Raw genomic sequence first — 42,579 nt, forward strand, 5'->3', positions numbered from 1 at the left:
TTGACGAAAATGGCGTCTCGAATTTCTGTAAACTGCAGGAAATGATGATGGCCGCTTACCCAAGAGGAGCGAAGGGACTAGCCGATTGGCAGGTGCTGACTACAGCTATAAAAGAGACGGGTAAACATAAGTCATACGACTGCGTGATTGGCGTAAGTGGCGGTGTTGATAGCTCGTATTTACTTCACCTGGCAGTTCAATACGGTTTACGACCATTGGCCGTCAATCTGGATAATGGCTTCAATAGCGAGATTGCTGTCCAGAATATTTATAAAGTGACATCAAAGCTTGGTATCGATCTGGAAACGTATGTCATTGACTACGAGGAAATAAAGGACCTGCTTATCGCTTACATGAAAGCGGGAATGCCCTGGATTGACACACCAACCGACCTCGCTATTAAGGCAACTATGTACAGTGTGGCTCAAGCCGAGGGTATCCGTTATATACTGCGGGGTAATGATTTCAGGTCAGAAGGTAAGCAGCCCAAAGAATGGACCTACGCCGATGCGAAGCAACTACTTTTCATTCATAAAGCATTCGGGTCTGGCATTCCGCTTAAAACTTACCCTTTACTAACGTTGCCCAAAATGATTTATTCGGGGGTGGTAAAAGGTATTAAAGATATTCGGCCATTCTACTACCTAGACTATAAAAAGCAGGATGCCAAACGACTGTTAATCGAGCGGTATGATTGGAGAGACTACGGTGGTCATCACCATGAAAACTTGTTTACCAAATTTTCAATTGCCTATTGGCTACCTAAAAAATTTGGCATTGATAAGCGAAAAATTAATTTATCTGCTCAGGTGTTAAGTAATGCCATTACGCGGGATGAAGCTTTAAATCAACTAAAACAGCCATTTGCAGCAGATAATGAGCTAGAACAAACACGAGCCTATATTCAGAAAAAACTAGACTTATCGGATGAGGTTTTTCAGGAGATCTGGTCGGCTCCAATCCGGGAAACATTCGACTATCCATCTAATTATAAATTAACGTTAAAACTAGCCCATGATTTTAAGCCATTATTGAAGCGTCTATATGCTTTCACACCAATGACACTGACCGCTAATCAAGTATTGGACGTGAAAAATTAACTATGAAATTCCTCTTTTATTTCGGCCATCCTGCACAGTACCTGTCTGCTCGTGAAACCATTAAGCGATTATCGAAAAAGAAAGGAAATCAGGTAATAATTCTTATAAAAACAAAAGATGTACTGGAGGATTTAATTAAGAAAGACGGTATTGAATACACAAATATTCTTCCTAAAGAAAGAGGGTCCACGAAGTTAGCTATCCTGTTAAGCTTATTCCATCGAATACTAATTATTCTACCGATCCTATTAAAAAAGAGACCTGATCTATTAATTGGCACAGATGCTGCATTAGCCCAATTAGGAAAAATATTAAGCATTAATCGAGTTACCATTATTGAAGACGATTATCCAATTGTCAAACACTTAGCTGATTTGACATACCCATTTACGCAAACAATTTTATGCCCGGAAGTGTGCGACGTCGGAGGATGGGAATCGAAAAAAGTAGGTTATGAAGGCTATATGAAGCTGGGATATCTCCATCCGTCGGTTTTTACGCATGATAATACGATTAAAGAAAAATATTTTATGTCAAAAAAATATGCTTTAATACGATTATCTCGTCTGGCAGCACATCACGATATTGGGATACAGGGAATAAACGAAAATTTATTAAATGAGATCATACAGCGAGTGAGAGAAAATGGATACGATGTATGGATTTCTGCTGAGGGTAAATTAACAGAAAAATATAGATGCTATTGTCTAAATATTGACCCAACTGATATGCATCACATTTTGGCTAGTGCATCATTACTGGTTTCTGATAGTCAAAGTATGAGTGTTGAAGCTTCAATGCTAGGTGTACCTTCTCTCAGGTATAGCAGTTTCGTGGGTAAAATATCCGTATTAAACGAATTAGAGAATCGATATGGCTTAACTTTTGGTATACAGTTAGGCGAGAAAGAAAAGCTACTTTTGAAAATTGACGAGTTACTTACAAACAAGGAACTGTATGCCACTTTTCAGCAGAAAAGGCGAAAAATGCTAGATGAGAAAATTGATTCTACTACTTTTTGGGTATGGTTTTTGGAAAACTACCCAGTTAGTAAAAAGTATATGATTGATAAGAAAGCAACTCAATATAGCAGTAAATACGCTCACGTTAATTACAGAAAAAATTAAAGTTAGGCTAACGATGAATTTTCCATCCGTAGAAAAAATAATTGATCGCCTGTTTTCACCAGTCGGTATATTGCCTGTGATATGTATATATGGGATAACTTTTCTATCAATAAGTGTACTCTCAAAAAATAGGAACTTTAAATTACAGGGAGTTAAATATGAATCGCTAGATGGCTTGAAAGGATATTTATCAATTGTGGTTTTTATCTCACATGGTTCTGTTTGGTACTATTTTTTACGAACAAATCATTGGGCAGCTCTGCCATCCAATCTATTTTCTCAGCTAGGACAAGCCAGCATACTAATATTCTTTATGATGACTGGATTCCTATTTAGTAATAAACTGCTAATGAGTAGAACCAGTTGGATAAAGTTATATATAACACGTATATTAAGACTATTTCCGCTATATTTTGTTGCCATACTCATTATCCTATCAATTATTGCTACATTAAGCAATTTTTCTCTACACCCCACATTGCCAAGAATAGTCCTAATAAAACAAATAATTATGTGGGTTACCTTTACATTAATAGGTAATCCTGATATAAATCGAATCCAGAATACATGGATAATTGTATCTGGGGTAACATGGACATTAAAATATGAATGGATATTTTATTTATCCTTACCAATGGTTAACTCTTTGATGGCTAACCATAAGCATAATATTATCGCCATTATTATATCAGCGCTTCTCTGCTTTTATTTTACCTATTTCTTTACTTATGATTTTATTTACTTTATTCCATTCTTAAGTGGAATTATAGCGTCTTTCTTAATCAGGTCATCAGGTTTTGTTGATTTCGCAAAGAGCAAAGCCGCTAGCTATGGCCTTATTTTATTAATTGCAACTTTAATAATTACCTTAAGTTTTATATCGGTTTATAATATTTTCCCTTTTATAGTCATGACAGGAATTTTCGTCTTGATTGCTTGCGGAAATAACCTTTTTGGAATCTTGAGTCATGAACTAGGTCGTCGAATTGGTCAACTTTCTTATGGAATATATTTATTTCATGGAATTGTTTTTTTTGTTTTTTTTAAATTTATCTTAGAATACCAAGTCGCTTCTGGTCTTTCTAGTTTGCAGCACTGGCTATGTATAAGTTTATTAACTCCAGTTATTATTGCCATTGCCTATGTATTACATATATATATTGAAATACCTTCCATTAAGTTTGGTTCGAAATTGTCAAATCTTGTACAAGCAAGATCTGTTAATTTTAAACGGAAAGTAGATCTACGCTTAACAGAAACGAGATGAATTTTAATATTATCTTGAAACAAAATGAAACGTATAAGTATATACTATTTTAGTTTGTGGTTTTAGGTGTGGCATCTAGTTATATTATTCTGGAAGAGTTAACTGCTGAAAACGAGAGAGAAATTATATCGTTCCTAAGCTCTTTAAATGGTTTTTTTTATTTTCAATCACCATATTTTTTTCATGCTTGCCGTTCGTCAAATAATAATAAACCGGTTTATATATTATCAAAATTTGAAGAAAAAATAAACGGAGTTTTACTTTTTTGTAGGCAAACACAGATTGATCTTCCATTAATTGATTTTTTTACCAGCCGCAATGTACTTATTGGAGGGCCTGTAGTTACTGATTTAAATAAACATATTGTAAGCTCACTTCTAAAATTATTTAAATCAAAAAATAAGATAAGTATATATTCCCAAGTCAGGAATTTAGAAAATACAACTAGTATCAGGGCCGAATTTGAGCAAAATGGGTTTGTATTCGAAGACCATTTGACAATTATTATTGATTTGACTAAGCCAGTTGAAACGCTTTGGAGGGAAATCCATACAAAAAGACGAAATGAGATTAAGCGAGCTGAGAAAGAAGGGTGTATTGTTCAAAGACAACTGTCATTAGAGGCATTGCATACATGCTATAAAATATTGATCGAAGTTTACAATAAAGCCAAATTGCCTTTGCCTGATTTTAGTTATTTCAAGGCTATGTGGCAATATTCAGATGAAACAGCCGGCCTTCAATTATTTACGGTAAACTGGCAGGGACAAATAATTGGATGTATGCTTTGCCTTGCTTATGGCGATACGTTATACGACTATTATGCTGGGTCATATAGCCATTACTATAACAAACATCCGAATGATATACTCCCTTGGGAAGTAATTAAATGGGGGCAGAAAAATGGCTTTAAACGTTTTGATTTTGGGGGAGCCGGAAAGCCTACAGTGCCATATGGAGTAAGAGAATATAAAAAGAAATTTGGAGGGGAAATGGTAAATTATGGACGCTACGAAAGTACTCAATTTCCTGCCCTATACAAGCTAACAACTTGGAGTTTCAAATTAGGTCAGCGAATGTTGAAAAATAATCGGATAAAATAAGGATTCAGTTATCGATATTCTATAATGGGATACACATGGGATTATTTGTATTCGACTGCTTATAACAACCGGACTGGGCGGTATAAGTCTAGAAAGCAATTGCAGTTTATATTAGATAATTTAAATGACAATTCTACAGATATATTAGACGTCGCTGGAGGATCTGGCCGATTTGCTATACCACTATTGAATTATTCAAATACGATCACTGTAATTGATATTAATGAAAATGCTATAGAGATATTAAAATCGAGAAGTCAAAAAATTAATGTAGTATGTAATGATTTTTTAAATGAAAAGTTTAATAACAAATACTCATCAATAATTTGCATAGAAGCTGTGTGCTATTTTGAAGATATTAAATTTTTCTTTAAGAAAATTCACTCACTATTAAATGAAGATGGCAAGATTGTTTTTACATACACAAACACGTCTAGCTGGCGATATTTTATGCGAAGAGTAAAAGGGTGGGTAAGTGATGAGAGCTCATATAGTGATGTTTCTATAAATGAACTTAAGTCTATTCTTGCCGACTGTCAATTAGAGATTGATGCGATGGAAGGGATGAATTGGATTCCTTTGCCTTTAACTTCCAATAGCATATTGGTTGATTTTTTTGTATTAATAGAGGAAAAATTGAACTTGAAGCGTTGGAAATCTCAAAGCCCCTGGCTGTTAATATCGGCTAAGAAAAAAAATACTTAGTTGGCCCATTTAAACCCGTTATGAAAAAAATTTTAGTAGATATTAATCACCCTGCTCATGTTCACCTATTTAAACATTTCATTGATGAAATGAAACGTGTTGGATATACCGTAATTGTTACAGCAAAGAATGTAAAATCAATTACAGATTTATTGAGAACCTATGATATCGATTTTGTGAGTACTGGCGATAAAAAAGATCATTTATGGTTAAAATACATTTTTGAATTCATACACTTATTAAAATTAATATCTATTGTATTGACCGAAAAAGTAAATTATGGAATAGGTGTTTCTATGGTCTTACCAATCGTTTCAAAGCTGACGTCAATGAAGTCATTTGTGTTAGATGATGATGATTTGACAGCCGCGCCTATGTCCGGAAAGTTTATTTCCTACGCTGATATCATACTTAATCCTAGTGCATTGGCACATGAAAGACGAGGTAAGCACCAGATTATTTATTCAAGTTATCACGAGCTTGCCTATTTGCACCCAAATCGATTTTTCCCTGATCCTACCGTATTAGATGAAATCGGCCTTAAGAAAAATGAGCCATTTTTTGTTTTGCGCTTTAATGCATTTAAAGCGCACCATGATACAGGAATATACGGGTTATCGCTTACCCAAAAAATAGAAATTGTTAAGTTATTGAAAAGTTTTGGACAGGTTTTCATTACAACTGAACGAGAAATTGAGCCTGAATTAGCTGTTTATCAATTACCGGTTTCATCGGAGAAAATACATACTCTTCTATATTATGCCACCTTGTTTGTAGGCGATAGTCAAACAATGACAACAGAGGCCGCCTTGCTAGGTACCCCAGCTGTGAAGCTTAATTCGTTTGCCGGAAAACTATCTATACCTAATGAATTAGAACAAAAGTATCAATTGTGTTATTCTTTTCAACCTCATCAATTTGAACTCATGTTGGACAGAATCAGAGAACTTTTGTTGGAAGATAATATTAAGAAAATATGGTCAGTCAGAAGGCAATATATGTTGAAAGAAAAAATAGATTTAACATCTTTCTTAATTAAGTTGCTTTTAAATTATCCCGATAATATCGTATATAAAGAGCAAGCTCCACTAGATGAATTTCGAGTTTAATATACATTAAAATAAAATGGATTTTACGATCGATATGTATATTAAATTATTACAGAGTTTTCACCATAAGGGGTATAGCTTTGTCTCATTTGAAAAGTTTTTAACAACTGATCTTCATAAAAGCGTTATTCTTCGCCATGATGTTGATTCTAAGCCAGAGAACTCGTTAAAATTCGCCCGTATTCAATCGCAAAAAAATATTACAGGTGTCTATTATTTCAGGGCGACTCCCCCAAGCTGGAATGAGCGAATTATTCGAGAAATTTCTGAAATGGGGCATGAAGTAGGTTATCACTACGAATGCTTGACCACTTGTAAAGGAAATGTGGCTCATGCTATTCAGGATTTTGAGAAAAACCTCAATGCATTACGTCGTCTGGCACCAGTTTCTACGATTTGTATGCATGGAAGCCCGACCTCTAAATATGATTCACGAGATATATGGAAAACTCATTCTTATCGTGACTTTGGCATTATAGGAGAGCCATATTTAGACGTTAATTTTAACAAAGTTGCCTACCTGACAGATACTGGTAGGCGCTGGAATGGGAATAAAGTAAGTGTACGAGATAAAGTTGACTCTTCTTTACCTTATTCCTTCAAAAGCACATGCACAATGATTTCTACGTTGATGAATAATGAATTTCCCGAACAGATAATGTGCACGTTTCACCCACAACGTTGGAGCTCAAATCCAGTCGATTGGATGAAAGAGTTAGTGTTACAAAGCTTAAAAAATGTTGTTAAGCAATACTTATATGTTGATAAAGTTTAGTTAGTAATTTATTTATGCTGAAACTGCTTACTCTAATTGGTGCCCGACCGCAAATTATTAAAGCATCGGCTTTAAGCAGAGCTATTCGCGAAAATTTTTCAGATCAAATAACACAAATACTTGTACATACGGGTCAGCATTATGATGAAAATATGTCGACCGTATTTTTTAATGAATTAAATATTCCGGCTCCGAATTATAATCTTCAGGTTGGATCTGGTAAGCATGGAGCGCAAACGGCTAAAATGATAACAGGGTTAGAAGAGATTCTTGAGAAAGAAGCTCCTGATTATATCATTTTGTTTGGGGATACAAATTCAACGCTGGCTGGTGCTATTGCTGCTTCAAAATTACATATTCCTATCGTTCACATAGAAGCAGGATTAAGATCATATAATAAAATAATGCCAGAAGAGATCAATCGAATTTTATGCGATCATACTTCAACTTACCTTTTCACACCTACGCAGGCTGGCGTAGATAATTTACTGAAAGAAGGATTTCGGATTGCTAATACGCCCCCATACACGATGGATAATCCCGCCATATTTAATGTTGGCGATATTACCTATGATAATAGCGTATATTTTTCGGCTTTAGCTTCTAATCAAACCGATATCATTAGTAAGCTTCAACTTCAGTCTAAAGACTATGCATTAGTTACAATTCATCGAAATACGAATACAGACGATGCGGAACGCCTTAGAGTCATTTTCGAGTCTTTATTGTCAATTGTCAAGACGCATTCTTTCAAGTTAGTGATACCGCTTCATCCTCGTACGGAAAAACAATTACAGGTTTTATTAAATCCTAACCTTTATAAATCCATTTACGAAAATTCAAATATCATATTTTTGCCTCCTGTTTCATTTTTAGAAATGATTCAGTTAGAACAATATGCTAAATTAATTATTACCGATTCAGGAGGGGTTCAAAAGGAAGCTTACTTTTATAAAAAACCCTGTATTATTCTGCGCGCTGAAACGGAATGGGTAGAAATCATAGAAAATGGCTCTGCCATATTAGTCGATGCAGACTTTGGTAGAATTGTTGATGCATTTAACTACTATACCAGATGCAATCCTACTGAATTTATGCCAATTTATGGTGATGGGAATACTGCAGCTAAAATTTTAAAAATATTGCTGGAGGCCGAGAGAAAATAATCTCTAAAAATCCTATCGATTATAAATGTAAATGCATACATTAAAACAACCACTTTCGTTTCTAAGATCTTTACTTTTATTTGTGAATATGTTATACCTGTTTTTAGCTATATGGTGTTTATAGTTCGTTACTTTTTTTTAGCGTTCTTCATCCTTTTATGGAGCGCTGGACTAACTACTTATATATCCCGTTGGTTGGTAGAGCTCGATTTAATCACAGATAAAGTTCGATTTGGAGATCTGTATCAATTTTCAGCTTTACCACAATTCAAACAAACGTGGCCTGTTTATTCTACTGCCAATCGATCAAGTGATACCTCTTCAACTCATCTGTATATTATAGGTGATAGCTTTACGTTGCCTTTATTTCTAAATCAATCCGATTTCCAAGTAAGCGGTTATCAACGCTGGGACCGTTGGACTGGAAGTCAGTTTACAAAAATTCGACTTGATTCATCTAAGCGAAATATTTTGTTGATTGAATCTATTGAACGCACAATGCGCCAGAGTTTTTCTTTACCACTTGTTCCATCAGCTGCCAGTAAAATACGTATCCGAAAAAAAAACTTTTTGGAAAAAATAAACGACCGATATGGGTATACTTTTCACCGAGTCCGGGTTGAGAGTAGACTCGAATCTGTTCTGTTCAATTACAATTGGGTTTTCTGGTTTAAAGAACTAAAAGCCGTCTTAACTCTTGGTTTGTTTAATCGAACAGATGAGAGAGTTAAACTGTCGACAGATCGAAAGAATATATTCTACCATATGGATATAGACAAACAGTTCACTCAGAATTCTTCGTTTTCTGAATTGTCTGACGATGAGGTAGATACATTAGTGACAAATATTAATTTGACAGCTGATCATTATCGACAGCTGGGATTTGATGAGGTTTTTCTATCGATTATTCCTAATAAAGCCAGTATTCTCGAGACGGATAGGAACGATTATAATCATTTGATCGAGCGAATTCAGAATAATTCGCATCTAAAAGTGCAAACAATAAATACCTACGAAGCTTTCAAACAATCTCCAAAGTCTCCCTACTTAAAAGGTGATACACATTGGAACCTTGAAGGACGTGCAATCTGGCTAAATCTGGTACGGAGTAAGCTTAAGGTATAAATTTTGCTCACCACTAAGTTTGAGGTTATACTTATTATATACACTTAATATATTTTTAAGATGTCCTTTACACGTCACATAAATCGCCTTCGTTATACTTATAATTTACTCTATCATCAAACTGGTTTAGGATTTCCACCAGGCCATTACTACAGCCCTGTGGTTAATAAAAACGAATTAGTTCATCGGGATGAATTGTTTGCTAATTTTCCAAGACAGCTTCCGGACATTAATTTACGTGAAGCTAGTCAGATGCTGTTACTAGGGCATTTCAGCAAGCTTTATCCGAGTATTCCCTTCACAAAGGAGCAGCACCCTGATCTACGTTATCATTACAATGCGTCTGGAAATCAGTACTGTTACTCTGATGCTATCATGTTACATTGTATGATGCGGACGTTTGAACCCAAGCGCATTATTGAAGTGGGCTCGGGCTTTTCTTCGGCCGTCATGCTGGACACCAATCAGCAATTTTTTAATGATCGGATTGAATTCACATTTATTGAGCCTTACCCACAACGACTATATGGTCTAATGAAAGAAGGTGATCAAAAACGCGCTGTCACCTACGATAAAGGTTTGCAGGAAATCAATTTAAGTGTTTTTGAGAAGCTTGGTGAAAACGATATCCTATTCATTGATTCTACGCATGTCTCCAAAGTTGGTAGTGATGTTAACCAAGTTGTTTTCACCATTTTGCCTAAACTGAAAAAAGGCGTATTAATTCATTTTCATGACATTTTCTATCCTTTCGAGTATCCAAAGGATTGGGTAATGGAAAGTAGTGGTTTTGGCTGGAATGAGTCTTACCTTTTACGAGCTTTTCTCGCCAATAATCCTAAATATGAGATTGTTATGTTTAACACATTCATGGAGTATTTTCACCGTGAGTGGTTTCAAAAAAATATGCCTTTGTGTTTAGAGAATACGGGTGGGAGTATATGGCTGAGGAAACTTTGATGAACAATAATATTCTATTTGACTAGAAATTATGTTTACTGAAATTTTTGGCCCTCTAAGCATATATCCTGGTATCTGTATTGTAGCAATTGCTTTTCTTACAATGCACCTTCTGGGGAGAATAGAAAAGTTCAAGCCTTCGGATACTCAATATAAGGCAATCGATTCTTTAAAATTCTTTTTAGCACTAATTGTATTTATTTCTCATAGCTCAACTTGGTATTATTACTTGAGAACGGGTAGGTGGACGGTACCACCAACTAATTTATACGCTCAGGTAGTCCATACTAGTATAGAGCTGTTTTTTATGATAACTGCTTTTTTACTTTGTAATAAAATAACTGAAAGAAAAATAGATTGGCTTAAACTGTATGTTGGTAGGATAGTACGATTATTTCCGATTTATATTATTGCTGTTAGTGTATTATTTTTTATAATAGGCTGTTTGAGTAAATTTAGGTTAAATGAGGGACAGTCATGGATGTCGTTGGCAAGTCAGTTGAAAAAATGGACTATGTTTACTATAAAAAATGATCCCGATATAAATGGTATAGAAAATACATGGATTATTGTTTGTAAGGTTATGTGGACTTTACGCTATGAATGGGTTTTTTACCTAAGCTTACCAATTATTGCACTACTCTTCTTTAAAAAACGTCCGAAATATATACTATTGCTAATCTCTGTATCTCTGATTACGTACATGCTTTTATATTGGGAGTTCGCTTTAATCTTATATACTCCATTTTTAGGAGGCATTTTGGCATCTTTATTAATAAACACGAAGATAATTACACGGTTATCCACTCATTGGATGGGATCTATTTTAGTACTATTGTTACTTGGTATATTAGTTATACTGTATCAGCGTTTTAATGCATCATCTTATGATGTTATTCCCTTAATGATCATAACTAGTATATTCGTCTTAATTACACATGGTAATACAATTTTTGGATTTTTATCACTTCAATTAACCAGAAAACTCGGGCAGCTTTCTTATGGGATCTATTTATTTCACGGACTTCTGCTTTATACGCTTTTTAAATTTATTGTAGGATTCGATAAATCCGCCAGTTTATCAAATACTCAGCATTGGATTTATCTGTTTCTATTGACGCCTGTGCTTATATCTATTTCTTTTTTCTTGCACATTTATATAGAAGCTCCTGCTCTAAAATATACTGCACCAATTACTGATAAGTTAAGGAGCGTTATTAGGCTATTCAAACACCAGATTATCATACGCTGGGCAGAAATGCTCAATGTGAGATCAAGAGTAAGCTGATAACGAAATAATTATATTCAATAAATTCTATTTGAGTTACGCCAGTTATAGCATGTATTTACAGCTTTGAGGCTATCTATGTTCGAGTATAACCTAAGTTTAAAGCAGATTCTCTTTTACTGGTCAATAAGTACATTTACTCTTTTTGCATCTAATTTTTGACCATTTAATTTCCTGAGATTTCACAGGATAACAGTTTTAGATAAATATCCTATTTTTTAAATTAAGAGGAATACAGTAGGAGTTTCGAAACGATTCTTAACTAAGAAAGTTTTCGAAACTTTTGATTAGTTATATTATACGAATGAAAAAGATATTTACTGTAAATATATCACCAAACCGTATTTTTGGTCTTGATATACTTAGAGCATTGGCTATTGGTTTCGTTCTATTCTCTCACGGTACAAGATTAATTACTACTGGTGTAAGAAAGTTCTTTTATCTATTTGCCTTCGATGGCGTTACCATTTTTTTCGTGCTGAGTGGTTTTTTAGTTGGCGGTATTTTCATTCGTACGATTGAGCAGAATGGCTTATCTTGGAATACCCTCTCAAATTTTTGGATTCGACGATGGTTCAGGACAATACCAACCTATTACTTCATTTTAATTCTTACGTTTATTGTCAAATGTTTGATATTGAAAAATTTTTCCGATGTCAGCATGATTAGTTATCTTACATTTTCGCAGAATTTTTTTTCAGAAGGCATTTCTGGATTCTTTCCAGAGGCCTGGAGCTTAAGTGTAGAAGAGTGGTTTTATATTTTACTGCCCATCTTTACTTTTGCATTTGTAATTTTTATGAGAGTTTCTATAAAAAACGCAATCCTGTTGAGTGCGGCTATTATTATTGGTTTTACAACTTGTTTTCGTTACTATAGATATTTACAAGACCATACTTTGACTAATTTTGATGCATATTCCATGTATGCTCGGAATGTTTCTACACGACTTGATAGTTTAATGTATGGTGTACTAGGTGCTTATTTAGCCTACTACCATAAAAAGGCTTTTTTGATGAGAAAAACCTTTTTTATGGTAGTGGGATTACTACTGGTTTTGCTTATTCGGATTCTTTATAATAAATGGATTATAAGTAATTTTGAATTGTTTACGTGCGTCTTTATATATACCGTAATCCCTATTGCCATATTATGTTTGCTGCCTTATTTAAGCGACTTGAAATCAGGCAAAGGTTGGTTTTATAAATTAATAACTAATGTAAGCGTTGTGTCTTATTCTATATATTTAATTAATTTGCCTGTGCTGGATTTTATTGTAGAGCATTTTTCATATTCTGGAAGTAATAAATTTTTGCTTTATATAATTATTGCATTACAATATCTTCTTTTTTTATCTTCTACATTTTTATTATCAGTTTTACTTAATAAGTATGTTGAGATACCTACTACTAATCTTAGAGATAAGTTTAGACACTTTAAGATTTTAAATAGTTATAACTTAAAATAATTTTAATAACTAAGTAATAACTATCCATAGCGCGATTAGCACTCATTGTTCATGTGCCTAGTTGGAATCAACTTCTATTTCGTATTTAAGGTGCATATAATGAAATTTGGTTACAATTAGGCATATTAATGGTATGTATATAACAGTAGGCATCATTTTTGTAACCTACATAGTTACGGTTTAGATAGTAATTCTTTACCACTCAATTGTGTAACTGTTATAGCGTTTGAAAATTATGCCCTGGTTCGTTATTTATACCAAATCGAAATCAGAAAAGCTTGCTGCTCAAGAGCTTAGAAAGAAAGGAGTTGATGTTTATTGCCCTCTTCGAAAAGTCAAACGGAAATGGTCTGATCGAACCAAGTTGATTGAAGAGCCTTTGTTTCGATCATATTGCTTTGTAAATCTGGAAGAGTCTCAACGGCATCAGGTGTATGGTGTTCCGGGGGTTGTAGGCTACCTCCACTGGCTGAAGAAACCAGCTGTTGTAAAACAGAAAGAGATTGATCTGATCAGGAATATGCTAAACGATTTCGATCACGAAAATCTTGAAATTCTTGATTTTAACTCTACTGATCGACTTAGGATTACTTCGGGAGCATTTCTGGATCAGGAAGGTGAAGTCGTTTCTACGCAGGGAAAAACAGTATTTATCCGACTGGAATCATTGAACATTTGCATATCCGTAGATCTAACTAAAAATAAGGTTGAAAAATTGAAAAAATCTAATTATCAGCCTTGATCACGAATCCTATCCTATAGATTATACAGTTCCTTTCTATAAGCTATTTATGTCTACTTATTTGAAAAAGGTCTCCTTTTTAGTGGCAGGCTTTTTATGTACTAAGCTTGCTTTCTCTCAGGTAGCTTCTCAGAAACCACATTACGAATTAGAGGCTGGAACGTATCTATCTACATCAGAAACAAATCCGTTTTGGATTCGATCGAATCAGTTTGGTGAAATACCTCTGGAGTCAAACGGGTTTACGTTGCGTGCGCAGCTTAAAAAAGACTATGAACCACGCGTTAACGGGCAGAAAAATAAAGGACGATTTTCTTATGGATATGGGGCCAGGGCTGTTTTTAACGCGGGCTCAATAAACCAAATACTGGTTTCTGAGCTGTATGGTAAAATTAGATACGGGGCTTTTGAATTATTCGCAGGACGCAAGAAGGAGATATTCGGTTTGGTGGATTCTACCCTGAGTGCTGGGTCATATATCTGGTCGGGAAATGCGTTGCCCGTACCCAAAGTGGAAATCTCGCTACCTAATTATACCCCTATTCTAAAAAATGGTCTGATCTCAATAAAAGGTAATTATGCACACGGCTGGTTTGGAACAGGGGATTCTGTAAGCAACGTTTTATTGCATCAAAAGAGTTTGTATGTACGCCTGGGTAAGCCTAACTGGCGATTTAAATTTTATGGCGGATTTAATCACCAGGCGCAATGGGGAGGACAGCTATTGTATCCTCGGTTTGACACTGGAGTCAGGATAACAAAATTTGGTACCGATTGGGAAGCCTATCGTTATGTGGTCACTGTGAAGTCGTTATATACGCTCGATACACTGAGAATAACAGATGGCACTGCATCGGCTGAAGGTGGGAATCGTGTCGGTAACCACTTGGGGTCAATCGATTTAGCCTTGGAATATGAGAATGAAGATAGTAAATGGCTCTTTTATCGGCAGTCATTCTACGAAGCAGGGGCTTTATTTTATCTGAATAATATTTCAGATGGGTTAAATGGTATTTCCTATAGTCGAAAGAATGTAGAAAATGGCGTTTTGCGGGTCGTGTTTGAATACTTACAAACATCGAATCAGGGCGGGCCGATCACTTCTGGTAGAACGACAGTTCCCCAATTGCGAGGAGAGGAGGATTATTTTAATAATGGTCGATACATTGATGGGTGGACCTATAAAGGCCAAACCATTGGGACCCCCTTTATCATGCCATTGCGCTACACGACTGGGTTGCCTCAAAACATCGACCCAAATCCGAATCGGATCATTAACAATCGGGTAGATGCTTATATACTTGGTATAATGAGTCGGCTTAAACCTATTGATCTGCTTACTCGCGTTTCCGTTAGTCAAAACTTTGGAAATTACTATTACGCTATTCCTATTGATGTTCAACAAATTTCGGTACAACAGCAGGTAATTTTTCCAGTTGGAAAATATCTTTTTACAACGTCGATTGCCTATGATAATGCAGGCCTGTTAAAAGAAAATTTCGGCCTTAATGTTTTGGTGAAACGGCAATTCTAACAACTAAGCTGCTAAGAATATGAGACTACTAGTACTTGGTTTTATCCTATTGGCTTCAACGCCTTTATTCGCGCAAACAAGTGTGCTTTCTCCGGTATCTCTGCGAGAGACGTCTCAGTTTGAGGCCCTCGCTAAACTTACCCAGGAAACAGATAAGTTAGCTCTTACTGATATGGCTTTAGAGCCTTTAGCTCCGAATGATTCGTTGATTCCAAAACGCAAATTCATGTCTACAGCCATTTATAAAAATGGCCGCCGATTATCGACTGTCGCAGTCATGCGTACTCTATGGCCAAAACCCAAATATCTACGTCAGTACACCTGGGGAACGATATTGAAGCCTATCGGCCCTCTGGTATCTTTATCGGGCGTGTGGCTAGGCTATATGGGAATCAAGGGATATGAGTCGACTGCCATGGTGAAAGGTATCAAAACGCCTACAGATTACTACCCTAAAGATGTACAGGTATCCTATACGCATCGAAATCTTCCTCAATTATTAGCTGGAGTCGGACTGTTTATCAGTGGGATTTGCCTGGTCGAGCTGTCAAACGATATTGTGGCAAAATCGGTGAATGGTTATAATTCAAAGCTCCGAAAACCGAAGAAAGTTGTGCTATTAGAGAATGCCCGGTTCGGCATAACGCCTGGTGGTAACTTGGGTTTATCGGCTCGTTTTTAATTAATCGTTGTTTACGAATGTCTTATCCATCACTCTGGGAACGATTTCTTTCGCCTTTTAAAGCTGCTGCAATACAACAACAGGAAGAAACCTGCTTTTGGTCTGTCGATATGCACTCTCATTTACTACCTGGTCTCGACGACGGTGTTCAGGAATCAGACCAGATAGTAACTTGTTTGACCAAACTAGCCGAATGGGGTATTCAGAAAGTTATTACAACTCCGCACGTTAGTCAGGATCGGTACCCAAATTCAACGGATAGTATTCGACAAGGGCAGAAAGATTTACAAACTCTGCTCGATAACCATCAATTACCACTCAAAGTAGAGGTTGCTGCCGAGTATATGATTGATAACCTATTCTTCGATCTGCTCGAGAAAGATGATTTTTTAGCCTTTGGATCCGAACGTTATCTACTTATTGAAACGGGTTGGGCGTGGGCTCCAAACTATCTGGACAATTTATTGGGGAGAATTCAAATTCAGGGATATACGCCAGTGTTAGCTCATCCGGAGCGCTATCGCTACTTCCATGATGATCGGAGGAGTCTTATGCACCTTCACAAACTGGGGTATTTATTCCAGTTAAACTGGATGTCGCTGACAGGGCGGTATGGCGCTGAACCGAAACGACAGGCGCAATATCTGCTGCAGGAAGGTGTCATTGACTTTATTGGCAGTGATTTACATCACCCTGACGATCTGAAAGATATGAATCGTCTATTTACATCCAGTGACTGGCAACTGCTTACTGAACAACCTATTCTAAATAATAAATTGCTATAAGGTGTACTTGCTGTTTTCGACAAAAAGCTTCCTGATTACCAGGAAGCTTTTTTTATTACTACCTACTGTTATTTACGACTGCTTACGGTATTGGGAAGGTGAGAATCCCGTTTGCCGACGAAAAAGGCGCATGAAATACGTTGGGTTGTTGAATCCACATTGAAGGCTAATGTCGTCCAGGCACCGGGTAGTTGTACGTAGTAATCTGGAAGCCAGATCAATGCGCTGCTGATTTACATAATCGACCGGCGTAAGCCCGAAGGTTTGCTTGAACGTTCGATAGAATGTAGGCTCGCTCATACAGGCTTCGTCAGCCAGTTCTTTAATCTGAAGATTTCGGTGCAAATTTTTGGCAATATGCTGGGCCACATGCGCCAACCGATTCATGTTCGAATACGACGAATCGGGACTCAACAGTAATGTTCTGGCCTGGGTTTGCATTAGCCGAACGACTAACTCCTGCAGAACAAGATTGGCGAAGACATCTTTCGCCCGGTTGTTCTCTGTGAAAATGTAAATCAGCCGGGCAATGAGTTGATGAATAGGTCCATCATTCGTCAGAAAGAAATTAGTTCGGCCGAATTGCCATCCCTGTGGCTGATCGACCAATGGAGCCCGATCGTTCAGTAAGTCGGTAACTTGCCGAACTTTGTCCGTATCGATAGCCAGTGCCAGGCACTGTGTAGGATTTTGAAGTTGTGCTTCTGGAAAATCAATCCGCATTGTTTCCTGCGAAGGCACAATCACCGATTCGCCGGGTAAAAAATTAAACGAAGGGGTATCGGGCAGGTGCATCACCTTCTTTCCCCGAATCATACTGGCCAGTACCGGACTGTTAAACGTTAGCTCAACCTTCTCCGCTACGTGATGCGTTTCATAAATGTTCAGTTCGGCGGTATCGATTGTATAGGCAGTCCGATTCTCGACCTCCTGTTCCAGACGTCGAGAATGCAGATGACGGGCAATATCAAATGGTGGAGCCTGCGTACTTTTCATAACTATAACCAATTCGCTAACAAATCCGCAATACTTAAGAATAACTCATTGGATGGCAATAAGTTGGAATACGAAAAGTATTACTTTTTCAGCAACGTCACTATTAAATTTACCATAATTTTTATTGTTTTTGCAAAGTTTTAATAGATTCTTCTGCGGAGAATGCCCGTCAAAAAGGCCAAACCGATAGTGAGATAGCCTTAATTGCTTCCCTGGTTTATTCTCCAACGCATACAAAAGTCAGATATACTTATAGGCATAGGCTTCCAGTAAAATTTTGATAGGATTGTTCAGTTCGACGATACAATTGCTCATCTCTTAGTTGAACAATTCTGTCAAACTTTGTAACAAATCCTATTTTAACTGTTCTACAACAACTATGGAAGTTTTAGAAGCCCCTAGCAAAATCCTGGCCCGTCCGCAGTTTAAGACGCAGTACGAAAACTACATTGGTGGTAAATGGGTAGCCCCAGTTGGTGGTGAGTATTTCAATAATAACTCGCCTGTTGATGATAGTTTAATTGCCCGAGTTCCTCGTTCAAAAGCACCTGATATTGAGTTGGCACTCGACGCTGCTCATAAGGCGTTTCCGGCCTGGTCGCGTACATCGGCTACAGAACGTAGTAATATGTTGCTGAAAATAGCTGATAAAATTGAACAGAATCTGGAATTTCTGGCTCGTGTTGAGACGGTGGAAAATGGTAAAGCCGTTCGGGAAACGATGGCGGCTGACCTCCCGCTTTGCGTCGATCACTTCCGCTATTTTGCGGGTGTTATCCGGGCCGAAGAAGGTTCAGTCGCTGAACTGGATGCCGATACGGTGTCAATGATTATTAAAGAGCCGATTGGTGTGGTAGGCCAGATCATTCCCTGGAATTTCCCGCTGCTAATGGCCACCTGGAAACTGGCACCGGCGCTAGCTGCGGGTTGCTGTGTTGTCATGAAACCGGCTGAACAAACGCCTACGTCTATTCTGGTCTTGATGGAATTGCTGGAAGGGTTGATTCCACCGGGCGTCGTTAATATCGTAAACGGTTTCGGACCTGAAGCTGGTAAACCGCTGGCACAATCGAAGCGAGTAGCCAAAGTTGCGTTTACAGGCGAAACGACTACCGGACGGCTGATTATGCAGTACGCTTCTGAAAACCTGATTCCGGTTACGATGGAATTGGGTGGTAAATCGCCGAACATATTCATGGATTCGATCGTAGATGCCGACGATGAATTCTTCGATAAATGCGTTGAAGGGGCTGTTATGTTTGCGCTGAATCAGGGCGAAGTATGCACCTGTCCGTCACGATTACTAATTCACGAAAAAGCATACGACCGATTTATCGAACGTGTTATTCAACGGACGGAAGCAATCAAACTCGGCCATCCGCTCGATCCAGATACGATGATGGGTGCCCAGGCCAGCAACGATCAATACGAGAAAATTCTCTCGTATATCGATATTGGGAAGCAGGAAGGGGCTGAAGTGCTAACGGGGGGAGGGCCTGCCGGACTGGTTGGAAATGGGCTGGAGTCGGGATATTACATCAAGCCGACCATTTTCAAGGGAAATAACAAAATGCGCATTTTCCAGGAGGAAATTTTTGGTCCCGTTGTATCGGTTTCGACCTTCAAGAACGCGGAAGAGGCTATATCAATCGCCAACGATACACTATACGGCTTGGGAGCTGGTTTCTGGTCGCGCGATGCACATGAACTGTACCAAATTCCCCGTGCCATTCAGGCTGGTCGCGTATGGGTGAACTGTTATCACCAGTATCCGGCTCATGCTCCTTTTGGTGGTTATAAGAAATCGGGCTTTGGGCGAGAGAATCACCACATTATGTTGAATCACTATCGCCAGGTGAAAAATCTGCTGATTTCGTATAGCAAGAATAAACTAGGGTTCTTTTAAACAGGCAGCTAAGGGAGAGTAGGTTAGGGCATGAGAGAAGCGAAAAGCGCGAGCAATTCCTTCTCTTATGCTCCTTTTACTTGTTAGATGATTAATAATTTAATCGAATCAATTCCTTATGATAACTCAAACCTATGCACGAGTCGATATCACTCCGGCTGCTGTTGATGTTGTGAATAAGATCAGGGTTGAACATGGCCCACTCATGTTTCACCAGAGCGGGGGTTGCTGCGATGGCTCGTCGCCAATGTGTTACGCGGTTGGCGACTTTATCATAGGCTCCTCAGATGTGTGGCTTGGCCAGATCGATGGTTGCGATTTCTGGATGTCAGGCGATCAGTTTGACTACTGGAAACATACCCATCTCACTGTCGACGTTACGCCCGGACGAGGAGCCAGCTTTTCGCTGGAAATTCCACTCGGTGTTCGTTTTCTAATTCGATCGCGCTTCTTTACGGAAGAAGAACAAGAGCATCTGACACCCATTCGATTTGGCGAATAGCACCCACCTTTCCAGGGCTACTTAATAATAAAACCTAGTTAGGCTGCGAAGCTCTGCTTGCTGTGAGTTTGCTGACTGGTACGATTCGGTTTGCTGAACCAGACGACCTTGCTGATCATAAACATTCGCATAGGTGAAAGTATACCGATCCGTTTGAAGCCCCCAGTAGCTAGTAACCACCTTAGTCAGCAAGGCATGGCGACTCGTTTCACCATGCAGTGGCTGGGTCGTTAAGGGACCATAATGCGAACGGTCATAGCTCAGCGTAGTGACTTCATAGGGCGTGGTCTGTTGGTCGTAGGTCAAAGTGATTTTCACCACATCGCCCTGATCGACAAGTGCAACCCGTCTGTATATCAATGGGGATCTTGGATTAACAGACCGATCAATGCTAGTAGATCCAACTAATATCCCTTCAGGAGAATACTGCCGTAAAGTATCAGCTAAGACATTAGGACGATCAAAATAAGGCAACGAGCAACTGGCATACCGAAGCTGACTGGCATCTAGTGGGTTTTCCACTCGCTGGGCAGGCATTTGCTCAATAACTGTCGTGGGCGTATAGGTGTATTGATACGTGCTTTCAAATCGCAAGTCTGTCTGGGAGTTAGGCTCTGACACAGTTCGTTGCAGAAGCCGGCGGCCTATTTGACGACCCAGGTTGTCATAGCTGTAAGTAGTCGAATCGATGCCTGAGTAGCTATACGTCACGCCGTTAATCAGGATAGTTCCTAATTTGATCGCGTTCTTGACAGAGCTAATGTAGAACATGGTTGTCGCAATGGGCCTCTGAGCAGGGGCATTAGCTGCTTCAAGTATGCTATTATCCTGTCGACAACTGACCAATTGATTGCCTAAGCAGCCAAGGCTTATCAGCAGTAGGGCTCGCTTTATGACGACTCTATGGTGGACTATGAATTGTAGTCGTTTCAGTAGCATTAACCAAGTTTAGATAAAATTCTCTGTGCGTCTGGCGTTACTGCTCTCGTTTGCATAAGCGATTGTCGCTTATGCATGGCTGTCTATAAAACTACAGACACTGAGTAATTAGCTTTCAGTAGTTTGCTGCGTTTTTGTGTTGCCCAAAACAATGCGATTGAAGGTATGGGCACAGTTAAGACATCGGTACGTTCGAACAAAGCCCACTGACCTCAATAATCGTGGACGTTGAATTCGATCAATATCCACATCGCTGCAAACAGGGCACTTCTTTCTAAAAACGAAATTTCGTCTTAGAAAGAAGCCTGTCAATAGAATAACGAGCAGGAGCGTAAATGATATGAACGGGTGATCGAACATGACATACGAATATACACATAGTCACCACCAATTATCATACCGAAACTTAATTTATTTGAAAGTTAAAATTTGGTTAATAAATCGTACTATTCGTCACTTTTTAGTGTCGATAAGAAACTAACCACGTCTCGAATTTCCCGTTTGGTTAACAAGTATCTCATTTCTGGCATACTTGATGGAGCGGTTGTTCGTTTGGCAATCTGATCTTTTCGAATGACCATATCTGGTTGATCGCCCACCTTTACTTTCACTTCTGAACTCGTTTCTTCCTGCAAAATACCATTTACGGTTTTGCCATTTTTGAGTTTAAGCTCAACTGTTCCAAAACCCGGTGCTAACCGAGCACTTGGAGTAATCAGCGCTTCCAGAAGCTGTTCACGAGTCAATCGACTGGCTACGCCATTCAGTCGCGGTCCGGCATTGCCGCCCTGATCATTATAGGCATGACATCGAATGCATTGCGCCGTCTGATGCCGGTAGAAAATCCGTCGACCCAAATCTGGTTCTCCACCTAATAAAGCTCCTTTATAGGATGCTAGCAAGGCGTCGGGTGATAGCTTTGACGTAAGAGCTTTGTACCGGGTGGCTAGTTGAGGAGAATGACTGCTCTCGATCGCTTCTTCCAGTTCCAATTGTAGCTCAGCAGGCATTGTTCCGGCTGACATTTTCGCCAGTAATTGATCGAATGCTTTTTGCGTATTGGCGATGGGAAGTTTACCTAGTGTCAATAAAGCTGCCTGTTTTTCTTCTGTAGTACGGCTACTAATTACTTCCGACAAAAGGGCTACCATCCGGTCTTTGGGCATATCCGATTTCGCCAACAAATCAAGGCCAGCCACCCGTACACTTTTATCATTATCCGCCAACGCAGTTTCGATTCCTTTACTGACTTGTTTATCATTCATTGAGGCCAGGGCCCGTAAAGCGGCTACACGTACACTGGCCTCTTTGTCGGTCGATAGCTGCTTAAATAAGGGTTCAGAGGCTTCTGCCAGTTTAATTTTAGCAATGGCTTTGATCGCACTCAGTCGGATAGCTACTTCCGGATGAGCCAGTAGTTTTATGTAAGTATCGGCCGTTTTTGTTTTTAGGGCAGACAAATCCCGCTTGACCTCTCCTCGATAACGCCCATCAACACGATCCAAAACAGATGGACTTGCCCAAGTACTCAAGGCTTCTAGCGCTTCGGAACGCATCGCTACAGGACTGCCATCTTTTTGCGCGTAATCAATCAGTGCTTGCATGGCTTCGGGCGTGCCTACGCGCAAATTCGCGTTGATGGAACGCCGTAGTAACGCTTCGTTGGTGAAAGTGGTTGTTTGCAACAGTTTTCCAAGAGCAGGAAGGGCCTCAGGAATTGACAAGTCGTCGTTGATTCCGCGAGCGGCTTCGGTAACGATGTATTCATCTTTATCCGCGAGAAAAGCCGCAATTCCCGGATCGCTCATTCGTCGAAGCGCTACCACAGCCGCAATGCGCACACCTCTTGATGGATGACTGGCTAGAGCGACTACAGGGGCCGATTTTCCGATACGAGCCAGCGCCAGACTACCCGCATGACGCAGGAAAGCATCTTCATCGTTGTTAGCTTCCAGAAACTTGATAATTGGCTGGATGGCTGGTTCGTAGCTAATTCGTCCGAGTGCTTCGGCCGCAAAGAATCGGGCCCGGCTATACGAGTCGGTTAGGAGCGAAATCAACGCGGCACCGGCTTCTGCATAACGGACATCGCCTAACCATTTGGCGGCTTGCGCGCGAATTTCGGGGTCTTTGTCCTGAAGCAATGGCAGGAGTAATTGACCATATTGCTTGTCTTGCCGGGTCAACTGGCTGATGCCCCAGATCGCATGAATACGAGCAAATTGATTGTCGGTTTGCTGAAGCGCTGCTTTAAAGGCATCAGCTCCTTTGGCTCCCCGCTTCGCTAATTCAAACTGCGCTTTCTGACGCACGCGCATATCCGAATTTTTCAAAAGATCAATCAATTCAGTTTCGGATCTTGACCCGAAAGCGCTGGCTAGCAGGGTTTTGGTCCGTTGACGTTCGGCAGATGAAGCGCCTGACTTATCATCTAGTTTCCAGATGCGACCGTAATCTTTCGTATCCCAGCCATTGATCCAATCGGCTACGTACAAGGCCCCGTCTGGGCCAAAATCGATTCCGGTTGCGAGTACATTACCCAATACTTTTTTCTGTTCGCCAAGTTCAAACGAGGCTCCTTTGGGCTTTAACTTGAAGGAATGAATCCCTGACCGAGCCGGATTCCCGACGAATTCAGCAATGAAAAACGTGTTTTTGTAGGCCGGGCTCAGGGCCGTACCGGGATTGTATTTCATCCCGGCCGGACCACTCACGAAGTTGGCAATAGGAGGGGTGAAGTAAGCCGCCTGTTTATCGAAACGAGGTTTGTACATCTGCTCGTCCATCCAGACTTTGTAGGTATTATTGTTCGGATCGCGGTATTTGCCGTATTGCCAGTTGCTGCGCCAACCCGTATCCGAACCATTGACAATGTATACCAAACGCTCTTTTTCACCGGGATGGTCGCCATCATTGTCTTCGCTAATCAGATTGCCGTATTCATCAAAAACGAATTCGTGGGTATTACGGACGCCATAAGCAAATACTTCAAAATCACTGCCGTCGGGATTGGATCGGACGACAACACCACTGTTCGGATGCTCCCATTTTTTTCCGTCCTGCCCTTTTCCACTAAAACCAATATCGCCAATCTGCCAGTATATCTTGCCGTCCGGACCCATCGTCACACCCGACATACCATGACCACTAAAGCCAACGTGAATGCCGTAGCCGTGCGAGATAGACGTTTTTGATTCGGCAATGCCATCGCCATCTTTATCCTGCATGCGCCATAAATCGGGTCCAACAGCCACGAATAGGTCATTCCCGTAGGTTAATACGCCCCCGGCAACGTCGGTTACTTCGTCATGAAAATCCTCAACGACTAATTGCGATAAGTCGGCAACGCCATCGCCAGACGTATCTTCGATGCGAAAGACATTCTCTTTTTCGACGGTCATATCCCGCCAATCGTGAGAACCATCGCCGTTCATATCCTTTAGCCATTCATTCTTTTTGCTATTTTCGGGCGATAAAATCCGATGCAAAAAGGCGCGTTTGTCCTCAATGGTCTTTAACTGATTTGATTCGATTTCCCAGTCCTGATGACCGCGAATATCAAATTCGGAATGTTTCTGGCGGTTGGTTCGGGTATAATAGATTCGTCCGTTGTCATCTATGCTAATAGCAATCGGATCGGCAACCAGCGAATCGACACCCCATAATTTAAGCGTAAGACCCTCGGCTAGTTCGGGTGTGACCGTTGCTTCGATGGCTTTCGCTAACTGGGCTGCTTTCTCAGGAGCCATACGCTTACTACGGCGATCAATCGGGTCTTTTTCAACCTGAGATCCTGTTAAGCAGAGCATGGGGATTAGTACCAGGCCCCAGGCCAGTTTTTTATTTTTTACTATACGACTGATTGCTTTTTTCATGGTAAAGAGAGGTTGATTGCCACAGTAAGGAAACTGTCTGGCCCTTAAACGGTAATAGCTTTATAACGATTGCCTGTTCTTAAAGGCAATTTAGACCTTTCGCTACTTGACTTCAGAGGATATGTTTTCTTGATCTAGTTGATTTCTTACCCAGCGAATAAGGTACCAACTACTGCTCCCTTTAATTGTAGCGCGAAGCACATGCAGCAATCTGCTATTTTTGCAGCCGGATTTTAGGCGCTATGCACAGCCCTTCTTTCTCGATTTTATGTTTACAACTTTTCGATGGCTTTTGCCTACCTACCGTATTGAAATGATTGACACGATTCGGTTGAGTGTGCCAATTATCATTGCTCAATTAGGTGTTGTGTTGATGGGCGTAACGGATAATTTATTCGTTGGGCGATTGTTAGGTGCAGTTCCGTTGGGCGCAGCTGGCCTGGCTAACTCGCTTTCGTTCCTTATGTCGAGTATAGGCGTTGGTGGACTTACGGTTGTGGCTGCTTTGGTGTCAAAGGCGTATAATCAGAATGATCCGGCTGCCATTAACCGTCTATTTCGGGCGGGTTTGCGGGTTGGTATCTTGTTAAGCCTTGTACTCGGTGTACTCTCCGCTGTGTTGGCATTCAACTTTAGTTTATTCGGACAAGCTCCAGAAGTGGCAAATTTAGCTCGCGATTTTATGCTGATCCTGAGTGCGTCGTTGCTCCCTTTGCTGGTGTTTGTAGGCGCTCGTCAGCTCTGCGATGGCTTACGCTATCCACGGGTTGCGATGACGATTACATTATCGGCACTATTGGTCAATGCCCTGTTTAATTATCTGTTAATTAAAGGGATTGGGCCTTTTCCAAAGCTAGGTTTAATGGGATCAGCTATGGCAACCTTACTATCGCGAACGTTTATGGCAGGAGCAATGCTACTTTATATCTATCGCTCCAGCCATTTTACCCCGTACCTGAAATCTGAGTTTCGTGTTTTATCTATTAACAAAGAAGTATGGGAGGTTCTACGACTTGGAATTCCTGGCGGTCTTACCTTTTTCTTTGAAGTCGCTACATTTTCGCTTGCCGTAGTTATTGTCGGCTGGTTAGGCAAGGATCGGTTAGCGGCCCATCAGATTGCGATCAATATGGCGTCAGTTACCTATATGATGGCAACAGGAATTTCATCGGCAGCTGCTATTCGGGTTAGTGCTGCGGTTGGGCTGGGTAGCCGCGAGGGTATTTGGCGAGCTGGGATCGCTGCGTTTGTGCTTTCAATCAGTTTTATGAGCCTAATGGCGGTAATTTTTCTGACGGCGAATGACTGGCTGGTGACGCTCTATATTCGGGATAACTTATCAGTTATGCGTATTGCGGCATCGCTGGTTATAATAGCCGGATTCTTTCAGCTTTCCGATGGAGTACAGGTTGTGGCTTTAGGAGGCTTACGCGGATTATCCGACGTCAACGTTCCTACAATCATTACGTTATTTTCCTACTGGATCGTCGCCTTGCCGCTGGGTTATGTGCTAGCTTTTCCACTGGGTATGGATGCAATCGGTATTTGGATTGGATTACTATCTGGCTTAACAATGGCTGCTGTTTTGCTGACCTGGCGCTTTTTTCGACGAGTTAAACGGGTTGATTTATCAGTGATCGGTACAACAGAAGTAGTAACGCACTAATTCAATTTACCGCATAGTCGCTAATAATTCAGATCGTGTAGGTCGGTCAGCATTGAGATCATAGGGAATACCCTGTCGGTCGAGTTCATTCATAAACGTTAGGTAGGTAGCTTTTTCAACGGAAAAAATGTACCAGTTACGATAAGGTTCATTGAAGATTTCGACTTCCGTTAACGAGGCCATTTTTTGCAATTGCTGATACTGAGAGGTTTCGAGTTCGCTTTGTCTAATTAAAAAATACCACACGGTGAATTCTATAAGTTGAGATGATTCGTTACTAAACAAAAATCCCGCGTAACAGATCGTATCGCGGGATTTTTGTTTGATCCAAGTCTTACGACTTACTTGTTTACTGCCAGATTAGCAGCCAGAATATAATCAGCCAATACAAGCCCCGCTTCGTTCAGATACAGATCTTTTTTCTTCTTGGGTGTAGCGGCAGCAGTTGTTCCGGTTTCGTCAACGGGAGCCGAAACTTGCGATACTTTATTGGCAGCAGCACGTTTCCGCTCGGCTTCTTCCCGCTCTTTTCGGCGTTTTGATTCCTGTAATGAGACAACCGTGTTCTCTTTCGCTTTCTTAAAGTCAGCCAGATCCTGCGCTAGTTTTTTCAGTTCAGGATCTGATTTAAGACGCTGGTCGAAACGATCCCGAAGACGGCTTAAAACTTTGTCGTTCAAATCGGCTGCTACGTCGTAGCGGGTCGAGTTGATTTGATCCCAGGGCAATGCGCTTGGTTGTGAGCTTTCGCCGTATTCTTCGGCAGAGAAAGCAGATGGTAATTCGATATCCGGCGTAACACCTTTGTGCTGTGTGCTACTTCCATTGATCCGATAAAATTTCTGAATCGTCATTTTTACCTGACCAACTTTCTCAGGTTCTTTCGGAAGCCATTGATTCAAATCGATCAGCGTTTGTACGGTACCTTTCCCGAAAGTTTGGCCACCGACGATAACACCACGTTTGTAATCCTGAATAGCCGCTGCGAAAATTTCAGAAGCCGATGCGCTGAAGCGATTCACCAAAACAGCTAATGGCCCATTGTAAACCACATTTCCGCCATCTTTATCTGCATATACCTCGGTCTCACCAGTTGATTCTTTTACCTGAACAACAGGGCCTTTCGGAATAAACAGACCTGTTAAATCGATCGCTTCTGTCAACGAACCACCACCATTATCGCGTAGGTCGATTACGATGCCATCCACTTTTTCGGCTTTCAATTCGTCGATGAAACGTTTCGCATCGCTGGTTGTGCTGCTAAAGCCTTCCTCGCGCTTGCGTGCACCTTCGAAGTCGCGGTAGAACATCGGAATGTTAATGACGCCGATTTTGAATGGTCGACCATTATCCGTTAGTTCAATCACTTCTTTTTTCGCACGTTGCTCTTCCAGTTTGATTTTCTCGCGAACCAGGCGAATTTCTTTGTGTGGGGCACCCGCCAGCGCATCTGGAGAAACAACCTGTAAGCGAACAACCGTTCCTTTCGGGCCTTTGATAAGCTTGACAACGTCATCGACCTGCCAGTTCATCGTATTGACCATAGCACCATTATCGCCCTGAGCCACGCCCGCAATCTTATCATTTACTTTAATCAGATTGCTTTTGAAAGCTGGGCCTCCCGGCAGAACCTGCGTTACTTTGATGTATTCGCCATCTTCCTGTAGCATAGCACCAATTCCTTCCAGCGACTGGCTCATTTCCTGATTAAACCGATCTGCGTTGCTAGGCGAGAAGTAATTGGTATGCGGATCAAGTGCCTCCGCAAAAGAATTCATGTAGATCTGGAATACATCAGCACTTCGAATCCGGCCATACGCCTTATCAAGATTTGCATACCGCTGAGTCATTGTAGCCGTAACAGCACTATCTTTTCGATTGCCGAGCCGAAGTTCCAATTCCTGATTTTTCAGGATTTTCGTCCAAAGTTCGTTTTGTTCTTCAACCGTTTTAGGCCAGGGAGCTTTTTCCCGGTCTGTATTGAAACTCTCGTCGACTGTAAACGAAAAAGGTTTCTTGATTTGCTCTTTAATGAAAGCGCTACGTTCCTGATATCGTTTGCGGAAAACATTATACAGATCGTAAGCGGCTGTCAGATCGCCATTGATCAGAGCGTCATCAATTTGATAGCGGTATTTCTCAAACGAAGCTACATCCGAAGCCAGCAGATAGGTTTTGTTGCCATCCACCTCTTTCAGGTAATTATCCCAAACGACCGATGACAACGAATCGTTGAGCCGAACCTTTCGGTAGTGATATGTAGTCAGCAACTTAGCTACCAGCGATTCCACTTTTTCTTGTGAAATAGTTGGTTTTAGTTCCTCGGTTGGTGAGGGTTGTGAAGGCAATGTCTGTAGGGACGAAGCGTCGCCTGTTGCACCATTCGATGGCAGATCCGGCTGAAAGCTCAGTATCAGCACGGGCATAAGAGTCACCAGATACTTCTTCATCTATTATTACCCAGGTTAACGGCGAATGAGCGAATGAGTGAAAGAGCGAAACCTATCTGGTAAACCACTCTTTCAGTCTTTCGCTCATTCGCTCTTTGGTTATTGTTTTACAATATCAAGTAACTCAACATCAAACACTAATGTTGAGCCGGGTTTAATATCGGCACCGGCACCCCGGTCGCCGTACGCTAAATCGGATGGAATATAAAGCTTCCATTTTGAGCCCACAGGCATCAGTTGGAGGGCTTCGGTCCAGCCTTTAATCACTTCCGTTACGCCAAACTCAGCGGGCTGACCGCGCTCAACCGAACTATCAAATGTTTGCCCGTTTAGCAGCTTGCCTGTGTAATGTACTTTAACTCGATCGGTAGCTGTTGGTTTAGCACCGGTTCCTTCTTTCTCAATAGAATACTGTAAACCGCTGCCGGTTGTTACCACACCCGTTTTGGTTTTGTTTTCGGCCAGAAATGCAGCGCCCGCTTTCTTATTCTCCTCCGATACTTTCATGCTTTCCGCATTGCGGACAGCCATCTGTTTCTGGTAGTATCCCTGAATAACCTGCTGAACCTGTTCCATCGACAATTGCATGGCACCACCTTTTAGTGCATCGTCAAGGCCTTGAGCCAGTAAGGCCGAATTCACATTTTTGGGCCCCTGTTGTTTAATATTTTGAGCAATACTTACGCCAATGCTATAACTCAGGGAATCGTCGGCAGATACTAACTTGCCTGATGAGGTGGATTTAGTTGTAGCCGTTGTGGTTGCTTTCTGACCGGTGGCTGGTTTTTTAACAGGAGTTTTTTTGACTTGTGCCGTTGCCGAACCTGCGACTAATAGTGCCGATACAGCGCCGGCCAACATCCATTGATTGAACTTCATGCGAAAATGAAACGGGATATAAACAAAAATTGATACTACTGAAACGTGAACGAATAGGATAAAAGTTTAAATAGTAGCAATTAAGCCAAAAAATAGTTAGCCAAGCTGTAGGTGAACAGTTCCGTATTTGATAGCGAATCAGGAAAATAAAAGTAGCTGAAAATTTGGCTGATGTCAATTTTGACCGCTTAAAGTTCCGTGAATTTGGATGAACGGTTGCCCGACTGGTATCAAAGGTGGTGATCTTAGATGGTCAGTATTGGAAAAGTCTAACATTCAGTCGTTATTTCTTTGTTTCGTCGTAATTTTATTAAATTTTAATCGTACCTTTGCGGCCGAAAAATCAAACTAAATATCCCTGTTATATATGGAATCCGTAAGACCCGACGAGATATCAGCGATCCTCCGCCGGCAATTGGCTGGAACTCAATCCGAGGCTGAACTCGAAGAAGTCGGTACGGTGCTGCAAATCGGCGACGGCGTAGCGCGTATCTACGGCCTCTCGAAGGTGCAGGCCGGTGAATTGCTGTCGTTCGACAATGGGCTTCAGGCGATGGCCCTGAACCTTGAAGAAGATAACGTCGGAGCTGTATTGCTCGGCGATTATTCCGAAATCAAAGAAGGCGATACCGTTAAGCGCACAAACCAGATTGCTTACGTAAACGTGGGCGACGGTATTCTTGGCCGCGTTGTAAACACGCTTGGTCAGCCGATTGATGGAATGGGCCCCATTCAGGGCGAACTGTTCCCGATGCCGATGGAGCGTAAAGCACCGGGCGTAATCTATCGGCAGCCTGTAAATGAGCCGCTACAAACGGGTATCAAAGCGATCGACGCCATGATCCCTATTGGTCGTGGCCAACGCGAACTGATCATCGGTGATCGTCAGACGGGTAAAACCGCTGTGGCTATCGATACGATCATCAACCAGAAAGAATTTTACGATAAAGGTCAACCCGTATTCTGTATCTACGTTGCCTGCGGTCAGAAAGCATCGACCGTGAAGCAAGTAGAGCAAACACTGCGCAAAGCAGGTGCTATGGACTATACGGTTATCGTATCAGCCAACGCATCGGATCCTTCGCCAATGCAGTTCTTTGCTCCATTTACGGGTGCTGCTATCGGTGAGTACTTCCGCGATACAGGTCGTCCGGCACTGGTTGTTTATGATGATTTGTCGAAACAAGCGGTTGCTTACCGTGAAGTGTCGCTGCTGCTGCGTCGCCCACCAGGACGGGAAGCGTATCCAGGTGACGTATTCTACCTGCACAGCCGTTTGCTGGAACGGGCCGCGAAAATCAACGCTAACGACGATATCGCGAAAAACATGAACGACCTGCCACCAAGTCTACAAGACAAAGTGAAAGGTGGTGGCTCCCTGACAGCGCTTCCAATCATTGAAACCCAGGCTGGTGACGTTTCGGCTTACATTCCAACAAACGTAATCTCAATCACCGACGGCCAGATCTTCCTTGAGTCGAACCTGTTTAACTCAGGTATTCGCCCAGCTATCAACGTAGGTATTTCGGTATCGCGTGTAGGTGGTAACGCGCAGATCAAGTCGATGAAGAAAGTGGCTGGTACGCTGAAACTCGATCAGGCTCAGTTCCGCGAGCTGGAAGCATTTGCGAAATTTGGCTCTGACCTTGACGCATCGACCAAACTGACCATCGAACGGGGCCGTCGGAATCAGGAAATCCTGAAGCAGCCTCAATACGCTCCTGTTCTGGTTGAACAACAAGTAGCGATCATCTACGCTTCAACGAACGGATTATTGGATAAAGTGCCCGTCAATAAAGTGAAGGCATTCGAAAGCGAGTTCGCTATGGTGCTAAGCGCTCAGTATCCTAAAGTACTGGACGAACTTCGTGCCGGTAAATTGACCGACGAAGGTACTGCAACGTTGAAGAAAGTAGCCGCTGATCTGTCTGCGAATTATTAAAAATTAGTCAATAGCCATCAGTCATTAGTCGTCAGTAATTAGCGAAGCGACTATTGACTGATGGCTGACGACTATCGACTCTACATGGCCAGTCTAAAAGAAGTACGCGCTCGTATTGCCTCGATTAACTCAACGCAGCAGATCACCAAAGCGATGAAAATGGTGTCGGCTGCGAAGCTGCGTCGGGCGCAGGAAAATATTACCCAATTGCGGCCTTATGCGCAGAAGTTAAGCCAGATGCTCGCAACTGTATCGGCAGGGGCTGAAACCGCATCAGAAAGTCCTTACAAGCAAAACCGCATTATCGACCGGGTTCTCCTGATTGTTGTTACGTCGGATCGGGGATTGGCTGGTGCGTTCAATACGAATGCGATAAAAGGTGCCTTGGCGTTAATCGATGAAAAATATTCGGCTCAGGCTCGTTCGGGCAATGTCGAAATTATGGCGATTGGCAAGAAGGGCGCTGAAGCATTCCAACGTCGCGGCTTTAAGGTCAACGCTGCTCATGTTGACGTTTTTGGCTCGCTCAACTTCGCGACTGTTCGGGCTGCTGCTGAAGAAGCTATGGAAGGCTTTGCCAATGGCCGCTACGACGTTGTAGAAGTGATTTATAACGAATTCCGCAACGCAGCCGTACAGATTATTCGGACTGAGCAAGTACTCCCAATTGTTGCCGCTGAGTCACCAACGGGCGGGGCGAATTCGATCAATTATATTTTTGAGCCATCAGAATCAGAAATCGTTACGGAGTTGATTCCGAAAACAATCAAGATTCAGTTATATAAAGCGGTGTTGGATTCAAATGCAGCTGAACATGGCGCTCGAATGACCGCTATGGATAAAGCGACGGATAACGCTGGTGAACTGCTCAAGGAGCTTCGTCTGGTGTATAACCGTACTCGTCAGGCCGCTATCACGACTGAAATTCTCGAAATCGTGGGTGGTGCCGAAGCACTGGCCAGCGCCTAGTCTAGCATAAATAATTAGTACCAAAGCCACTACCCAATTGGGTAGTGGCTTTGTTTTTATCCGTAAATTTTTTGACTACTTGTTGCAACGGTTCTTTATCGAAAAGCGTCATAGGAAATAAGCATAAGTAAATGATAGTGCCTTGTTTGCTTCGGTAGTAAAACGGCCCCAATTAAAGCCTTGTTAAAAATCCTTAAAGTGAAAATAATGTCTGATTGTCAGTGAATTAACTTTATGCTTTGCTGCCAGAATATTACTTGTTACTGAAACGCATGAAGCACTTTTCTTGTTATTTAATTGCCGCATACGAATGGCACTTTTCCCAACGTTTAGTAATCGGTTAAATACTAATTAACGACTCAAAATACATGAAAATCAAAGGCATAATAACTAGTCTGTTCGTCGTCGGTACGCTGGCGTCCTGCGCCCCAGCCATTACGGTTAAATACGACTACGATCCTAAAGTGAATGTTCGGCAGTTTACAACCTACCGTATTGAAGCAGACCGGCAACGGAATGCAGACCCAATTGTAGGGAGTAATCTGAACCAACGCCGGATTGCTGATGCATTGGATCAATCCCTGAAAGCTCGTGGCTATAAGCCTGTCACGCAGGGCGAAGCGGATTTAGTGGTACGGTTCTTTATGGATTCTAAGGATCGCCAGCAAATCCAGTCTAATGGTATGTATTCGCCTTATTCCTGGTGGTACGGCGGTGGTATGAACAACGGCGTTTATTCTCGTCAATACGAAGAGAATCGCGTTGTGATTAACGTTCTGGATGCTCGAACGAATGACATCGTTTGGCAAGGTTGGGCTACGGGCCAATTGAATAACCGGAATAAAGAACGGGATCGCGATCAGGCCTTCCGTGAGACGGTGACCAGCATTATGAAGAACTTCCCGGAGAGCGCTGGCCAGGATTATGGTGCCGCCCGATAAAGGTTTCAATCGTTTAGTAAAAACCTGCCCTTCAAATGGAGGGCAGGTTTTTTTATGGACTTAGCTTTTTGTTAATTTGTGCCTTTCCGTTTCTGGTTATGTCAGCCGTAAGTCGAGGTGTTGTTTATTCACTCATAGCAGTCGTACTCGTGCTGCTGTTGGGTGTTATGGCATTGCTCGGCGTGTCATACAACCGGCATCAGCGGCTTGAAGATGCAACTATTGATCTGAAGCGAAGCCTTAACCAACAGGAAAGTAAGATTACCGAATTAGAAGAGCGGCTACAGGATTGCGATACGGCTAAAGCGGTTACTGTTCCTGATTCTTCCTGGAATGCATCGGCTCCGGCTGCTTCCGGAAAAGACGTCAGCCAAGCTCCTTCGCTAAAGTGGTAATAAGTCTATGGCTTCAGTTATTTTCGGATCGTTTCGCGGATGAATTGCTGGTTGACAATTAAATCAAATTCCAGCTTTGGCAGTGTTTTCGCAACTATCAATAAAAAACACGGGGCAGGAATCAACGAGCGCATGAGCGATATTGACTGGTTTGTGATACAAGAATAGGCTTAGTTGAAGGCGTTGATTCAACTAAAAAAGGCACCCAAGTGGGTGCCTTTTCGACAGTTTATCATAGGTCAGTTAATTCTCAAATACGTTGTCCTCGTAGGTGACGCTGGCCAATTTTTTGTCCAGATAGTAAATCTGATCGGCTGGAATCTGATTGATCAGATCGAGGCAACGACGGGCAATGTACTCTTCTTCCATCTGCTCCTTAACATACCATTTCAGGAGTTCTTCCGTGGCATAATCATTTTCGCGACGGCAGATAGTGATAATGCGATTGATCGAATCCGTTACTGAAACTTCCTGTTCCAAAGCGCCTTCGAAAACCGATCGTATTGAGTCGAATTCCTGAGCGACGGCTGGAACTTCGGGCGAATAAGCCGTAGCACCCTGGTCGCAAAGGTAATGGAAGAGTTTCATGGCATGATGGCGTTCTTCTTCTGATTGTTTGTAGAAGAAGCCAGCCGTATGGTCTAGACCGTTTCGATCACACCAGCCAGCCATAGCCAGATATTTCGATGAAGAAACCATTTCCATTTGTATCTGCTGGTTCAGTGCCAGCTCGACGCTTTCTTTGATAGAGGTGCGTAGTCTTGCTAGATCTTTCATAGTAAGTAACCGTTTCCGGTGAGAAATTCGTATAGCAAAACAACACAAAAAAACCGACCCTTGTTGTGCAGTCGGTTGATTGTCAGAAAATTTAGAAGCAGTCTATTTATGGCTATTCGGGCAATGTACAACCACATTCCCGAAGCATAGAGTTTAATTCCAGCATCAATTTGGCACCATTGAGCAGTTCGCGTAAGTGAACAACTTCGCAGAGCGTTAATACATAACAACGTTCCGATTGAGGCACGGTCAAGATCTCCACATCGTCGGCAGCTGCTGTACTCAACGCCATTTGCCGAATATCGATGGTTTCAACCATGCGACGGAAACGAGCAAAATCACGCGCTGAAAATTGAGTATGCGTATCCCAAAACTCCAGGATCAAGCGGTAGCTCGCATCACACTGATAAACAACACCTTTGTCGGTTCGAAAGATCTCCTGATAGGTTATTGGTACGTTACTCGTCATGGTTACGGAAATGAACGTACAAAGATAAAACGCAAATCTTAATTTAGATAAAATCTAAACAATATTTTAAACTGTAATTAACGAACGGTCGCTTTGAGAGGCTTAGTAGTGGCTAATGGCATGAATAACCAGCCTGTTTGTCCTGTCGAACTACGAACCAATTGACAGATAGTTGTCATTGCTAATACGTCAACTGTCGAGCCTACAGGGAGGGTATTGATAACACCAGCCTGTTGATCAGCCGCATCGAGTAAGTTGCCAGAAACCGGCAGTGTTACTCGTCGAAGCGGTTGATTGGCTGATTCGACAGTATTGGTTGCGATATAACCCGTTAAACCGTCGGGCAATTCGACCCGTGGCCAGATTTCCGTTCCTCCAATAATAGTCATAGCAGACGATTTTGGCAGTTCGCACAGAATGGGGGCATCCCCATGAGGAGCCAAACGAATTACAGATCGAGCAACTGATACCCGCACTGAATCGCCCAGACGCGAAGCAGATAGTAATCCTTGTTTAGCCGGACCGCGACCGAGTCGAATAAATGGCAGAGGATCAGTAGCGCCTTCGTCAAATCTATAAATACCAAAGTGCAAATGCGGCCCTGTTGTGCGAGCATTACCTGTATTGCCAATAAAACCAACAGTATCACCTACCGATACGCGTTGACCATCTGTCACATTCCAGCGGTCAAGATGTGCGTAATAAAGTCGAATACTGCGTTCGTTATCAGTGATAAAGGCAACATTTCCACCCAGAGAATTTGTCCCAACCCCCGTAACTATGCCATTAACGCCAGCTAGAGCGGGTGTTCCTTTTGGCGCAAAGATGTCCACCCCTTCATGCCGCCGACGTCCTCCATCACGAGCTACGCCAAAATAACTGCTGATCTGCCGACTATCGCGGCCTTTCACTGGAAAGGCTAAAGCTGGTTCGCGAGTAATGTTAATAGTATAGTTAGCACTTCGCAGTAATTCAGGCTGGATGCGTATAAGATAAGTCTGGGTTTTGCGGGGCTCCCAACTTACTACATTCGTATCGGCTTTAGAAGCTGTAACCAGATTGAGTCGATTCCGGTCTTCAAGTGCGAATACATCAATAAAAATCTTTGTCGTCTTTTGCCCCTGCGTTTCAACCTGTACCAAAAAACGATCACCTCGTTGTGCATCAACCTGATAGCCGACAGCAAAAGCTTTATTGGCTGAAAAATAGCCACTTTCGCGATAAGGGATTGTAATCTTCAACGAGTCGCGAAGAGCACGTTCGCCAGCTGACAGCCAATCTGTACCAAGTGCTGTACGATCGAGTTTAGCCTCTTTGAGTGATTGACCATACTCATCGTGAGGAGAAGTCGGGCGAAATAGACTAGCTGTTGGTCCCAGACTAGTGCAGGCTGTAATCCAACCTGCGAGTAACGCTACGAGAAGAGAGCGGACAGAATACTTGATTACCATAGTTCTACTATAGTATTAAACGACTTTATTACGATGATATTTCAACTGAGACAGGTAGGCAACCATAGCCAGGCCGACCAGAATACTCAGAAAGGGAACATAAAACGATAAACCGGCAGCAAAGCCATAGGTAACCAGACTAATCAGATGGCTCTTTCGAATGGGATCTATGCGTACGTCTACAGCTGGGCGTTTCAATAACCGAAAGTCGTGAGTCGCGTAATTCCACATGATAAACAGAATGCCAGAAATGCTGGCAAACAGGAGCATGTATAGGGCCGAAGAAAGCGTATAAGCAGGGGTGTTTAAATAATCGGCGAGTAAAGAGGTTGTAAAGGGAATGATGCTGACGAGTAACAGCAGTAATCCATTGTAAAACATGAACCTAGCGTCACTTCGCTGGATAACGTTATACATCCGGTGGTGATTGAGCCAAATGATAAAGATGGTCGTAAAGCTGACGAAGTAAGCAATGTAGTTTGGCCACTGATGCAGTAAAGCCGTGGCTAGCGTATGACTCGAGGTGGCCGCTTTTAAACTTGGTGCCTTTAGTTGAAAGGTGAGAAGCGTAATATCAATGGCAAAAACGCCATCGCTGAAAGTCTCCAGGCGAAGGGTTTCATTTTCGTGGACATCTGTCATTTGTCTCGTCACATTATCTGACAGACAAACGGCTGGATGAATCAATTAGTTATGCGTAAACGCAATTGCTGCTGTATACAATAGGTACACAGCAGCAATTATATGCAGCAGACGTTAATTTCGGCTGAGTTAGTGTGAGTATGATCTATCAACTACGTTTAGTCAGAAAATAGACAGGTATTCCCAGACCTGCAATCAGCAGACCCATACCTGTGTTGAAGGTTTTCGTGTACAGAAGAATAGCACAAATGGTTAGTCCGGCGACAATATATAACGCAGGAACAACTGGGTAGCCAAAAGCTCGGTATGGTCGCTCGGTGGTTGGCTCAGTATTCCGAAGCCGAAAGAGTCCGGCGATGGTGACGATATAAAATAGGAGAGAGGCAAACGTACAATAATCTAGAAGGTCACCGTATCTGCCTGAAAGACAGAGAATAGATGCCCAAATGCATTGCACCCATAGTGCCCGGCCAGGTACAGCGTGTTGATTCAAATGCGATGCCTGTTTCAGAAATAATCCATCTTTTGCCATTGCATAATAAAGCCGCGCACCCGCCAGAATCAGGCCATTGTTGCAACCAAATGTTGAAATCATAATTAGTACGGCCATAATAGCTACGGCCACATTCCCGAAAATAGTTTCAACGGCAGCGGTTGCTACCCGATCTGCCTCGGCAAATTGAATACCCCTGCCAATAATATCAGTGGCGGTTGGAGAGCCTTTCAAAGGAAGTAGCGAGAGATACGAAACATTGGCGAGGAAATAGATCGTCGTAACGATAAGAGTTCCAAAAAATAGAGCTAAAGGAATATTTCGACGTGGGTTTTTGATTTCCCCTGCAATAAATGTCACATTATTCCAGGCATCAGCCGAAAACAAAGAGCCAATCATCGATGTACCAAAAGCCAAAAGCAAAGCCATGCCTGCCAATGGAAGCACCTCACCTGTTGCCGACGTACTGCTGGCATCCCAGGCATTCGACAGATTAGCGGATAACAAACCTCGGCTTAATCCCACCGTAATACCGATCACAATTAAGCCGAGCAAGGCAATTAGTTTGGTTGATGTAAACACATTCTGGATGAATTTACCACTCTGAACCCCTCGACTGTTCAACCAGGTTAGCAATACCAGACTTGAAATGGCAAATAGTGATCCCAGCGTTATTTTCACGGGTCCGAGCGCCAACAGTACATTATCGGGGCCGAGGGCGGGGATAAATACGGCCGTGTATTTGGTGAAAGCGACGGCCACAGCCGCAATTGTACCAGTTTGAATGACCATAAACACTGTCCAGCCATAAACGAAGCCTGTCAGAGGTCCGAAAGCCCGCTGAATATAAATGTACTGACCCCCTGCTTTCGGCATCATACCTGCCAGCTCACCATAACTTAGAGCAGCCGCGACGGTCAGAACGCCGGTTAATACCCAGAGCATCAGCAGCCAGCCCGACGAGCCGAGGTTTCGGGCCATATCGGCTGTAACAATGAAGACGCCAGAACCAATCATGGAACCGGCAACAATTAGGGTAGAGTCGATCAGACTCAGTGAGCGGTTAAATTCGGTAGGTTCTGTAGCTGTATCGACCGACGAAACGGAATTTGATAGATTGTCTGCCATGAAGAAGAAGATATACCTACAAGAACCGGCCAATTAGGTAAAAAAGCAAGCAATGTATGCTAAATTCTATGCGTTTAGAGAAGTCAAGAGGATAAGATAGCCAAATTGACACGTGCTTTTCAAGGGGCTTACTAGATACAAACTGATTCCCTGGACGTAGGGATGTTGGTTACCTTCTTTGCAATCTGGATAAACACCGACTTGACACATGCCTTAATGGCCTAAAAACAAAAACACCTGGCTACTGGCCGGTCGTTTTTGTTTTTAGGCCTACCGTCTACTCAATAAGTTACCGTTCATCGCATTTTAAGCCTATACTGGACTTGTCATAGGTTGCCCATACAGCCTATGGACACATATATGGATTAAGTATAATCGCTGATTCTGTTAGGGTCAGCGATTATTGTTACTTATGACTAGTGATTTGAGTCTAAATAAGACAATTAATCCATATATGTGCTGTATAAAGCAAACGCCCCTAACCACTGATGGCAGGGGCGTTTGCTTTATACAGCATGGTCATTTACCTATCGTTCCTTTTCTCAAATAGATTATCAAAGAAAGGGTTAATCTGACTAAAATGAATGTCGTGCAATTGGAAAAGAGCGAAGACTTGACCTTATGTAGCATTGGTCTGAAGAGAAATCGGAACGACACCAGAAAGAGATTGATAAGTTGAAACAATTAATGAACAACGCTTGAGAAAAGAAGCCAAGGCACTAAGTGCTTGAATCAAAAACGCCCATTGCTCACTAATTGGCATAGAAAATAGGTTTACGTAGTTGCTAGATAGACTTTTTAGCTGTGTATCCGGTAAGAATTAACTCGGGTTAATTAGCTATTCGTTGTCAACTGGAAATGGACATATATAGGTTAGTTGAGTGAAACGATTTGCTAAACTATCTCTTCTGATTTTTCATCCCTCTTGGCTGACGACATAGATATCCGCCATTTCCTACAATCAAATTGATTAACGTGGCTCAATCATACTTACTTTATCTTAATAAGTGAAGATTTTTGTTTATACCAAAAGCAAAAAGCACTTAACATTATCTGCTAAGTGTACGTCGTCAAATGAAAGTGGACAAAAGGGGTGAAAATGAGAAGAGACAATTCAGTAAATTGTTTCACCTAAATCACCTCGGTTATGTCCAATTCAACCAAAAAATCTCCGCCTAGCCGTTCGAAAACGACTCAAGCCACTTCCCCCGAGCGCAAGCCAGCGCTATCCATCATCAAAGACATTCAACGGCAGACCCGACGCCAATATACCGCCGAAGAAAAAATACGCATCGTCCTTGAAGGTTTGCAAGGTGAACAGTCAGTAGCCGAGATTTGTCGACGAGAAGGACTTAACACCAATATTTATTATCGCTGGATCGGACCGCCGAAGCGGTAAAGAGTTCTTGGAAGCCGGAAAAAAACGATTGGCTGGCGATACTACTCGCGAAGCTACTGCCCCTGAAGTTCAGTCCATCAAAGCGGAAAATGAAGCCCTCAAACAGCTGGTGGCTGAATTGAGCCGCTTCGGCGGTCCGACTAGAAAATAGGGTATTAAAAAAAAGCCTTAAAGCCGACGATTAATCAATACCATCACATGACCCAATCGGAAAAGATAGAGATCATTACATTAGTCGAACAGTCGCCACTGAGTGTTAAAGCTACTTTGAAGGAGTTAGGTATCAATCGGTCAACATTTTATCAATGGTATAAACGGTACCTGACAGCTGGCTATGAGGGCTTGGCTGATCCAGCTTATCGGCGGAACAGTGCTTGGAATCAGCTACCACCGGCTGAGAAGGGCCGCATTATGGAGTTAGCTTTGGAACGTCCGGATCTTTCCAGTCGGGAATTAGCCTGCCATATTGTGGATAATGAGGGCCGCCGGAGCGGTTTGTCTCAGAGTCAACGGTTTACCATATTTTAAGAAGCCGGGGCTTAGTGACTACGCCTGCTTATCGGCTCATGGAAGCGGCTGATCAGTTCTACAATCCGACCACCGCTCCCAATCAACTTTGGCAGACTGACTTCACCGCTCCGGCGGCCCGGCTATTTCAAGATCAAAAACTGGGGTTGGTATTATCTGTCGACGGTATTAGATGACTATTCCCGCTACATTTTAGCGTGGGAGCTATCCCCGGCATGCAAGCCACAGACGTAGAACGAACAGTGCAATCAGCTCTTGATGCCAGCAGTTTATCTGTTGGTCAGCGACCGCGTATGCTGTCAGACAATGGGTCGGCCTATGTGTTTCGGTATCTTAAAGAGTATTTGAGAGGGGAAAGCATTGAGCACATTCGCAGTGCGCCATTTCATCCTATGACGCAAGGTAAGATTGAGCGCTATCATCGGTCAATGAAAAACGTGCTGCTTCTGGAACACTATTATAGTCCGGATGAACTAAGGCAACGGTTAGCGGAGTGGGTGGAGTACTATAATCATCTACAGTATCACGAATTGTTGGATAATGTACTTCCCGCTGATGAGTACTGGGGTCGCCAAGACCAAATCGTAGCCGAGCGTAAAAAAATCAAGCAGCTATCGATGGTCCAACGGCGGAAGAGTCATATTTTTCAGAAACTACAACGTGTTTAAAACCGTCTCTTCTCTTTTCACTCGCATCTGTCCACTTTTGGTTGACGATATACAAAAATAAGTCATCTTCGTTATTTCTACTTTTACTTGACGACGTCTACTTTTGCATCCTATCGAAATAGAAACCACTTATTCCCACTTAAATAGTTTTCTCTAATCATTCATCTAGCAAGGAAGATATATTATGTGGGATCGACTGCTCTAATAACTTGAAAATAATTTACCTAATCAGCTAGCATTCGGCGACAGTACCGGGAGTGGGTTATGTATAATGAGTATACAGGTTTTAATTGATGCCGGGGTAGGTTTCCCCACTCGGTCTTGTGAGGTCGAAAAATAGGCCTAACCCCGACCTATCTACATAACTAACTAACTAACTAACTGGATTTACAAAAAATGGTACTTGCCAAGAAAGAGTTTTGCAACAACTTTTGATGAGTGTTATCAAAACGCTGCTGGCTCAAAACGGTTGGCAAAAGTGCTACCAGTAAGTTTTTTTAGTAAATCGAAACGCGCAAGTTTTTGGTGTATATCGTCAACCGAAAGTGGACAGATGCGGGTGAAAAGAGAAGAGACGGTTTTAACAGCTTTGTACTCGCTGAAAAATATGACTTTTCCGTCGTTTGAG

At 42.0% G+C, this 42,579-nt stretch carries 35 protein-coding genes and 1 pseudogene (1 of these 36 cut by a window edge); 24 read left to right on the forward strand and 12 right to left on the reverse strand.

What is annotated here, in order from left to right; genetic code table 11:
• The 16 genes from ACYVE4_RS31535 to ACYVE4_RS31610 all read left to right on the forward strand — a co-directional run.
• Positions 1-1,100, forward strand: partial view of an N-acetyl sugar amidotransferase gene (locus ACYVE4_RS31535; RefSeq protein ID WP_461044410.1) — the 3' portion only. The gene continues 52 nt to the left of window position 1, outside the view; the window shows 1,100 of its 1,152 coding nt (coding positions 53-1,152); its start codon lies off the left edge, out of view; its stop codon occupies positions 1,098-1,100.
• 2 nt (positions 1,101-1,102) lie between these two features.
• On the forward strand, positions 1,103-2,227 hold the full coding sequence (locus tag ACYVE4_RS31540) for a hypothetical protein (RefSeq protein ID WP_461044411.1): 1,125 nt from the start codon (positions 1,103-1,105) through the stop codon (positions 2,225-2,227).
• Between the two features lie 13 nt (positions 2,228-2,240).
• Positions 2,241-3,494, forward strand: coding sequence for an acyltransferase family protein (locus ACYVE4_RS31545; RefSeq protein WP_461044412.1), 1,254 nt, complete (start codon positions 2,241-2,243; stop codon positions 3,492-3,494).
• 56 nt (positions 3,495-3,550) lie between these two features.
• Complete coding sequence (locus ACYVE4_RS31550) at positions 3,551-4,597, forward strand: lipid II:glycine glycyltransferase FemX (RefSeq protein WP_461044413.1); 1,047 nt, start codon at positions 3,551-3,553, stop codon at positions 4,595-4,597.
• Positions 4,598-4,621: 24 nt separating this feature from the next.
• Positions 4,622-5,302: a class I SAM-dependent methyltransferase gene (locus ACYVE4_RS31555; protein ID WP_461044414.1), complete on the forward strand. Its 681-nt coding sequence runs from the start codon at positions 4,622-4,624 to the stop codon at positions 5,300-5,302.
• A 20-nt stretch (positions 5,303-5,322) separates the two neighbouring features.
• Positions 5,323-6,411: a DUF354 domain-containing protein gene (locus ACYVE4_RS31560; RefSeq protein ID WP_461044415.1), complete on the forward strand. Its 1,089-nt coding sequence runs from the start codon at positions 5,323-5,325 to the stop codon at positions 6,409-6,411.
• Between the two features lie 16 nt (positions 6,412-6,427).
• Positions 6,428-7,186, forward strand: a complete 759-nt coding sequence (locus tag ACYVE4_RS31565) for a hypothetical protein (protein ID WP_461044416.1) — start codon at positions 6,428-6,430, stop codon at positions 7,184-7,186.
• Positions 7,187-7,200: 14 nt separating this feature from the next.
• On the forward strand, positions 7,201-8,352 hold the full coding sequence (wecB, locus tag ACYVE4_RS31570) for a non-hydrolyzing UDP-N-acetylglucosamine 2-epimerase (protein ID WP_461044417.1): 1,152 nt from the start codon (positions 7,201-7,203) through the stop codon (positions 8,350-8,352).
• Between the two features lie 111 nt (positions 8,353-8,463).
• On the forward strand, positions 8,464-9,477 hold the full coding sequence (locus tag ACYVE4_RS31575; RefSeq protein ID WP_461044418.1) for a hypothetical protein: 1,014 nt from the start codon (positions 8,464-8,466) through the stop codon (positions 9,475-9,477).
• Positions 9,478-9,537: 60 nt separating this feature from the next.
• The gene (locus ACYVE4_RS31580) at positions 9,538-10,437 is read left to right on the forward strand and encodes a class I SAM-dependent methyltransferase (protein ID WP_461044419.1); all 900 of its coding nucleotides are present in this window, start codon (positions 9,538-9,540) and stop codon (positions 10,435-10,437) included.
• Between the two features lie 31 nt (positions 10,438-10,468).
• A complete protein-coding gene (locus tag ACYVE4_RS31585) occupies positions 10,469-11,725 on the forward strand; it encodes an acyltransferase family protein (protein WP_461044420.1) in 1,257 nt (418 codons plus the stop codon).
• A gap of 304 nt (positions 11,726-12,029) precedes the next feature.
• The gene (locus ACYVE4_RS31590; protein ID WP_461044421.1) at positions 12,030-13,193 is read left to right on the forward strand and encodes an acyltransferase family protein; all 1,164 of its coding nucleotides are present in this window, start codon (positions 12,030-12,032) and stop codon (positions 13,191-13,193) included.
• Positions 13,194-13,428: 235 nt separating this feature from the next.
• A complete protein-coding gene (locus ACYVE4_RS31595) occupies positions 13,429-13,935 on the forward strand; it encodes a UpxY family transcription antiterminator (protein ID WP_461044422.1) in 507 nt (168 codons plus the stop codon).
• 49 nt (positions 13,936-13,984) lie between these two features.
• A complete protein-coding gene (locus ACYVE4_RS31600) occupies positions 13,985-15,469 on the forward strand; it encodes a capsule assembly Wzi family protein (protein ID WP_461044423.1) in 1,485 nt (494 codons plus the stop codon).
• 19 nt (positions 15,470-15,488) lie between these two features.
• Positions 15,489-16,151 carry a hypothetical protein gene (locus ACYVE4_RS31605; RefSeq protein ID WP_461044424.1) on the forward strand — a complete coding sequence of 221 codons (663 nt, stop codon included), beginning with the start codon at positions 15,489-15,491 and terminating at the stop codon, positions 16,149-16,151.
• A 17-nt stretch (positions 16,152-16,168) separates the two neighbouring features.
• Positions 16,169-16,936: a tyrosine-protein phosphatase gene (locus ACYVE4_RS31610; RefSeq protein ID WP_461044425.1), complete on the forward strand. Its 768-nt coding sequence runs from the start codon at positions 16,169-16,171 to the stop codon at positions 16,934-16,936.
• Positions 16,937-17,008: 72 nt separating this feature from the next.
• Here the strand turns inward: ACYVE4_RS31610 and ACYVE4_RS31615 are convergent, their stop codons facing one another.
• Positions 17,009-17,932: an AraC family transcriptional regulator gene (locus tag ACYVE4_RS31615; protein WP_461044426.1), complete on the reverse strand. Its 924-nt coding sequence runs from the start codon at positions 17,930-17,932 to the stop codon at positions 17,009-17,011.
• A 379-nt stretch (positions 17,933-18,311) separates the two neighbouring features.
• Here ACYVE4_RS31615 and ACYVE4_RS31620 point away from each other — a divergent pair, with 379 nt between their 5' ends.
• Both ACYVE4_RS31620 and ACYVE4_RS31625 read left to right on the forward strand, forming a co-directional pair.
• A complete protein-coding gene (locus ACYVE4_RS31620) occupies positions 18,312-19,838 on the forward strand; it encodes an aldehyde dehydrogenase family protein (protein WP_461044427.1) in 1,527 nt (508 codons plus the stop codon).
• A 118-nt stretch (positions 19,839-19,956) separates the two neighbouring features.
• Entirely contained in the window at positions 19,957-20,340 is a 384-nt protein-coding gene (locus tag ACYVE4_RS31625; RefSeq protein ID WP_461044428.1) for a DUF779 domain-containing protein, read from the forward strand.
• A gap of 21 nt (positions 20,341-20,361) precedes the next feature.
• Here ACYVE4_RS31625 and ACYVE4_RS31630 read toward each other — a convergent pair whose 3' ends face one another.
• On the reverse strand, positions 20,362-21,111 hold the full coding sequence (locus tag ACYVE4_RS31630; RefSeq protein ID WP_461044429.1) for a hypothetical protein: 750 nt from the start codon (positions 21,109-21,111) through the stop codon (positions 20,362-20,364).
• A 614-nt stretch (positions 21,112-21,725) separates the two neighbouring features.
• Complete coding sequence (locus ACYVE4_RS31635; RefSeq protein ID WP_461044430.1) at positions 21,726-25,154, reverse strand: HEAT repeat domain-containing protein; 3,429 nt, start codon at positions 25,152-25,154, stop codon at positions 21,726-21,728.
• A gap of 313 nt (positions 25,155-25,467) precedes the next feature.
• Here ACYVE4_RS31635 and ACYVE4_RS31640 point away from each other — a divergent pair, with 313 nt between their 5' ends.
• Positions 25,468-26,820: an MATE family efflux transporter gene (locus ACYVE4_RS31640; protein WP_461044431.1), complete on the forward strand. Its 1,353-nt coding sequence runs from the start codon at positions 25,468-25,470 to the stop codon at positions 26,818-26,820.
• A 6-nt stretch (positions 26,821-26,826) separates the two neighbouring features.
• Here ACYVE4_RS31640 and ACYVE4_RS31645 read toward each other — a convergent pair whose 3' ends face one another.
• From ACYVE4_RS31645 to ACYVE4_RS31655, 3 genes are all read right to left on the reverse strand, one after another.
• Positions 26,827-27,003, reverse strand: a complete 177-nt coding sequence (locus tag ACYVE4_RS31645) for a hypothetical protein (RefSeq protein ID WP_461044432.1) — start codon at positions 27,001-27,003, stop codon at positions 26,827-26,829.
• Between the two features lie 158 nt (positions 27,004-27,161).
• Positions 27,162-29,270, reverse strand: coding sequence for a carboxy terminal-processing peptidase (locus tag ACYVE4_RS31650; RefSeq protein ID WP_461044433.1), 2,109 nt, complete (start codon positions 29,268-29,270; stop codon positions 27,162-27,164).
• Between the two features lie 99 nt (positions 29,271-29,369).
• Positions 29,370-30,149: an FKBP-type peptidyl-prolyl cis-trans isomerase gene (locus tag ACYVE4_RS31655; RefSeq protein ID WP_461044434.1), complete on the reverse strand. Its 780-nt coding sequence runs from the start codon at positions 30,147-30,149 to the stop codon at positions 29,370-29,372.
• Between the two features lie 367 nt (positions 30,150-30,516).
• Between ACYVE4_RS31655 and atpA the strand changes: the two genes are divergently transcribed.
• The 4 genes from atpA to ACYVE4_RS31675 all read left to right on the forward strand — a co-directional run bounded on the left by atpA (position 30,517) and on the right by ACYVE4_RS31675 (position 34,396).
• Complete coding sequence (atpA, locus tag ACYVE4_RS31660) at positions 30,517-32,091, forward strand: F0F1 ATP synthase subunit alpha (RefSeq protein ID WP_461044435.1); 1,575 nt, start codon at positions 30,517-30,519, stop codon at positions 32,089-32,091.
• Positions 32,092-32,175: 84 nt separating this feature from the next.
• Positions 32,176-33,060 carry an ATP synthase F1 subunit gamma gene (atpG, locus tag ACYVE4_RS31665; protein ID WP_461044444.1) on the forward strand — a complete coding sequence of 295 codons (885 nt, stop codon included), beginning with the start codon at positions 32,176-32,178 and terminating at the stop codon, positions 33,058-33,060.
• Positions 33,061-33,428: 368 nt separating this feature from the next.
• A complete protein-coding gene (locus tag ACYVE4_RS31670; protein ID WP_461044436.1) occupies positions 33,429-34,001 on the forward strand; it encodes a DUF4136 domain-containing protein in 573 nt (190 codons plus the stop codon).
• Between the two features lie 35 nt (positions 34,002-34,036).
• Positions 34,037-34,396, forward strand: a complete 360-nt coding sequence (locus ACYVE4_RS31675; RefSeq protein WP_461044437.1) for a hypothetical protein — start codon at positions 34,037-34,039, stop codon at positions 34,394-34,396.
• Between the two features lie 243 nt (positions 34,397-34,639).
• Here the strand turns inward: ACYVE4_RS31675 and ACYVE4_RS31680 are convergent, their stop codons facing one another.
• The 5 genes from ACYVE4_RS31680 to ACYVE4_RS31700 form a co-directional block, all read right to left on the reverse strand.
• Positions 34,640-35,173, reverse strand: a complete 534-nt coding sequence (locus ACYVE4_RS31680) for a ferritin (RefSeq protein ID WP_461044438.1) — start codon at positions 35,171-35,173, stop codon at positions 34,640-34,642.
• 112 nt (positions 35,174-35,285) lie between these two features.
• Entirely contained in the window at positions 35,286-35,642 is a 357-nt protein-coding gene (locus ACYVE4_RS31685; protein ID WP_461044439.1) for a hypothetical protein, read from the reverse strand.
• 77 nt (positions 35,643-35,719) lie between these two features.
• Entirely contained in the window at positions 35,720-37,093 is a 1,374-nt protein-coding gene (locus ACYVE4_RS31690) for a peptidoglycan DD-metalloendopeptidase family protein (RefSeq protein WP_461044440.1), read from the reverse strand.
• Positions 37,094-37,108: 15 nt separating this feature from the next.
• On the reverse strand, positions 37,109-37,735 hold the full coding sequence (locus ACYVE4_RS31695) for a TMEM175 family protein (protein WP_461044441.1): 627 nt from the start codon (positions 37,733-37,735) through the stop codon (positions 37,109-37,111).
• A 148-nt stretch (positions 37,736-37,883) separates the two neighbouring features.
• On the reverse strand, positions 37,884-39,356 hold the full coding sequence (locus ACYVE4_RS31700) for an APC family permease (protein ID WP_461044442.1): 1,473 nt from the start codon (positions 39,354-39,356) through the stop codon (positions 37,884-37,886).
• Between the two features lie 1,147 nt (positions 39,357-40,503).
• Here ACYVE4_RS31700 and ACYVE4_RS31705 point away from each other — a divergent pair.
• Positions 40,504-41,951: pseudogene (locus tag ACYVE4_RS31705) on the forward strand (IS3 family transposase).
• Positions 41,952-42,395: 444 nt separating this feature from the next.
• Here the strand turns inward: ACYVE4_RS31705 and ACYVE4_RS31710 are convergent.
• Positions 42,396-42,579: hypothetical protein (locus ACYVE4_RS31710; RefSeq protein WP_461044443.1), on the reverse strand; the 184-nt coding region annotated here is incomplete at its 5' end.

The sequence above is a fragment of the Spirosoma harenae genome (assembly GCF_054776975.1).

Coding starts and splice junctions, on each gene's coding strand:
- ACYVE4_RS31615 (WP_461044426.1), bottom strand. CDS start 17,932: ATGAAAAGTACGCAGGCTCCACCATTTGATATTGCCCGTCATCTGCAT.
- ACYVE4_RS31610 (WP_461044425.1), top strand. CDS start 16,169: ATGTCTTATCCATCACTCTGGGAACGATTTCTTTCGCCTTTTAAAGCT.
- ACYVE4_RS31575 (WP_461044418.1), top strand. CDS start 8,464: ATGGTGTTTATAGTTCGTTACTTTTTTTTAGCGTTCTTCATCCTTTTA.
- ACYVE4_RS31625 (WP_461044428.1), top strand. CDS start 19,957: ATGATAACTCAAACCTATGCACGAGTCGATATCACTCCGGCTGCTGTT.
- ACYVE4_RS31680 (WP_461044438.1), bottom strand. CDS start 35,173: ATGAAAGATCTAGCAAGACTACGCACCTCTATCAAAGAAAGCGTCGAG.
- ACYVE4_RS31560 (WP_461044415.1), top strand. CDS start 5,323: ATGAAAAAAATTTTAGTAGATATTAATCACCCTGCTCATGTTCACCTA.
- wecB (WP_461044417.1), top strand. CDS start 7,201: ATGCTGAAACTGCTTACTCTAATTGGTGCCCGACCGCAAATTATTAAA.
- ACYVE4_RS31670 (WP_461044436.1), top strand. CDS start 33,429: ATGAAAATCAAAGGCATAATAACTAGTCTGTTCGTCGTCGGTACGCTG.
- ACYVE4_RS31645 (WP_461044432.1), bottom strand. CDS start 27,003: ATGGCCTCGTTAACGGAAGTCGAAATCTTCAATGAACCTTATCGTAAC.
- ACYVE4_RS31595 (WP_461044422.1), top strand. CDS start 13,429: ATGCCCTGGTTCGTTATTTATACCAAATCGAAATCAGAAAAGCTTGCT.
- ACYVE4_RS31540 (WP_461044411.1), top strand. CDS start 1,103: ATGAAATTCCTCTTTTATTTCGGCCATCCTGCACAGTACCTGTCTGCT.
- ACYVE4_RS31585 (WP_461044420.1), top strand. CDS start 10,469: ATGTTTACTGAAATTTTTGGCCCTCTAAGCATATATCCTGGTATCTGT.
- atpA (WP_461044435.1), top strand. CDS start 30,517: ATGGAATCCGTAAGACCCGACGAGATATCAGCGATCCTCCGCCGGCAA.
- ACYVE4_RS31605 (WP_461044424.1), top strand. CDS start 15,489: ATGAGACTACTAGTACTTGGTTTTATCCTATTGGCTTCAACGCCTTTA.
- ACYVE4_RS31565 (WP_461044416.1), top strand. CDS start 6,428: ATGGATTTTACGATCGATATGTATATTAAATTATTACAGAGTTTTCAC.
- ACYVE4_RS31600 (WP_461044423.1), top strand. CDS start 13,985: ATGTCTACTTATTTGAAAAAGGTCTCCTTTTTAGTGGCAGGCTTTTTA.
- ACYVE4_RS31580 (WP_461044419.1), top strand. CDS start 9,538: ATGTCCTTTACACGTCACATAAATCGCCTTCGTTATACTTATAATTTA.
- ACYVE4_RS31635 (WP_461044430.1), bottom strand. CDS start 25,154: ATGAAAAAAGCAATCAGTCGTATAGTAAAAAATAAAAAACTGGCCTGG.
- ACYVE4_RS31690 (WP_461044440.1), bottom strand. CDS start 37,093: ATGGTAATCAAGTATTCTGTCCGCTCTCTTCTCGTAGCGTTACTCGCA.
- ACYVE4_RS31640 (WP_461044431.1), top strand. CDS start 25,468: ATGATTGACACGATTCGGTTGAGTGTGCCAATTATCATTGCTCAATTA.
- ACYVE4_RS31685 (WP_461044439.1), bottom strand. CDS start 35,642: ATGACGAGTAACGTACCAATAACCTATCAGGAGATCTTTCGAACCGAC.
- ACYVE4_RS31700 (WP_461044442.1), bottom strand. CDS start 39,356: ATGGCAGACAATCTATCAAATTCCGTTTCGTCGGTCGATACAGCTACA.
- ACYVE4_RS31590 (WP_461044421.1), top strand. CDS start 12,030: ATGAAAAAGATATTTACTGTAAATATATCACCAAACCGTATTTTTGGT.
- ACYVE4_RS31630 (WP_461044429.1), bottom strand. CDS start 21,111: ATGTTCTACATTAGCTCTGTCAAGAACGCGATCAAATTAGGAACTATC.
- ACYVE4_RS31675 (WP_461044437.1), top strand. CDS start 34,037: ATGGAGGGCAGGTTTTTTTATGGACTTAGCTTTTTGTTAATTTGTGCC.
- ACYVE4_RS31545 (WP_461044412.1), top strand. CDS start 2,241: ATGAATTTTCCATCCGTAGAAAAAATAATTGATCGCCTGTTTTCACCA.
- atpG (WP_461044444.1), top strand. CDS start 32,176: ATGGCCAGTCTAAAAGAAGTACGCGCTCGTATTGCCTCGATTAACTCA.
- ACYVE4_RS31655 (WP_461044434.1), bottom strand. CDS start 30,149: ATGAAGTTCAATCAATGGATGTTGGCCGGCGCTGTATCGGCACTATTA.
- ACYVE4_RS31620 (WP_461044427.1), top strand. CDS start 18,312: ATGGAAGTTTTAGAAGCCCCTAGCAAAATCCTGGCCCGTCCGCAGTTT.
- ACYVE4_RS31555 (WP_461044414.1), top strand. CDS start 4,622: ATGGGATACACATGGGATTATTTGTATTCGACTGCTTATAACAACCGG.
- ACYVE4_RS31695 (WP_461044441.1), bottom strand. CDS start 37,735: ATGACAGATGTCCACGAAAATGAAACCCTTCGCCTGGAGACTTTCAGC.
- ACYVE4_RS31650 (WP_461044433.1), bottom strand. CDS start 29,270: ATGAAGAAGTATCTGGTGACTCTTATGCCCGTGCTGATACTGAGCTTT.